Annotated in this window: 59 protein-coding genes; 39 read left to right on the forward strand and 20 right to left on the reverse strand. The window is 63.2% G+C overall.

Going from position 1 to position 53,943, the window contains the following annotated elements; translation table 11 throughout:
* Nucleotides 1-137: 137 nt before the first annotated feature.
* A complete protein-coding gene (locus tag FJ977_RS34880) occupies nucleotides 138-380 on the reverse strand; it encodes a DUF1344 domain-containing protein (RefSeq protein WP_027047290.1) in 243 nt (80 codons plus the stop codon).
* Between the two features lie 439 nt (nucleotides 381-819).
* Between FJ977_RS34880 and FJ977_RS34885 the strand changes: the two genes are divergently transcribed.
* A complete protein-coding gene (locus tag FJ977_RS34885; protein ID WP_140777216.1) occupies nucleotides 820-1,314 on the forward strand; it encodes a DUF2314 domain-containing protein in 495 nt (164 codons plus the stop codon).
* A 13-nt stretch (nucleotides 1,315-1,327) separates the two neighbouring features.
* On the opposite strand, the gene FJ977_RS34890 is transcribed toward FJ977_RS34885, so the two are convergent.
* The gene (locus FJ977_RS34890; protein WP_181180168.1) at nucleotides 1,328-2,278 is read right to left on the reverse strand and encodes a DUF3137 domain-containing protein; all 951 of its coding nucleotides are present in this window, start codon (nucleotides 2,276-2,278) and stop codon (nucleotides 1,328-1,330) included.
* Nucleotides 2,279-2,488: 210 nt separating this feature from the next.
* Nucleotides 2,489-3,544 (reverse strand): CapA family protein, encoded by a 1,056-nt coding sequence (locus tag FJ977_RS34895; protein ID WP_140777324.1) that lies wholly within the window; start codon nucleotides 3,542-3,544, stop codon nucleotides 2,489-2,491.
* Nucleotides 3,545-3,716: 172 nt separating this feature from the next.
* On the opposite strand from FJ977_RS34895, the gene FJ977_RS34900 reads away from it, so the two are divergent.
* Complete coding sequence (locus FJ977_RS34900; RefSeq protein WP_140777220.1) at nucleotides 3,717-4,973, forward strand: hypothetical protein; 1,257 nt, start codon at nucleotides 3,717-3,719, stop codon at nucleotides 4,971-4,973.
* Between the two features lie 177 nt (nucleotides 4,974-5,150).
* Here FJ977_RS34900 and FJ977_RS34905 read toward each other — a convergent pair whose 3' ends face one another.
* Entirely contained in the window at nucleotides 5,151-6,350 is a 1,200-nt protein-coding gene (locus FJ977_RS34905; RefSeq protein WP_140777222.1) for a TauD/TfdA family dioxygenase, read from the reverse strand.
* 100 nt (nucleotides 6,351-6,450) lie between these two features.
* On the opposite strand from FJ977_RS34905, the gene FJ977_RS34910 reads away from it, so the two are divergent.
* The gene (locus tag FJ977_RS34910; protein WP_140777224.1) at nucleotides 6,451-7,380 is read left to right on the forward strand and encodes a LysR family transcriptional regulator; all 930 of its coding nucleotides are present in this window, start codon (nucleotides 6,451-6,453) and stop codon (nucleotides 7,378-7,380) included.
* A 28-nt stretch (nucleotides 7,381-7,408) separates the two neighbouring features.
* Here FJ977_RS34910 and FJ977_RS34915 read toward each other — a convergent pair whose 3' ends face one another.
* The 4 genes from FJ977_RS34915 to FJ977_RS34930 are packed head-to-tail and all read right to left on the reverse strand — an operon-like array spanning nucleotide 7,409 to nucleotide 12,275.
* On the reverse strand, nucleotides 7,409-7,687 hold the full coding sequence (locus tag FJ977_RS34915) for a hypothetical protein (RefSeq protein ID WP_140777226.1): 279 nt from the start codon (nucleotides 7,685-7,687) through the stop codon (nucleotides 7,409-7,411).
* A gap of 23 nt (nucleotides 7,688-7,710) precedes the next feature.
* Nucleotides 7,711-8,646 carry a hypothetical protein gene (locus FJ977_RS34920; RefSeq protein WP_140777228.1) on the reverse strand — a complete coding sequence of 312 codons (936 nt, stop codon included), beginning with the start codon at nucleotides 8,644-8,646 and terminating at the stop codon, nucleotides 7,711-7,713.
* On the reverse strand, nucleotides 8,646-11,351 hold the full coding sequence (locus FJ977_RS34925; protein ID WP_140777230.1) for a hypothetical protein: 2,706 nt from the start codon (nucleotides 11,349-11,351) through the stop codon (nucleotides 8,646-8,648). Before FJ977_RS34925 ends, FJ977_RS34920 begins: the two co-directional genes overlap by 1 nt.
* 54 nt (nucleotides 11,352-11,405) lie before the next feature.
* Entirely contained in the window at nucleotides 11,406-12,275 is an 870-nt protein-coding gene (locus tag FJ977_RS34930) for a protein-L-isoaspartate O-methyltransferase (RefSeq protein WP_140777232.1), read from the reverse strand.
* A 517-nt stretch (nucleotides 12,276-12,792) separates the two neighbouring features.
* Here FJ977_RS34930 and FJ977_RS34935 point away from each other — a divergent pair.
* The 7 genes from FJ977_RS34935 to FJ977_RS34965 all read left to right on the forward strand — a co-directional run bounded on the left by FJ977_RS34935 (nucleotide 12,793) and on the right by FJ977_RS34965 (nucleotide 21,375).
* A complete protein-coding gene (locus FJ977_RS34935) occupies nucleotides 12,793-14,421 on the forward strand; it encodes a DUF2778 domain-containing protein (RefSeq protein WP_140777234.1) in 1,629 nt (542 codons plus the stop codon).
* Between the two features lie 127 nt (nucleotides 14,422-14,548).
* Nucleotides 14,549-17,719: an excinuclease ABC subunit UvrB gene (uvrB, locus tag FJ977_RS34940; protein WP_140777236.1), complete on the forward strand. Its 3,171-nt coding sequence runs from the start codon at nucleotides 14,549-14,551 to the stop codon at nucleotides 17,717-17,719.
* 322 nt (nucleotides 17,720-18,041) lie between these two features.
* Complete coding sequence (locus tag FJ977_RS34945; RefSeq protein WP_140777238.1) at nucleotides 18,042-19,568, forward strand: ABC-F family ATP-binding cassette domain-containing protein; 1,527 nt, start codon at nucleotides 18,042-18,044, stop codon at nucleotides 19,566-19,568.
* Nucleotides 19,569-19,675: 107 nt separating this feature from the next.
* On the forward strand, nucleotides 19,676-20,062 hold the full coding sequence (locus FJ977_RS34950) for a nuclear transport factor 2 family protein (RefSeq protein ID WP_140777240.1): 387 nt from the start codon (nucleotides 19,676-19,678) through the stop codon (nucleotides 20,060-20,062).
* A 94-nt stretch (nucleotides 20,063-20,156) separates the two neighbouring features.
* Entirely contained in the window at nucleotides 20,157-20,339 is a 183-nt protein-coding gene (locus FJ977_RS34955) for a hypothetical protein (protein WP_140777242.1), read from the forward strand.
* 163 nt (nucleotides 20,340-20,502) lie between these two features.
* Nucleotides 20,503-20,919 carry a glyoxalase/bleomycin resistance/extradiol dioxygenase family protein gene (locus tag FJ977_RS34960; protein ID WP_140777244.1) on the forward strand — a complete coding sequence of 139 codons (417 nt, stop codon included), beginning with the start codon at nucleotides 20,503-20,505 and terminating at the stop codon, nucleotides 20,917-20,919.
* A 102-nt stretch (nucleotides 20,920-21,021) separates the two neighbouring features.
* Nucleotides 21,022-21,375 (forward strand): DUF1428 domain-containing protein, encoded by a 354-nt coding sequence (locus tag FJ977_RS34965; RefSeq protein WP_140777245.1) that lies wholly within the window; start codon nucleotides 21,022-21,024, stop codon nucleotides 21,373-21,375.
* 241 nt (nucleotides 21,376-21,616) lie between these two features.
* Here the strand turns inward: FJ977_RS34965 and FJ977_RS34970 are convergent, their stop codons facing one another.
* Both FJ977_RS34970 and FJ977_RS34975 read right to left on the reverse strand, forming a co-directional pair.
* The gene (locus FJ977_RS34970; RefSeq protein ID WP_181180169.1) at nucleotides 21,617-23,395 is read right to left on the reverse strand and encodes a sulfotransferase; all 1,779 of its coding nucleotides are present in this window, start codon (nucleotides 23,393-23,395) and stop codon (nucleotides 21,617-21,619) included.
* A gap of 43 nt (nucleotides 23,396-23,438) precedes the next feature.
* The gene (locus tag FJ977_RS34975) at nucleotides 23,439-23,663 is read right to left on the reverse strand and encodes a hypothetical protein (protein ID WP_140777247.1); all 225 of its coding nucleotides are present in this window, start codon (nucleotides 23,661-23,663) and stop codon (nucleotides 23,439-23,441) included.
* A gap of 327 nt (nucleotides 23,664-23,990) precedes the next feature.
* Here FJ977_RS34975 and FJ977_RS34980 point away from each other — a divergent pair, with 327 nt between their 5' ends.
* The 6 genes from FJ977_RS34980 (at nucleotide 23,991) to FJ977_RS35000 (ending at nucleotide 26,183) form a co-directional block, all read left to right on the forward strand.
* A complete protein-coding gene (locus FJ977_RS34980; protein ID WP_140777249.1) occupies nucleotides 23,991-24,197 on the forward strand; it encodes a cold-shock protein in 207 nt (68 codons plus the stop codon).
* 169 nt (nucleotides 24,198-24,366) lie between these two features.
* Complete coding sequence (locus FJ977_RS34985; RefSeq protein ID WP_140777251.1) at nucleotides 24,367-24,636, forward strand: hypothetical protein; 270 nt, start codon at nucleotides 24,367-24,369, stop codon at nucleotides 24,634-24,636.
* On the forward strand, nucleotides 24,633-24,899 hold the full coding sequence (locus FJ977_RS34990) for a hypothetical protein (protein WP_140777253.1): 267 nt from the start codon (nucleotides 24,633-24,635) through the stop codon (nucleotides 24,897-24,899). Before FJ977_RS34985 ends, FJ977_RS34990 begins: the two co-directional genes overlap by 4 nt.
* Nucleotides 24,900-24,940: 41 nt before the next feature.
* Entirely contained in the window at nucleotides 24,941-25,078 is a 138-nt protein-coding gene (locus FJ977_RS36085) for a hypothetical protein (RefSeq protein ID WP_181180170.1), read from the forward strand.
* 94 nt (nucleotides 25,079-25,172) lie between these two features.
* Complete coding sequence (locus FJ977_RS34995) at nucleotides 25,173-25,391, forward strand: hypothetical protein (RefSeq protein ID WP_140777255.1); 219 nt, start codon at nucleotides 25,173-25,175, stop codon at nucleotides 25,389-25,391.
* 174 nt (nucleotides 25,392-25,565) lie between these two features.
* On the forward strand, nucleotides 25,566-26,183 hold the full coding sequence (locus tag FJ977_RS35000) for an NAD(P)H-dependent oxidoreductase (protein WP_140777257.1): 618 nt from the start codon (nucleotides 25,566-25,568) through the stop codon (nucleotides 26,181-26,183).
* Between the two features lie 16 nt (nucleotides 26,184-26,199).
* Here the strand turns inward: FJ977_RS35000 and FJ977_RS35005 are convergent, their stop codons facing one another.
* Complete coding sequence (locus FJ977_RS35005) at nucleotides 26,200-26,613, reverse strand: Kazal-type serine protease inhibitor (protein ID WP_140777259.1); 414 nt, start codon at nucleotides 26,611-26,613, stop codon at nucleotides 26,200-26,202.
* Between the two features lies 1 nt (nucleotide 26,614).
* Between FJ977_RS35005 and FJ977_RS36090 the strand changes: the two genes are divergently transcribed.
* The 4 genes from FJ977_RS36090 (at nucleotide 26,615) to FJ977_RS35020 (ending at nucleotide 28,482) form a co-directional block, all read left to right on the forward strand.
* On the forward strand, nucleotides 26,615-26,764 hold the full coding sequence (locus FJ977_RS36090) for a hypothetical protein (protein WP_181180171.1): 150 nt from the start codon (nucleotides 26,615-26,617) through the stop codon (nucleotides 26,762-26,764).
* Between the two features lie 352 nt (nucleotides 26,765-27,116).
* Nucleotides 27,117-27,329: a cold-shock protein gene (locus FJ977_RS35010; protein ID WP_006202520.1), complete on the forward strand. Its 213-nt coding sequence runs from the start codon at nucleotides 27,117-27,119 to the stop codon at nucleotides 27,327-27,329.
* A gap of 324 nt (nucleotides 27,330-27,653) precedes the next feature.
* The gene (locus tag FJ977_RS35015; RefSeq protein ID WP_008877668.1) at nucleotides 27,654-27,866 is read left to right on the forward strand and encodes a cold-shock protein; all 213 of its coding nucleotides are present in this window, start codon (nucleotides 27,654-27,656) and stop codon (nucleotides 27,864-27,866) included.
* 187 nt (nucleotides 27,867-28,053) lie between these two features.
* The gene (locus FJ977_RS35020; RefSeq protein WP_140777261.1) at nucleotides 28,054-28,482 is read left to right on the forward strand and encodes a BA14K family protein; all 429 of its coding nucleotides are present in this window, start codon (nucleotides 28,054-28,056) and stop codon (nucleotides 28,480-28,482) included.
* 149 nt (nucleotides 28,483-28,631) lie between these two features.
* Here FJ977_RS35020 and FJ977_RS35025 read toward each other — a convergent pair whose 3' ends face one another.
* From FJ977_RS35025 to FJ977_RS35035, 3 genes are all read right to left on the reverse strand, one after another.
* Nucleotides 28,632-29,270 (reverse strand): MBL fold metallo-hydrolase, encoded by a 639-nt coding sequence (locus FJ977_RS35025; RefSeq protein ID WP_140777263.1) that lies wholly within the window; start codon nucleotides 29,268-29,270, stop codon nucleotides 28,632-28,634.
* 141 nt (nucleotides 29,271-29,411) lie between these two features.
* Nucleotides 29,412-29,726 carry a hypothetical protein gene (locus tag FJ977_RS35030; RefSeq protein ID WP_140777265.1) on the reverse strand — a complete coding sequence of 105 codons (315 nt, stop codon included), beginning with the start codon at nucleotides 29,724-29,726 and terminating at the stop codon, nucleotides 29,412-29,414.
* A 145-nt stretch (nucleotides 29,727-29,871) separates the two neighbouring features.
* Nucleotides 29,872-30,765 (reverse strand): branched-chain amino acid aminotransferase, encoded by an 894-nt coding sequence (locus FJ977_RS35035; RefSeq protein WP_140777267.1) that lies wholly within the window; start codon nucleotides 30,763-30,765, stop codon nucleotides 29,872-29,874.
* A gap of 261 nt (nucleotides 30,766-31,026) precedes the next feature.
* Here FJ977_RS35035 and FJ977_RS35040 point away from each other — a divergent pair, with 261 nt between their 5' ends.
* From FJ977_RS35040 to FJ977_RS35055, 4 genes are all read left to right on the forward strand, one after another.
* Nucleotides 31,027-31,560, forward strand: coding sequence for a MarR family transcriptional regulator (locus FJ977_RS35040; RefSeq protein WP_172348963.1), 534 nt, complete (start codon nucleotides 31,027-31,029; stop codon nucleotides 31,558-31,560).
* A complete protein-coding gene (locus FJ977_RS35045) occupies nucleotides 31,547-32,266 on the forward strand; it encodes a response regulator transcription factor (protein ID WP_115142172.1) in 720 nt (239 codons plus the stop codon). Before FJ977_RS35040 ends, FJ977_RS35045 begins: the two co-directional genes overlap by 14 nt.
* Nucleotides 32,267-32,413: 147 nt before the next feature.
* Nucleotides 32,414-33,829: an ATP-binding protein gene (locus tag FJ977_RS35050; RefSeq protein WP_140777271.1), complete on the forward strand. Its 1,416-nt coding sequence runs from the start codon at nucleotides 32,414-32,416 to the stop codon at nucleotides 33,827-33,829.
* Between the two features lie 221 nt (nucleotides 33,830-34,050).
* Complete coding sequence (locus FJ977_RS35055) at nucleotides 34,051-35,073, forward strand: glycosyltransferase family 1 protein (protein ID WP_140777273.1); 1,023 nt, start codon at nucleotides 34,051-34,053, stop codon at nucleotides 35,071-35,073.
* A gap of 293 nt (nucleotides 35,074-35,366) precedes the next feature.
* Here FJ977_RS35055 and FJ977_RS35060 read toward each other — a convergent pair whose 3' ends face one another.
* From FJ977_RS35060 to FJ977_RS35070, 3 genes are all read right to left on the reverse strand, one after another.
* Nucleotides 35,367-35,726, reverse strand: a complete 360-nt coding sequence (locus tag FJ977_RS35060; protein WP_140777275.1) for a tRNA-binding protein — start codon at nucleotides 35,724-35,726, stop codon at nucleotides 35,367-35,369.
* Between the two features lie 17 nt (nucleotides 35,727-35,743).
* On the reverse strand, nucleotides 35,744-36,244 hold the full coding sequence (locus tag FJ977_RS35065) for a YbjN domain-containing protein (RefSeq protein ID WP_013893499.1): 501 nt from the start codon (nucleotides 36,242-36,244) through the stop codon (nucleotides 35,744-35,746).
* A 344-nt stretch (nucleotides 36,245-36,588) separates the two neighbouring features.
* Nucleotides 36,589-36,891 (reverse strand): accessory factor UbiK family protein, encoded by a 303-nt coding sequence (locus tag FJ977_RS35070; protein WP_140745441.1) that lies wholly within the window; start codon nucleotides 36,889-36,891, stop codon nucleotides 36,589-36,591.
* A gap of 215 nt (nucleotides 36,892-37,106) precedes the next feature.
* Here FJ977_RS35070 and FJ977_RS35075 point away from each other — a divergent pair, with 215 nt between their 5' ends.
* From FJ977_RS35075 to FJ977_RS35105, 7 genes are all read left to right on the forward strand, one after another.
* Entirely contained in the window at nucleotides 37,107-37,340 is a 234-nt protein-coding gene (locus FJ977_RS35075; RefSeq protein ID WP_019860643.1) for a BrnA antitoxin family protein, read from the forward strand.
* Nucleotides 37,341-37,474: 134 nt separating this feature from the next.
* Entirely contained in the window at nucleotides 37,475-38,335 is an 861-nt protein-coding gene (lgt, locus tag FJ977_RS35080; protein WP_140777277.1) for a prolipoprotein diacylglyceryl transferase, read from the forward strand.
* On the forward strand, nucleotides 38,332-39,420 hold the full coding sequence (locus FJ977_RS35085) for a class I SAM-dependent methyltransferase (protein ID WP_140777279.1): 1,089 nt from the start codon (nucleotides 38,332-38,334) through the stop codon (nucleotides 39,418-39,420). Before lgt ends, FJ977_RS35085 begins: the two co-directional genes overlap by 4 nt.
* Before the next feature lie 114 nt (nucleotides 39,421-39,534).
* Nucleotides 39,535-40,329, forward strand: a complete 795-nt coding sequence (gene pgeF / locus FJ977_RS35090) for a peptidoglycan editing factor PgeF (protein WP_140777281.1) — start codon at nucleotides 39,535-39,537, stop codon at nucleotides 40,327-40,329.
* A complete protein-coding gene (locus tag FJ977_RS35095; protein WP_140777284.1) occupies nucleotides 40,329-41,480 on the forward strand; it encodes a Xaa-Pro peptidase family protein in 1,152 nt (383 codons plus the stop codon). The genes pgeF and FJ977_RS35095 overlap by 1 nt, the downstream gene beginning before the upstream one ends.
* A gap of 43 nt (nucleotides 41,481-41,523) precedes the next feature.
* A complete protein-coding gene (locus FJ977_RS35100) occupies nucleotides 41,524-42,156 on the forward strand; it encodes a hypothetical protein (RefSeq protein ID WP_140777286.1) in 633 nt (210 codons plus the stop codon).
* A 168-nt stretch (nucleotides 42,157-42,324) separates the two neighbouring features.
* On the forward strand, nucleotides 42,325-43,260 hold the full coding sequence (locus FJ977_RS35105) for a ribose-phosphate pyrophosphokinase (protein ID WP_097572321.1): 936 nt from the start codon (nucleotides 42,325-42,327) through the stop codon (nucleotides 43,258-43,260).
* A 127-nt stretch (nucleotides 43,261-43,387) separates the two neighbouring features.
* On the opposite strand, the gene FJ977_RS35110 is transcribed toward FJ977_RS35105, so the two are convergent.
* Nucleotides 43,388-44,272: a helix-turn-helix transcriptional regulator gene (locus FJ977_RS35110; protein ID WP_140777288.1), complete on the reverse strand. Its 885-nt coding sequence runs from the start codon at nucleotides 44,270-44,272 to the stop codon at nucleotides 43,388-43,390.
* Between the two features lie 151 nt (nucleotides 44,273-44,423).
* Here FJ977_RS35110 and FJ977_RS35115 point away from each other — a divergent pair, with 151 nt between their 5' ends.
* Entirely contained in the window at nucleotides 44,424-45,653 is a 1,230-nt protein-coding gene (locus FJ977_RS35115) for an MFS transporter (protein ID WP_181180172.1), read from the forward strand.
* Nucleotides 45,654-45,875: 222 nt separating this feature from the next.
* Here FJ977_RS35115 and FJ977_RS35120 read toward each other — a convergent pair whose 3' ends face one another.
* On the reverse strand, nucleotides 45,876-46,253 hold the full coding sequence (locus FJ977_RS35120) for a nuclear transport factor 2 family protein (protein WP_140777290.1): 378 nt from the start codon (nucleotides 46,251-46,253) through the stop codon (nucleotides 45,876-45,878).
* Nucleotides 46,254-46,491: 238 nt separating this feature from the next.
* Nucleotides 46,492-47,349 carry an alpha/beta hydrolase gene (locus FJ977_RS35125; protein ID WP_140777310.1) on the reverse strand — a complete coding sequence of 286 codons (858 nt, stop codon included), beginning with the start codon at nucleotides 47,347-47,349 and terminating at the stop codon, nucleotides 46,492-46,494.
* Nucleotides 47,350-47,499: 150 nt separating this feature from the next.
* On the opposite strand from FJ977_RS35125, the gene FJ977_RS35130 reads away from it, so the two are divergent.
* From FJ977_RS35130 to FJ977_RS35160, 7 genes are all read left to right on the forward strand, one after another.
* Nucleotides 47,500-47,940 carry a MarR family transcriptional regulator gene (locus FJ977_RS35130; protein WP_140777312.1) on the forward strand — a complete coding sequence of 147 codons (441 nt, stop codon included), beginning with the start codon at nucleotides 47,500-47,502 and terminating at the stop codon, nucleotides 47,938-47,940.
* A gap of 292 nt (nucleotides 47,941-48,232) precedes the next feature.
* Complete coding sequence (locus tag FJ977_RS35135; RefSeq protein WP_140777314.1) at nucleotides 48,233-49,264, forward strand: glycosyltransferase; 1,032 nt, start codon at nucleotides 48,233-48,235, stop codon at nucleotides 49,262-49,264.
* The gene (locus tag FJ977_RS35140) at nucleotides 49,261-50,205 is read left to right on the forward strand and encodes a hypothetical protein (RefSeq protein WP_246683429.1); all 945 of its coding nucleotides are present in this window, start codon (nucleotides 49,261-49,263) and stop codon (nucleotides 50,203-50,205) included. The genes FJ977_RS35135 and FJ977_RS35140 overlap by 4 nt, the downstream gene beginning before the upstream one ends.
* A gap of 344 nt (nucleotides 50,206-50,549) precedes the next feature.
* A complete protein-coding gene (locus FJ977_RS35145; RefSeq protein ID WP_140777316.1) occupies nucleotides 50,550-51,188 on the forward strand; it encodes a 50S ribosomal protein L25/general stress protein Ctc in 639 nt (212 codons plus the stop codon).
* Between the two features lie 23 nt (nucleotides 51,189-51,211).
* The gene (gene pth, locus FJ977_RS35150) at nucleotides 51,212-51,934 is read left to right on the forward strand and encodes an aminoacyl-tRNA hydrolase (protein ID WP_140777318.1); all 723 of its coding nucleotides are present in this window, start codon (nucleotides 51,212-51,214) and stop codon (nucleotides 51,932-51,934) included.
* 93 nt (nucleotides 51,935-52,027) lie between these two features.
* Nucleotides 52,028-53,131, forward strand: coding sequence for a redox-regulated ATPase YchF (ychF, locus tag FJ977_RS35155; protein ID WP_140777320.1), 1,104 nt, complete (start codon nucleotides 52,028-52,030; stop codon nucleotides 53,129-53,131).
* A 94-nt stretch (nucleotides 53,132-53,225) separates the two neighbouring features.
* The coding region (locus FJ977_RS35160; RefSeq protein WP_140777322.1) for an EamA family transporter at nucleotides 53,226-53,943 on the forward strand (718 nt) is incomplete at its 3' end.

Genomic DNA, 53,943 nt, shown 5'->3' on the forward strand with positions numbered 1-53,943 from the left:
ACTTCCTGAAATCAGCGCTTACAGAGTCCCCCTCCCCCTTGTGGGGAGGGGTTAGGGGTGGGGGTACGTGCCGGGCAAACCTTCGAGAAGTTTCATATGCGATTGCCCTACCGTGAACGGGGAGAAGGGAGAAGCCTCTACGAAGCCTTCTTGATCGACGTCACCATGCCGGTCTTGTCATCGACGGTTACCGCCACCTTGGCGCCGACCTTCAATTTGCCGATCTTCGCTTCCGGCGACAGCTGGTAGATCTTGCCGTCGTCGAGCGTGATCGACTTGGTCGTCGGATCGACCGCCTGGATGGTGCCCTGAACGGACGCGGCATAGGCCGTGCCGAGGAAGGCGAGCAGAGCGGCGGTGGTTGCGAGGGTCTTCTTCATCGATAGCACTCCGTGCTGTTTCAATTTTCCGGGCCGCCTTGGCAGACGACTGGGCCGGACGACCCGAAACTGAAACGGAAAGCCTGCCGCCCGCAAATCACATTCGGTGAATTTTAGCAAAGGAAATCATAGGCTTAATTCCGACACATTGCATGCGGCCGACGCGATTTCCAGCCGTACCGTTTGCCTCGACACGCGCCGTTCATCCACGAAAAGAATCGTTTAGCAGATTGCGGCGGCCCCCTCGCGGCCATCACGCAGCCGCCACAATCCACCCCGGATTGCATCACGCAACAGCCTGCCGATCTTCCATTGATACAAGTTTTGTTTCACGGATCAGCTCAACCGAGACCACAAAAGGTGGGATAGACTCGCGCTATGGTTGCAAATTCAAAATAAATGCAGGATCATTCCAACGCTGCGATGAGGGGTGCCCACCATGAAACTGGCAGTTCGAACCATCATATCCCTCATGCTGGCGCTTGCGCCGGGATTGGCCGGCGCACAAGGCGCTGATCCGGGCGATGACAAGACGGTCACCTTCGCCCCGGGCGACCCTGAAATGACGGCGGCGACCGCGCGGGCACTCGCCAGCCTGGATGAATTCCTGGCCCTGGCCGAAGCGCCTCCCTCCGGCACCGAGCGATTCAAATTGAAGGTCAAGGTGCGTGACGGCAACGTCACCGAGCACTTCTGGGTCATCCCGTTCCGCCGCACCGAGACCGGCTTTGCCGGCATATTGGCGAACCAGCCGGAAGAAGTTCGCAATGTCGTCCTCGGCCAGAATATCGAATTCACCAGGGACGATGTTTCCGATTGGGGCTACACCCGGGACGGACGGCAGGTCGGCAGCTTCACCGTCTGTGTCATGTTCAAGAGAATGCCCAAGGAAGAAGCAGACTACATGCGCGGCAAATACGGATTTGATTGCTGATCATGCCGGCCGGCTAACTGGCTTCGCCCTTCACCCCGATCTTGCGCACTAGTGCTGCCGTCGCCAGCATGGCGCCCATGTCCGAGATCATCGGCGCCACATGCCTGGTGTAGTCGAGCGGCACCGAAACCTCGGGCAGCTCGAAGAAGTTCTTCGCCTGCGGCAACAGCAGGAAACCGTCGCTGCCATTGAGCGCGACGCGGGCCGGATCGTCCGGCCAGGTCTCGCCCAGCCATTTCAGCGCCTGCGCCAGCCGGCCGGTCACCAGCGGCCGTGCCGCCTCGATGTTGTCGGTGCGGAATTCATAAGCCGCGTCAAGCAAGGGTTCCCCCGATGACAGCTCCTGCAGCTTGGACCCGAACAGGCCGCGGAAGAAGCCGACGACAGCGTTTGTGCGCCGCGTCGCCACCAGGATTCCCGGGAACGGCTCGACAGCCTCGAAGGCGACGATGACGCCCTTGAAGGCGGTCGATGAGCCCTTGCCGGTCCCTTCCCGCAGTTCCGCTTCGTAAAGCTCGAACGGAAACTCTTCGTAGCGGCCGGAAACGACATCATCGAAGGCTTGCCGGTTGAAAGCCCCGACCGCCTCGCGCGGCAGCCGGTCGAACGAGTTCGGCCTGCCGCCATGCTGGTAGCGCACCTCGCGGATGAAGCCGAAGATGATCGGCAGCAGCGTGTCGCGGAACGATTGCTGCAGCCGCGTCGCCGGCTTGATGGCCTGGAAGTAGAGCAGGATCGAAGCGGCGAAGCCGATGACATAGAGGAACACATGCGGCGTCGAGAACCATTGCTCGTTGGGGTCGGCGACCTTGTTGAACAGCCAGGCGATCACCACCACCGCCACCAATGCCAGGCCGACGAACAGCGGCACCCGCCAGCGCACCTGCCGCACCGCCGAGGCCCGCGCCGCCTCATAGGCCTCGATGTTCTTCCGGATGCCGGCGATGACAGTGTCATCAGGCATGAAATCCGCTGTTTCCACCGCCACCCCCGCTGCCAATACTATCGCATGATAGCTGCATTTCCGGGAAAGTCGCCAGCCGTAGGCAACGAGCGCGACCTTCCCTTCTCCCCTTGTGGGAGAAGGTGGCCTCACGAAGTGAGGTCGGATGAGGGGTGTTCCAGGGAACACCAACGTCTCACTCCGCTGGAACACCCCTCAACCGTCTCGGCGCTATCGCGCCGATCCACCTTCTCCCACAAGGGGAGAAGGAAAAACCGCGCTCAACCGCCGCTCGACCTTTGCCCTCATCACACCCGCAAGCCCCTCCACCGGCACCAGCCTTTCATGATCCCCGCCCCGCAGCCGCACGAACGGATGCAGCCGGAAGGAGGCGATCGCACCACGCGTCGCAGCATCGGCACTGACATCGACGACGAAAATCCCGCCAATGCGCCCCGGCCACGGCTGTCGCGCCAAGGCGGTACCGAGGAAATCACCGAGCCCGTAAGCGACGATCGCATCGCCGATCCGTTCCACCGGCTGCACCACATGCGCATGATGGCCGGCGATCAGCCCGACGCCCTGGCCGGCCAGGCGCCTGGCCAATGCCCGCGTCCCGGCGCGCGGAAAATGCCGGAACTCCCAGTCCCAATGCGGCACCGCGCAGAGAAGATCGACGCGCGGCCAGCCGGCCAGATCGCCGCACATCGACACACGCCCGGCAAACAGGCTCTCATCTGCATTGCGCCACAGCGTGAAAGCCGCCAGGCCGACCTCCAGCGACCCCACCTTGACCGTCTGCACCGGGCCATTGGCGGCCAGGCCGATGGTGCGGATGCCGAGCCGCTTCAGTGCCGCCACCGTCTCGTCGAAACCCGCGACGCCCTGGTCGAGCACATGATTGTTGGCCAGCGAAAGCACGAGCTTTTCGCGCGCAAGACCGGTCGCGGCGAGCGCCTCGGCCAGAAACCGCTCGCTCATCGCATGATGCGTGCCGAGCCTCGTGCCCAGCACCGCGCTTGGCCTGTCCACGACAGGGCTTTCGCAATTGCCGATCACAAGGTCGGCGCCGCCAAGCAACGCCTTGATCACCGGGTCGCAGTCCGGCGCACGGCGGTTGGCCACCGCCGAAATGTCGCCGACGAAGGCCAGCCGCACGGTCTGTCTGGGTAGCGGCTCCATGAGCGTTCCCGACGCCGGCGCAAACCCATCAGCGCCACCGCCAAGTGACGGTTTCAGGAAACGCGGCAGCCAGGACAATTTGTAGGAAAGCGGATAGTTCGACACGCGATGCCCAATCGTTTGCCTTGTGTAGACGGTCTGCCGGACAGGTTGAAGCGTGTCCGTCGACAATCGCACATCTTCGACGATGACCCGCTGGGCCACACCGACACCGACGGGCGCAACGCCACAAATGGTGTATATTTGCTCGGCGCGACACATATGTTTTGGGGGAAAGATGAACCGAATTTCGAGCCTGCTGGCATCCGCCTTCATTGTGCTTTTGCCCTTGTCTTCCGCCGGCGCTGCCATGCCCGACGCGGCAACCGCGCTATTCGGGGCGAAGACCGTGGCCGCGCGCGACAGCGCCCTGTCGACGCTGCAGGCCGCCGCGGCGAAAGATCCGGCATCGGCCTATGCCGCCGGCGCCGGCGAATTCTTCACGGCACTTGAGTTGCTCGCCAGCGGCCTGCACCGGCACGGCTTCGAAAGCCCGCAATCCTTCATGCTGCCGCTGATGCAGTTGCCCGTGCCGCCCAATCCCGACCCCGAGCCCCTGACCTACGAAGAGTTCCGCGCCATACTGGTTGCCTTCCGCGACCGGCTGGAAAAATCCGCCACCACGCTGGGCTCGGTGCCGGCCGATGCCGATATCGGCATGGTCATCGACCTTACCCATGTCGGCATCGACCTCAACGAGGACGGCACCATCGCCCCGGATGAGAGCATGGCGGCGATCATGGCCGCGCTGTCGCGTGGCAGTATCTCGCAAGGCGATAGCGCACTCGCGCTCACCTTCCGCTTCGACCGCGCCGATGGCTATTGGCTGCAGGGCTATGCCGAGTTCCTGATGGCACAGGCCGATTTCTGGCTGGCGCATGATTTCAAAAACACTTTCGATGGCTCGTTCCACATGCTGTTCCCGCGCGCCAGGCTGCCGTTGCAGGACATTCTCGTGCCGCCGCCGAGCGAGATGGGCTCGAACATCTTCTCCTCTGAATGGCGCATCGCCGATTTCATCTCGATGGTGCACATGATCAACTGGCCGGTGGTCGAGCCGGAACGCCGCAAGGCGGCGCGCCAGGAATTGCTCGAAATGATCCGGCTGTCGCGCGAGGACTGGAAGGCGATCCGCGCCGAGACGGACAATGACCGCGAATGGCTGCCCGGTCCGCAACAGAAGGGAGAGAACCCGCTGACGGGCCTCGAAGTCGGCGAGGAGCAGGTACAGGCCTGGCTTGCCACCTTGACCATGGCCGAGGACCTGCTCGAAGGCCGGGCGCTGCTGCCGCATTTCCGCATCACCGGCAAAGGCATCAACATGAAGCGCTTCTTCGACGAACCAAAACCCTTCGACCTGGTGCTGTCGATCACCGGCCCCGGAATCGCGCCCTATCTCGAGACCGGCAGGATCCTGACCAGCGAGGATTTCGACCAGATCCAACGAGAGTTCGGCGGCGGCGGGTTTTTGACGTTCGCGCTGTGGTTTAACTAAGAAAAGTCATCTCAAGTCGAGAGGAGCGCGCTGCAAGGCGTGTTGAGACTCAGGTCAGGCCGAGTCGAAAACGGTGGGTTCCGAGAACCGGAGCGGAGCGTACTTTTGGGTACGTGAGCACCGGAAGCGCAGGAAACCATCGTTTGCAGACCGGCATCACCTGAATATCAATGCGCCTCAAAAAATCGCCCCCTGATACAGCACCGCCTCGGCCTCCTCGGGCGCGAACCGTCTTGCCAGCGACCGAAACGCGCTATGCACGCCGTCGCGGTCGATGTTGCAGCTTCTGAGATGCCGCACTGCAAGCGTTGGATCAAAGGCGCTTCGGCCATGCAGGACGCGCTGGTTGTCGAAGACCAGCACTTCGCCGGGCTGCAACTGGTGCTGGAACTGGTTCTGGGGATCGCAGATCAGCCGCGTCAGTTCGGCCAGCGCTTCGATCAACCCATCGATCCGGTCCAGAGGCGCCCATTGCGGCGCCAGGCAGCGGTCATTGTAGCGGATGCCGGTGACCGCGCCCGCCGCATCGAGGCTGATGACATGCGCCTCGGCGCTGAAGAACACCTCGCCTTCATGTTCGCGGTGGAAGGTAACGCCGTGCCGCGTCAAGAGATCGAACAGGTCCGGCGTGCGCGTCCGCATCCGTTCGGCGACATGAAAGCCGTCGACCATCAGCGAGGTGCCGCCGATGCCGGCGCCCGTGCGGATGGCGTGGAAGAAAATGAAGCCCGGCGGCGCGTAGCGGAACGGCTCGTCCGTGTGCGGGATCTGCGCCCGCGCCGTCTCGCCCGCCACCCGCGCATCCGGCCGCGAGATGAGGTCGAACACCTTGCCGTAACTGGTCTCGCGGATCGGCCCATAGCGGCCCGCGACCCGCGCCGTTGCTTCCGTCTCGGCCGGAACTCCGGTCAGCATAGCGATGCCGTGATCCCTTAGCGCCCGGAGCGACTGGAACAGCGCTTCGTCATCCGCCACCACCGCGTCGAAAGCGAAGCGGCCGAGCCGTGCGGTGAGATCGTTGTTCCAAAGTTGCGGCCGGAAACGGACCGGACCCGAGCCGCCGACATGCCCTGCCAGGAAGGTCGGATCGTAATGCGACACATGCCCGTCCTGCCAGATGGCCGTGACCTGCCCCGGCACGGAGACATCGAAACTTTCCGCATGGATTGCCTTGTCGACATCTGCCGGCGTCAGCCACCTCTTGCCCGAGGCGGTGTCGCCGCATTGCTCGCATTCGCAGGCCAGCCGCAGCCAGCGCGTCGAGAGTTTCGCCGATCGGCCGTCCGCCAGCTCGACGGCAATGCGTGCGCCTTCCGCGCGCATGGCGTGGATTGGCGCGACGGCATGTCTTTGCTGTTGCTTTGGCGTGTCGAGCATCTGGTGTCCCCTGCGGTTGAATTTCTTCGACCAACCTAGGCAAGGAAAATCCCGCACTCAAACGAGTTCCCTTCTCCAAGTATTGAGGTAAATTCAAAACATGATGACGCTGAGGGATCTGCCGCTTTCCGGATTACGGGCGCTGGTGGCCGCCGCCAGGGCCGGCAGCCTGACGCGCGCGGCCGAGGAATTGGGCGTCACGCCCGGCGCTATCGGCCATCAGATCCGGCAGTTGGAAGAGCGGCTCGGCGTCAAGCTGGTGCGGCGCGAGGGCAACGGCATCGTGCTCACCCGCGCCGCCGAGGCCGCCTTGCCCGATATCGATCGCGGTTTCGATGCGCTGGCCTCCGGCATGCGCCGGCTGCGCTTCGAACGCCAGGCCGAAACCTTCACCATCTCGGCCGATCCGTCTTTCGCCTCGCTCTGGCTGGCGCCGCGCCTGGCCATGGTGCGGCCGGCCCTGGGGCGGCTCGAGGTTCGCATCGTCGCGTCCGTTGCGCTCGATGCCATGGCCGAGGAAGGCGTCGACCTTGCCATCAGCTATCGCAAGGGATCGGCATCCGACATCGCCGCACTCGACCTCTTCACCGAGCGGGTCATCCCCGCCTGCGCACCGGCGCTGGTCCAGCATCATGCCGGGCCGGACAGGGCCGACGTGCTGGACAGGATGCCGCTGCTGCATATCGACCCGATGATGGGTGACGATGTCTACCCCACCTGGCGGGACTGGTTCGTAGCGGCTGCGCGGCAACGGAAGGACATTGACCAGGGTCCGCGCTTCGGATTGACCATCGTCGCCGCGCAAGCGGCGATCGCCGGCATGGGCGCGCTGCTGGCCAGCGAACTGGTGCTGCGCCGCCATCTCGACGCTGGCCATCTCATCGAGATCGCGCGCGAAGTACCGGCACTGACCATCAGGCGCCGCATCGTCTGGCCCGAACACGGCCCGAAGGCGCGCCGCGCCGCGACGGTGGCGGCGGCGCTTCTGGCGGCGGCCGGCACCGGCATCGATGGCGCCCTGCCGCGATGAAACCCTGATGGATGCGGCCCGACGCGCCTTAGAAAAACAGCCGCTGTAGCCGTAGAAGCCCGGCCAGGGCGCCGGCTATGAGCGCGTTCGAGATCACGCCGATCGCCGCGGTCGTCCAGGCGATGCCGCCGGACTGGCCAAGGACCATGAACGGAAATCCGGCGGCGATGACGACAATCGCCACGAGCAACCCAAGCCAGCCGACGCTTGGCCGCTTGGCCACCCGGCTGAGGAAATAGGCGATCCCGACAAGCAGTATCCTGAGCGGGTCCAATATCTGGGCAATGACGATGGCGGTCAGAAGCATGGCCGGGAACTGAACCTCCAAATCTAGCGCTGGAACCCGGGCAGCCGGGCGAGCAACCACTGTAGCGGATTGCCAACGAACGCCCGTGTGACGAACGTGTCGTGCGCGGCATCGGAGGCAAGCAAGGCAACCGTCCCGGCTTCGAGACGGCGTGGCGGATCGGAACTGGCGTTAATGCCCTGGCCCGCCAGCAACTGCCTGATCTCTGCATTGCCGGAGGCCGAGGATTTGCCATAAGCGCTGACGAGGAAACGCTTCCGGTGCTGCACGACCCAGTTGGCGAAGATGTCGGCCTCGTCGAAGACGGCGTCGAGCAGGAGGACGCCGAGCAGGCGTGCACTGATGTCGCCATTCCTGAGTACGAAAGCCGTCGGGTTGTAGCCGCCGCTATAAGCGACCAGCACCACGGGCATGGCGTCGAACCTTGCCGCCTTGGCGCCGCTCAACTTGGCCAGGCCTTGCGCTGCCTCGGCCATGAATCTGGCAAAATAGCCCGGTGTCCAGAAATTGCCGGCGCTGGAATCCTGTGCATTGCTGGCGAATTGCGGCGCCACCAGCACGGCGTTGAGGCCGGACGCCTCGACCTGCGCCACGACCCGCTGGCGGCCGACGACATCGCGCTGCAAGGTCGCGCCGTTGCCATGGAAGAACACGACGATGACCGCCGGCTTTGCCAGATCGAAACCTTTTGGCACGGCCAGCAGCGTCGAGCGATCGGAATAGGTCTCGTCTTCCCAATAGATGCCGCCGCGCGGCGAGGTGTGGCCGCGCCTTCCGTCCGCCGCCGTCACGTCGAGAAACGGCGCGGAGCCATCGGGCAGCTTGCCTCGGTAGGGAAAGGGTGACGCCTTGAACGGCACGATGGTTGAGATGGCCTTGTGCAAGCGCGCCCCCTGGCTTGCCACCGGAAACGCCGCCGTGGCCAGCAGTCCGGCAACGATGGCGCGCCGGTCCGGCATCAGGCCGCCACCAGCCGCACACCAGGCGCCTTCGACGGCAACAGCACGGCGAAGAAGGCAGGGATGGCGATGAGATAGGCGATCGCCGACCATTGCAGCACGGCGCTCAGCCCGAAGCTGGTGGCGATGATCGGCACGGCAGCGGAGCCGATGACCGAGAAACAGCCATTGATGCCCCAGGCCCAGACGAACAGATGCTCCTTGCCGAGCCGCGCCAGCCAGGTCATGGCGGTGGCCATCGGCATGCCCATCAGGAAGGCCGGTGGCGACACCAGCAGGAAGCACAGCAGCAGTCGCACCGCATAGGGATAGGCGCCGATCCGGTCGAGCACCGGCGACAGATAGAAGCCATAGGCGAACAGCAGCAGGCAGACCGCCAGGAGCACGACGGGCAGCAGCGTCCTGGCGCGGTCGAAGATGCGCTCGGCGAACAGGCTGCCGAGCCCGGAAAACACCAGCATCGAGGAGATCAGCACCGAGGCCGACACGGTCGGATTGGCGAGCGCCACGGTGAAGCGGCTGATCAGCCCGACCTCGACCATGATGTAACCGAGGCCGAGACAGGCGAAATAGAGGATGGTGCCGAGCTTGCCGCGCGAGCGCGAGAACACGATGCGCCAGCCGAAAATGACCGGCAGCAGCACCAGCGATGCGGCCGTGATGCAGGCGATCCCGAGCGTCGCCCAGATCAGCAGGTAGCCCCAATCGTCCTGGAACAGGTCGAGCCGGTCCAGCGTGCGCGGCAGGTCGGCGACCTTCACATAGGCCGCGAAATAGGGCTGGTCGTTGCTCAGCGCGCGTGCGTCGAAGACATAATCGTTGGCAAGCTTCTGCCAGCCACCGGTCAAGAGCGCATGCCAGCTCATGCGCTGCAGTTCCGTCGCCGGCAACACCTGCGGGCCGACCTCACCGCCGGCGCCCGCACAGGCATCGAGCGTCGGATCGGCAGGCGCCGTCGGATCGCAGTCGGGGTTTGCGGGCGCGGTAGCGTCGGCTGGCGCCGTCGCATCGGCGGCGGGCTGCGTCAGCGTCGCGTCCTGTCCGCTGCCGAAGATCGAGGCGCGGTAATCGTCGAGCACCTTTTGCGCGCCCGAACCGTCATAAATCATTCCCGGATAATAGACTTCCTCCCAGGACATCGACCTGGTGTAGTCGCGCAGCGTCTTGATTTCGGCCTCGGTGAAGCCGCCGCGCTTGAACAGCACCGTTGTTGTCGACAGGTAGCTCGACACGGCGAAGATGTCGTTGGCCGCGCCTTGGCTGTCGAACGTCCTGGCCGCCTCGGCGATGGTCGAATAAAGCTTCAGCACCGATTTCGGTGGCTCTTCCTTGTTCCACAAGGTCACCGACAGCACGCCGCCATCGGCCAGCGCGTGCATGTAGCTCAGCATCGCCTCATGCGTGTAGGCGTATTTCTCCGAAATGGCGAAGCCGCCGGGATTGGACAGGCCGACGCTGTCGGCGAGGCTGAGGTCGATGACGTCGTAGCGCTCTGTCGTGTTGGCGAGGAACAGCCGCCCGTCATAGTCGATCACCTTGAGCCGCGGCTCGGCCAGGATGTCGCCGGTCACGTCCTTCAGCACCGGATCGCGGAATGCCCGCAACGTCATCGGGTTGCTCTCGGCGACGGTCACCGAGGTCGATCCGGCATTGAGTGCGGCCTGCGTCGAGATACCGCCGCCGAACTGCACGACGAATGTCTTGGGCTTGTCCTTGATCACATAGGGATAGTGCATCGGCAGGTAGCGGAAATAGACCTGCTCGGCCGGCGCCAGATTGCGCATGATGCCTTCCGGCCCGTCGCCGTCGCGGTACATGCCGACATAGGTGTTGGCCGGAACCTCGGGCATGCCGAAGGCGGCGTTGTCGCTCAGGCCCGGCGCGAAATGCATGTAGGAACTGGCATAGACTTGCAGGTCGCCGAATGGCGAGACGCTGCGGTAGATGCGCTTGCCGTCGGGAAAGTTGCGGGCATAGGCGACGCCCTTGTACTGCGACACGGCGATGTCGGGTATGCCAAGCAGGCCGGGCAGCACGAGATAGCCTGATATCGACAGCGCCGCGACGACCACGCCGGCGACGACACTCTTCCAGGCGCCGAACGCGAAGAACCACAGCAGCGACCCGGCCGCCCACAAAAGCAGCGGCACGACGATGATGGTTTCCGGCGCGAACAGATAAAGCGATACCAGAACCACGAGGCCGGCCAGCCCCGAGCCGGTAAGGTCGGCGAAATAGACCCGGCCGAACGCGGTGCGGCTTTTCAGGAAGACGATGCCGAGGAAGAACGCGCCGGCCAGGAACGGCAGGAGATAGAGCAGGAAATTGGCGAGCAGCCGCCATTTCTGCGCCGGGTCGGAAACCAGGAAGATGGCGTTGAACGGCACTGTCTGGGCAACGAGGTTGGAGCCGACAGCGAGCGGGCCGATCAGCAGCAGGGCCGCCGTGGCGGCCCCTTGCCAATGGCGGTCGAACCAACCCTTGCCGGCGAAGATCACGACGCTGGACAAGGAGAAGCCGAGCATGGCGAGGCTGACCACCAGCGAGCCGAAATGCGACCAGCTGCCGACGGCGAACACCCGCATGACCGCGATCTGCAGCGCGATGATGGCGCCGGCGATCAGCCCGACCGCGAGATAGTGCGCGAGCCGCGGCGCCTCCAGCGAGGCGATGCTTGGCCGAGAGGTCGATACGACAGCCGTCATTCAAGCCCCTTGATGCGGCGGTTCAGCTCAACAGGCTTGGACCGGCGCGGCAACTCATCCGTTGTGCGTGCCGACGATCTGGTCGCCTTCCAGCTTGGTGAACGGCACGAACGGCACCACCTTGCCATTGTAGATGTCCGAGCGGACGATGTTGAACGTGCCGTCGGCAAGCTGCTGCTTGATCACCTTGAGCACATGCTGGGCACCCGGCGGACCGACCGGAATGACCATGACGCCGTTGGGCTTGAGCTGCTGCAGCAGCGACGGCGGGATGTGGTCGATGCCGCAGGTGACGATGATCTTGTCGAACGGGCCGACGCTCTCCCAGCCATAATAGCCGTCGGCATTGCGGCTGGTGACGGAGCCGAACACGCTGTAGCCGCGATCGATCAGCGCGTCATAGGTGCGGCGGGTGCGCTGGGCCAGCGGATTGATGATCTCGATCGTGTGTACCTTGTCGGTGAGATTGGCCAGATAGGCCGACTGGTAGCCGGAGCCTGTGCCGACCTCGAGCACGGCTTCGCCAAACTGCACGTCGATAGCCGTCGTCATGCGCCCGACGAGGTGCGGGCCGGAAATGGTCACGCCGTAGCCGATGTCGAGGAAGGCATGATCATAGGCGCGCGCCAGATTCTGCGGCAGCACGAACTCCTCGCGCGGCGTGGCGAGGAAAGCACGCTTGTTGCGGTCGTCCAGCACGTCCTTGTTGTAGACCATGATCTGGAAGCGATCGAATCGCCCGGCCAGGAACTTCGGATCCTCGCCCCGATTGGCCACCATCCAGTCGATGAACGATTTTTTGTCGTTGAATGGGAGTTCGGCGTTGCGGTCGTAGGGGACCGGCACATTGGCCCTGACCGAGGCCGGAAGAATGGAAAACGCCGCAGCACCCGCCGACAGCGCCAAGAAGTCCCGACGCTTCATGGAAAAAGCCTCCAAAAGTGGCCTTTGCCACCCCAAAACCAAGCACTTTAATCCGATTGCACCGCCTCCCAAAACGAGTCAATGGCCGTCGGAAGGCAGCCGCCCGGCCTGGGATTTTGTGGCAGTAGGGCAACAGTTTGGCCGGTCGACGGGGCCTTTTTCAGCCGAAGCGATCGGCAAGCACCCTCACCCGGCGTGATCCCGGTTGGCTTTTTGCTGATTTGGCGCAGGCCGTTTTGCTTGACTCGGCCGCCAAAAACAGGCAGCAAACTTGCTTCGGAAGGCCTGCAATACCGCGTGCATGATCGTGGACGAGCCTTTTTTGGCACAAAGTCCACGTCTCTTGGTTGGTTTTGAGAGGGATTGGTTAACCAACTTTGTCCATATTTTGAAGCAATCGGCAACCAACGACAGGCGCGGCAAACGCGTCGGGGACCACCTGGGATCACTCACAGAATGGTCGTCGCGGCTGACAAGGCCACGTACGGGGAAAACCGATTGGAGCAAGATTGGTTGCATGGCGTTGTCGAGTAAACGAAAAATAATCTGGGACCAGCGCGAGGGCGGCGAGTTCGTCGATGCGCCGCGCACCCCTTCCTTCAACCCGCAACGGATCGTCCGCTGGGTCGCGGTGCCCGGTGTCAGCGCTGCCGTCGGCCTCTGGCTGATCGGCACCATGGCCGGCCTCAGTTCCGTCGGCGCCTCGTTGTCGGCGACATCGGGCGGCCTGCCGCAGACGCTGTCCATGCCTGGCTCGCTGGCGCTGGCCGATCCGCTGAAGCAACATTTCCTCAGATCCTCGGCGCCCTTCGTGCTCGCCAATGCCCATGGCGGCGCGCAGGCCCTGCATGACCACGCGGTGCAATGCGGCGCCAGTTGCTTCAAGCTGGCCCGCGTGAGCCCGCTGGCGGAGAAATCCGCGCGCCTCGTGGCGCAGGCAAAGCCGGAACAGCCAATTTTGAAGTCGAAGGCGCAGGAGCGTTTCGAACGCGTGGAAGCGTCGCTGTCGCCGACCAAGCTTGCCGCCGTCTTTGCCGGTGCCGGCAAGCCTGTTGCCACGGCCGACGCCCGCCCGGTGATTTCCAAGGCCGCGCCGCATATTACCGAGGCATCGCTGGTGCCCTCCGTTCAGGTCATGGCCAGCCTGTCTGATGACATGCCGGCTCCGGCAGCGGAACGTTTCGCTCGTGTCGACACCGGTTCCGTTGTCGTGCAGACCGCGCCCGCGCCGATGGGCCTTGCCCAGTCGGAGACGCCTGACAACGCGCAACTGGCGCTGGCCCTCGTGCAGTCGATGCCCGTCGAGGATGAGGCATTCGCCTCGCCACTGCCGATGACCGAATCCTCAGCCGATGTCGCGGTTGCGCCTGTCGAGACCCAGCAGGAACAGCCCGGCGACGCCGCCTCCTTGCCGGATGCGCTGACCGACGACGTGCCGCTGCCGACCCGTCGCCCGCAATATGACGCGCCGCAACCCAAGGCCGTGGAGCAGGATGAGCCGGCTCCGCAGCCCAGGATTGCTCAGCCCAAGCTCGCCCAGCAGAAGCCGGCGCCGCAGGCAAAGCCGGTCCAGCAAGCCCAGCCGGCAAGGCCGGCCCGCGCCGGCCGGTCTGGCGAAGGCGGCGACGTGCTGGCCTACGCCAAGCCGGACACGCCCTCTGGCGGCCTTGGCCAGGCATTCAGGAACTTGTTCAACGGGCCGACCGCCGGAAGCGGAGCCGGCCACGGCGTCGCCGTCTATGACATCAGCGCCAAGACCGTCTACATGCCCGACGGCCAGCGGCTCGAGGCACATTCGGGCCTCGGCGCCATGGTCGACCAGCCGCGCTATGTCGACGTCAAGGATCGCGGCCCGACGCCGCCCAACACCTACAATCTGTCGCTGCGCGAATCCCGCTTCCATGGTGTCGAGGCCATACGCCTGACGCCGGTGAATGGCGGCAACAAGTACAACCGCAACGGCCTGCTCGCCCACACCTACATGCTGCGCGGCGGCCGCGCCGAGTCCAATGGCTGTGTCGTCTTCCGGGACTACGCCCGCTTCCTCGCCGCCTTCAAGAAGGGCAAGGTCACGCGGCTCGTCGTGGTGCCGCGCCTGAACGGATCGGCGACCCGCGTAGCGACGGACAACGCACGCGGCGCCTGACCGCGACAGGCAGGCAATCCTTGGCACTGCCTCCTCCTGACAGCCTTCTGTCAGGAGCTGCATCCGGGCATGCGGCTTGCCCCATCGCGCTCTTTCCATTTTCGCTAAGACCTCCCATATTCGGGTCATGGCCAAATCCCCCGATAAAAGAACGCCGCCGACGGCGAATGACGACCGCGCCGCGCCGAAGCGGCGCAGCCCGCTGACCGATTTCTTCGACGCCTCGGAACCGCTGCACAGGGGCGGCTTCGCCGAGATGCCGCAGCCTGAACTCTCGGGCACGCCGCTGACCGGTTCGATCGCCGACTGGGCCGAACAGATCGAGCAGGAGGCAGAACGCGAAGGGCGCCAGGTCGGCAAGGGCGACGGCGGCAAATCGCCAAAGCCGTCGAAGAAGATCCCCGAACGCTCCGCCGCGCCCGGACGCACGGCACGCGGCACCTCGATGGGCGGCGCGGCCACCGCCCGCGAACGCGCGGCGGCGGGCCTCAATCCGGTCGCTGGCCTCGATGTTTCGCTGGAAGAAGCCGAGACGATGACGTCGAGCGGCGTCACCGCGACGGTCGCCGCTCTCTCGGCACTGATCGAATCCGGCAATCCGCTGCACAAGGACGGCGTCCTGTGGACTCCGCACCGCCCCGCCCGGCCGGAAAAGTCCGAAGGCGGCATCGCCATCAAGATGGTGTCGGATTTCGAACCGGCCGGCGACCAGCCGACCGCGATCAAGGATCTTGTCGAAGGCGTCGACAACAGCGACCGCACCCAGGTGCTGCTTGGCGTCACCGGTTCCGGCAAGACCTTCACCATGGCCAAGGTGATCGAGGAGACGCAGCGCCCCGCACTGATCCTGGCGCCCAACAAGACGCTGGCCGCGCAGCTCTATTCCGAGTTCAAGAAATTCTTTCCCGACAACGCGGTGGAGTATTTCGTCTCCTATTACGACTACTACCAGCCGGAAGCCTACGTCCCGCGCACCGACACCTTCATCGAGAAGGAATCCTCGATCAACGAGCAGATTGATCGCATGCGCCATTCGGCGACGCGGTCTCTGCTCGAGCGCGATGACGTCATCATCGTCGCCTCGGTGTCCTGCATCTACGGTATCGGCTCGGTCGAGACCTATACGGCGATGACCTTCCAGATGCAGATCGGCGACCGGCTCGACCAGCGCGCTTTGCTCGCCGATCTCGTCGCCCAGCAATACAAGCGCCAGGACATCAATTTCGTGCGCGGCTCGTTTCGCGTGCGCGGCGACACGATCGAGATCTTTCCGGCCCACTTGGAAGACCGCGCCTGGCGCATCTCGATGTTCGGCGACGAGATCGAGCAGATCACCGAGTTCGATCCGCTGACCGGCCAGAAGACCGGCGAGCTGAAAAGCGTCAAGATCTACGCCAACTCGCACTATGTGACGCCGCGCCCGACGCTGAACCAGGCGATCAAGTCGATCAAGGAAGAACTCAAGCACCGGCTGGTGGAACTGGAGCGGGCCGGCCGCCTGCTCGAAGCGCAGCGGCTGGAGCAGCGCACCCGTTTCGACCTCGAAATGCTGGAAGCCACCGGCTCCTGCGCCGGCATCGAGAACTATTCGCGCTACCTCACCGGCCGCCAGCCGGGCGATCCGCCGCCGACCCTGTTCGAATACATTCCCGACAATGCGCTGGTCTTCATCGACGAAAGCCACGTCACCGTGCCGCAGATCGGCGGCATGTATCGCGGCGACTTCAGGCGCAAGGCGACGCTGGCCGAATATGGCTTCCGCCTGCCCTCCTGCATGGACAACCGGCCGCTGCGTTTCGAGGAATGGGACGCCATGCGCCCGCTCTCCGTCGCCGTCTCGGCGACACCCGGCGGTTGGGAAATGGAACAATCCGGCGGCGTTTTCGCCGAGCAGGTCATTCGCCCGACCGGCCTGATCGATCCGCCGGTCGAGGTGCGCCCGGCGAAAAGCCAGGTCGACGATGTCGTCGGTGAGATCCGCGAGACCACCGCCGCCGGCTACCGCACGCTGGTCACGGTGCTGACCAAGCGCATGGCCGAGGATTTGACGGAGTACCTGCACGAGCAGGGCGTGCGCGTGCGCTACATGCACTCCGACATCGACACGCTCGAGCGCATCGAGATCCTGCGCGATTTGCGCCTCGGCGCCTTCGACGTGCTGGTCGGCATCAACCTTCTGCGCGAGGGCCTCGACATCCCCGAATGCGGCTTCGTCGCCATTCTCGACGCCGACAAGGAAGGATTCCTGCGTTCGGAGACCTCGCTGATCCAGACCATCGGCCGCGCCGCCCGCAACGTCGACGGCAAGGTCATCCTCTATGCGGACCAGGTCACCGGCTCGATGGAGCGCGCGATGGCCGAGACCAACCGCCGCCGCGAAAAGCAGATGGAATGGAACGCCGCCAACGGCATCACCCCGGAATCGGTGAAGTCGCGCATCTCGGACATTCTCGACTCGGTCTACGAAAAGGACCACGTCCGCGCCGACATCTCGCAGTTCACCGACAGCGCTGGCGCCATGATGGGCAACAACCTCAAGGCCCATCTGGACGCCATGGAGAAGCAGATGCGCGACGCCGCCGCCAATCTCGACTTCGAGAAGGCCGCCCGCATCCGCGACGAAATCAAGCGTCTGCGCGAGATGGAACTCTCGATCTCCGAAGACCCGCTTGCCAAATACGCCGACATGGAAAGCCCGGTCTCGGGCCGCGAAAAAGGCAAGCACAACAAGGGCGTGGCCAAGCACCGCACGGCGGAGGAGCAGGAGCGTTTCCGCAAGCTCGACGAAGCACGCGCCGCCGAAGAGGTAGCCAAGGCGGCCCGGCCCAACCTCTTCCGCAAGCCGGCCCTTGACGAGATGGGCGCCGATGGCGCCGTGCCGGTGAAGAAGCCGCTCTTCGCCAAACCATCGATTGACGACATGGGCCCGGGCACCGACATGCCGACGCCGGCGGGTGCCGTGTCGCGCTCGCTGTTCAAGAAACAGTCGGCGCAGGAAGCACACGGCTCCGATTTCGGCATTCCCGGCGAGCCGGTCAAACCGCTGTTCAAGAAAAACTCGCTCGACGAGATGACGGTGCGGCGGACTGAAAAGCCGGTCGAAGGAAAAGTACCGACGAAGCCCCAGCCGATCTCCCCCCTTGTGGGGGAGATGCCCGGCAGGGCAGAGGGGGGCGCGAAGGATCGCGACGCCAAACCAATCGTTCGCCAGCGCGCGGGTATCGGCTCCTACGAGGACCCAGGCGACGCCCGCCGCGAAAAGCGCCGGCCGGGCAAGACAGGCAGGCCGGGGAAGTAGAGCGCCTCTTCCTTCTCCCCCTGTGGGAGAAGGAAGAGCGCTCCACTTGCCTCCACCCCCGCCTTTGGTGTAATCGCTCCGCACACTCGAACGTCTTGAAAGGAGGGCTCACGTGTTTACGTTTTTTCGTCACCATCGTCAGCGTGGCCCGATTTCTGCCCTGCGAGCTAGCTTGCAGGGCTGACCAGGGACGGTCCGGGGTTTTTCCCGCTTCGATTTTTTGGTCTGCCCTTCGTGGTGCGCAACGCCGAGCCTGATGGCCAGCACGTGCACCGTCAAAGTGCATCCGGAGATGTCTCCGGCAAGACCAGAGAAATCCAAAATGGCCCTGATCAGCCTCAAATCCCTCGGCGTCACCATGAGTGCGCCGCTTTTCGCTCACCTCGACCTCACCATCGGCACTGGCGACCGGCTCGGCATCGTCGCCGCCAATGGCCGTGGCAAGTCGACCTTGCTGAAATGCCTGACCGGCGAGATGGAACCGACCTCCGGCGACATCACCCGCACGCGCGGCCTGCGCGTCGGCCATGTCGAGCAGGCCGTTGCCCCTGCCCTGCTCGGCCGCACCTTCCATCAGGTGGTGGCCGACGCCTTGCCGCCGGATCAGGCCGACAGCGAGATGTGGCGCGTCGACGTGGTGCTGGATTCGCTCGACGTGCCCGAACCGATGCGCGAACGGGAAATGCGGGCGCTGAGCGGCGGCTGGCAGAGGCTGTCGCTGATTGCCCGCGTCTGGGTCACCGATCCCGACGTGCTGCTGCTCGACGAGCCGACCAACCATCTCGACCTTGCCCGCATCAGCCAGCTGGAAGGCTGGCTGAACGCCCTGCCGCGCGAAGTGCCTGTTGTCATCGCCAGCCACGACCGCGCTTTCCTCGACGCCACCACCAACCGGACGCTGTTCCTGCGGCCGGAGCAGTCGCCGGTGTTCGCGCTACCCTACTCCCGCGCCAGGCAGGCGCTCGACGAAGTCGACGCCTCGATGGCACGCAAGTTCGAGCGTGACATGAAGGTCGTCCAGCAGTTGCGAAAACAGGCCGCCAAGCTCAACAACATCGGCATCAATTCCGGCAGCGACCTTTTGACGGTGAAAACCAGGCAGCTCAAGGAACGGGCGGAAAAGCTGGAAGAGGCGGCGGTATCAGCGCATCGCGAGAAATCGGCCGGCGCAATTAAACTGGCCAATCGCGGCACCCACGCCAAAGTGCTGATCACGCTCGACGACGCGGCGGTGGAAACGCCGGACGGCACGCTGCTGTTCAGGACCGGCAAGCGCCACATCTGCCAGGGCGACCGCATCGTGCTGCTCGGCCGCAATGGCGTCGGCAAGTCGCGCTTCGTCAGCCTGATCCGCAACGCCATCGCCGAACCCGACACGGTCGCGAATGTGAAGGTGACCCCGTCAACGGTACTCGGCTACAGCGACCAGGCGCTGTCGGGCATCAGCGGCGACGACACGCCGCTGGCGATGGTGTCGCGCCGCTACGATGTCGGCGAACAGCGCGCCCGCTCGCTGCTTGCCGGCGCCGGCGTGGTGATCGAGATGCAGGAGAAAAAGATCGGCGTCCTGTCCGGCGGGCAGAAGGCGCGGCTGATGATGCTGGCGCTAAGGCTCGCCAACCCCAACTTCTACCTGCTCGACGAGCCGACCAACCATCTCGATATCGATGGCCAGGAAGCGCTGGAGGAAGAATTGCTCAAGCACCAGGCCAGCTGCGTCCTCGCCTCGCACGACCGCTCCTTCATCCGCGCCATCGGCAACCGCTTCTGGCTGATCGAGAAGCGGCGCCTGACCGAGGTCGAAGACCCTGAGGACTTTTTTTGCGAAGTGGCTGAAGCGGGTGATTAAGGCGATGCCTCGGCCGAGCCGGCATTCGAGCTTGCCGGCTCGCACTTTCCCGCCAGCCGAAAAAGGCGCATCCTGAAGGTTCCGCAAGCCGAGGGAGGAGACCGGTCATGCGCGCGGTGGACGTCGTCAAAACCCTTTATGATGCCTATGCGAAACGCGACATCGTGGGCGCGCTGGCCCACTGCTCCGACGATGTCGTCTTCCGCTGGGTTGCCGAACCGCAGGCGCCTTATATCGGAACGGGCAACGGCAAGCAGGAATTCCTTGCCCGCCTCATGGCGCTCGACGGTGATTTCGAATACCGGAACTTCGTCCCGGTGGAGATTATCGACGGTGGCGACAAGGTCGCGGCGCAGGTCGAAATCCATTTGACGCGAAAAACCACCGGCAAGGAATTCGTCATGCGCGCCGCCAACTTCTGGACCCTGCGCGACGGCAAGGTCATCGAGATGGTGGAGTATTACGACACGGCGCTGGCCGCCTCGGTCATCTGAAATAATTTCGACGACCTGTCGGATCGCCTGAACCTGCCTCGTCCTTGGGATGCCTACACGATGATGCCGGCATCAACCCAGGGAGAACCTTGTCATGTCCGTCCTTTCATCCATCGGTCGCATCGCAACCCAATATGCGGCGGCACGTGCCCGCCATCGCAGCGAACGCATCCTGCTCTCGCTGCCAGCCGAACTGCGCAAGGACATCGGCTTTCCGGAACTCTTCGACGCGCGGAACAGCCGTCGTGCAACCACCTTCACGACCAAGGTCATATGACCGCGGCCAGCCTGTCCATGCGATTGTCGCTCAAAACCTCCGGTTGCCCGGTGTGTCCGGGCCCGGCCCGCTAAAAAATTTTCGCGGCCGTGTAGAATTGCCGTCTCCTCGTGCGTCCTAGGCTTTGCAAGGCCAAGCCAAACGCAAAGAGGAGCAAGAAGACATGACCGACCAGACCCCACCACGAGCCGAAGTGCTTGGCGGACTGACCCCCTATCTGCAGGTCGACGGCGCCATCAAGGCCGCCGAATTCTACAAGAAGGCATTTGGAGCCGAGGAAGTCTTTGCCTATCCGGCCGACGAAAGAGGCCGCACCATGCACATCCACCTCCACATCAACCGCTCGACGCTGATGCTGGGCGACGCTTATCCCGAACACGGCCACCCGCATAAGGATGCGCAGGGCTACACGCTGCAGCTCCATCTCGACAACGACGATATCGACGCCTGGTGGCAAAGCGCCGTCGATGCCGGCTGCGAAATCGTGACGCCGCTGCAGGTGATGTTCTGGGGCGACCGCTGGGGCCAGGTGAAGGATCCCTTCGGCGTCGCCTGGGCGATGAACGCGCCAGTGAAATAGGTTCCCTGGCGAGCAGGCGTCGCCCGACAGGGCCGACGCGCTCACCGCGCCGGGTCGTACCCCCGCCGACCCGGCGCTCATTTTTCAACAGAGGAGTTTATCATGTCCTATGTCGATGGTTTCGTGCTTGCCGTGCCAAAAGCCAAACTCGACGATTATAAGAAGCTCGCCAACCTCGCGGGCCCCATATGGATGGAACACGGCGCGCTGGCCTATGTCGAATGCATCGGCGACGACGTGCCCTATGGCGAGGTGACTTCGTTTCCACGTGCCGTTCAGGCAACGGACGACGAGATCGTCGTCTTTGCCTGGGCGGTCTATGAATCCAGGCAAAGCCGCGATGCGGTGATGGCCAAGGTGATGGCCGACCCGCGTTTGACACCCGACTGGGGCCCCATGCCCTTCGATATGAAGCGCATGATCTTCGGCGGCTTCCAGCCGTTCATCGAGCTTTGAGCAGCTGAGCCCTCTCAGCTTCGTCATCCACGGGCGGAGCAGCCGCGAAGCGGCGTCGCGAAGATCCGAGGATCCATGCCGCGACCTCGATCGAAGGACGCAGCTGAGCAGAATTCTGTACCGTTTTCAAGGCTTTAACGTCGCGGCATGGACCCTATGGTCTGCGCCGCGTCGCTTTGCTCCTTGCTCCGCCATAGGATGACGAAACGGCGAGGGCTCCGGCCCATCGGCGAACGATGCGCTAATCCAGCCTATCCAACAGCGGCTTCAGCCGATCGCCATAGCGTTTCCACAGATCGACCGAGCCTTGATACATCGGCTGGCGCACCTGCGCGGCGGAAGCCGTGCGCACCGGCCGGTCGGTATCGTGGAAGGACAGCACGGCATCGTCCCATGGCAGGCCGAGATAATCGATGAGGGCCCGGCTCTGCCCTTCCTGATCAGCGACGAAATCCTCGTAGCGCACATCATGCACGACGCCGGGCAGAACGCTGTGCCAATGCGCCATGATGTCGGTGTAGAGATTGTGGAAGTCGGCGAGTTCGCCCAGATCGTAGCCGTAGCGGTGGCTGTCACCCCGGAAATGCACCTTGTAGATCGACAGGCAGGTTGCCGCCGCATCGCGGGCGCAGTGGATGATCCTGGCCTTCGGCATCATCATGTGGATGAAGCCGATAAGCAGGAAGTTGCCCGGCATCTTGTCGGTGACATGGCTGATATGCGGATAGCGGGCATGCAGCATGTCGAGATAGGCTTGGCCTGCCGCGGCAAAATCCGAATCGTCCACGTCCGATACACCCCAGGGGAAGCCACCCGGCATGGTCGACGGGAACTGATTCCCGACCACCTTCTTCAGGATGCTGAGCTCGCCCGCACCATAGACCTTCGGATGGCTGGCGATGATCTGTTCGACCAGCGTCGTGCCCGAACGCGGCATGCCGACGACGAAGATCGGCGCATCATCGGTGATTGGGCTCGGTCTGTGCCTTTGGAAGAAGCCGGCATCGAACACCGTCTTCATTGCCTCGAAATCCGCACGCGTCCTGACGGGATCGTAGTTGATAACCTTGCGGCGAATAGCATTGCCTTCGGCGAAATAATCGAACGCCCTGTCATAGTCCTTCAAATCGTCATTGGCCTTGCCGAGGCCGAAGGACAGCTGCATGCGTGCCAGGCTGTCCTGCGGCGCCTTGGCGTGCTGGGCTTCCATGCCGGCCAATTCGGCATCGCGCTCCTTCTGGCGCTTGACCTGCGTCAGCATCAGCCAGGCCGTGGCCATGCCGGGATTGATCGCCAGCGCCTGCCGGAACAGATCGGCCGCTTCGTCGAGCTTGCCCTTTTCCATCAGCCCGACGCCGAGCCCGTGCAGCAGGTCGGCATCCTTGGGGCGGATGGTCAGCGACTCGCGAAAAGCCGCCAGCGCCTCATCCAGCCGCCCGGCTTCCTGCAGGGTTTCGGCAAGCCCGATGCGGGCGCGCACATGGAATGGATTGCGCGCGACCGTGCCGCGATAGATCTCTTCGGCCTCCTCGAACTGGCCGAGCTGATTCAGCGACGAGCCGAGATTGTCGCGCGCCGCGAGCTGGTCCGGCCGCAGATCGACCGCGCCACGGAAGAAATCGATGGCCGCGGCAACGCGGCCGAGGTCGCGCATCACCGTGCCGAAATTGTTGAGGAAATCTGGATTCGTGGGCTGCAGGCTCACGGACTGTTCGAGGAGATCCAGCCCTTCCTCACTGCGTCCGGTCTGATGCAGCAGCAGCCCCAGGAAATGTGCCGCGGCGGCGTGTCTGGGCTGACGCGCCAACACCTGCCGGTAGATTGACTCAGCCTCTTGCCGGCGCCCTGCCTGGTGCAGTTGCAGCGCCTGCTGTACATACTGGTCGAGGCCCAGCGGCGGTTGTCCGCCCGCGCCAGACCTGGCTCCCGCACCCGCCGCTCGTCTCTGATCTCTGTTAATGGGAAACCTGCCGTGTTTGTCCGCCTCCCGCGATCTAGGCCATTGGCGCGGCAGGTTCAAGTCTCCGTGTGGTTCCGCGGCCTTTCCATCGCCATGAATGCGATCAGATCAGGCGGTTGGTCTCGGCGACCTGTCTGGCCCGCCTTATGGTGCCAACGGTATCTGCGATCGTTCGCCTTGCCGCCTCATCGCTTCTGATGGTCAGCCGTGCCGACTTGACGATCATAGGCTGGCCGGTCGGGCCAACGGCAATGGCGTGTATGGTGCCCGGCTTGGCGATAGGGTTGATCGCGACGGTCTTCCCTCTTGAGCCTCTTGTGGAATTCATGGTTTTTGTCCTCATTTCGGAGTAACTAAAATGACACGCAAGCGAAATACCGTTGCGAATTTTCAATATTTTTTGGAAATGATCTGAACGATAGCAGAATTGTGCGAATATTCATAGCGATCTGTTTTTCGATCCAAGTCGGAAAATTTCAGAAATCTACTTGAATAGACAGCCATATCGCTATATATAACGGACATCGTTTTGGCCAGAATTGGCATCTCGCGGCGTCAGAGGTTCTCGACCCGCCAAATCTCATTCCAAATCGTTGCTACCGGACGCGCCGCACCTTCGCCGCGCGACGATCTCTCAATACGCGAAAGACTGGATATGAACACCGGAACCGTGAAGTTCTACAATGGCCAGAAGGGCTTCGGCTTCATTCAGCCGGCCGATGGCGGCAAGGACGTTTTCGTCCATGTCAGCGCGCTGGAGCGCGCCGGTTTCCCGGGTCTTGCGGAAGGCCAGAAGCTTCAGTTCGAACTGGAGCGTGACGGCAAGGGCCGCGAGTCGGCCGCCAATCTGCAACTGATCTGATCAGGCCGAATTCGATGAATGCTGACCACGGATGTACTGGCAGCTCTCGAAAGAGGCTTATTTCCAGCGCTTGCCGGAAATAGGAAAGCGGGGCTTGTCCCCGCTTTTTTTGCATTCAGGCAGCGGTTTTACCTGACGCCCAACGCGTGGGCACATCAAGGCCAGGACAATGTCGGACCGAACCACCCATTCCATCGCGCATTTCGCTGCCCGCTTCGTGCTTGGCGGACTGGAGGGGCCGTTGCCGGCCGGCGACTACGACATCGATCAGGACGAAGAACTGATCGAGGGCGTGTCGCGCATTGCCTGGCGCCGCGTCGCCACTTTCATTCACCTGCCGGCAAGGGCGGTGAAGAACCCGAACACCAGCCAGCTTGTCGCCATCGACCACCTCGAACTCGAAAACGCGCTGAAGCGCGACCGGGAGAATGCAGCATGATCCGTTTCCAGCAGAATGCGCGCCCGCGCACAGACACACCCTCGCATCTCTTCGCCATCGGCCAGACCGTGCGCATGAAAGGCCGTGGCGGCCTCCTCCTCAAGACGGCCGAACTGTTCGAGATCAAGAGCAGGCTGCCGGTCAAGGACGGCTCGCCGCAATACCGTATCCGCAGTGACCAGGAGACCCACGAACGGGTCACCACGGAAGACAATCTCGAACCGGCCGGCAATCCGGTGGTTGGCAACAATCCGGCGGCCTGAGACCTCAGCAACGTCAGACAACCCGCACGAGGAGAGACAATATGGCCAAGGGCCAACAGCGCAGCAACCGCGAAACACGCAAACCCAAGAAGGACAAGGTGGTGGCCAAGCCTGCCTCTCCGTTCGGCTCGTCGGTCAAGCAGGCCGAGAGCAGCCTGAAGCCAAAATCGAAAGGCTGACAGCTTGGGGTGCCTCGAGCGCCCCAGCCCTGCTCCGAAGCAGGCGACGAACTGACAAAAAGGGACCTTGCCAAGTCCTGCCACGGAGGCTTGCTTGAACTTCGTCATCGAGTTCTATCGGTCGCGCGACGCCGAGGAAGCAACGCTCGACAGGGTGTCACTGGAAGCACCGACGCTACGCGCCGCCCTGCAGGGCGCGGCCGCTCTGTTCCATAGCCTGGCCATGCCGCAAATCCCCGACCGCCTGCGCATTTCGGATGAGCATGGCAGCGAGCTTTATGCCGGTCCGGCCGACGGAGCGTATCCGGTCTAGCGCATTTCACCGAAACGGCGAGCCGCTCCAACTCTTTGTTTCGACGCAACTCCGGACGGAAGACCGTTCACACTTTTCCTGGAATTGCTCCAGGCAGCCACACCTGCATCATTGCCGCGCAACCGCAACCGGCCCGCGACGTTGACCCTGCACATCGACACGCAGGAGCCGCCAATGTCCCTCACCGCCTTTGCCATCAACTGTTCCCTGAAAGCCTCGGGCGACAAGGAAAAATCCTCCACCGACAAGATCGTCGCCGATCTGCTTTCGGCGCTCAAGCCGCATGGGGTGAAGGGCGAGGTCGTGCGCGCCCTCGATCACGACATCAAGGCCGGTGTGCTCTCCGATATGGGCAAGGGCGACGGCTGGCCCGCCCTGCGCGAGAAAATCATCTCCGCCGATATCTTTATCCTCGGCCTGCCGATCTGGATGGGCCAACCCTCCAGCGTCGCCAAGCGCGTCATGGAGCGCATGGACGCTTTCCTCTCCGAAACCGACGACAAGGGCCGTATGCCGGCCGCCGGCAAGGTCGCGCTGGTGGCGATCGTCGGCAACGAGGATGGTGCGCACCATTGCCATGCCGAATGCTTCCAGGCGCTCAACGATGTCGGCTTCACCATACCGGCCAATGGCGGCGTCTACTGGGTGGGCGAAGCCATGGGCGACGTCAACTATGTCGACCTGCCGGCGACCCCCGAAAAGGTCGCCGGAATGATCGAGATGGCGGCATCAAATGCGGCACATCTGGCTGCCCTGCTGAAGGGCAAAGCCTATATCGGCGTGGACAAGTAACGGAGTTCCCGCCTCCTCAGCATGGCCCATCGCCGACAATGCGGTAGTCCGCGGCACGGGCTTCGCAGGCATTGGGGAAGCTGCGCGTCTCGCCGTGGCGGCGGGCGCAGACCGGAGCGTATTCGCGGGTGCAGAACGTCTGCTCTCCCCCGCCGCCGCCGCCACCACCGCCGTCGCGGCAAGGACCGTCGCGCACGATGCGGTAACCGGCGCGGTCGGCAAGGCAGGCATTGGCGAAGGTCTGGCGATCGCCGCCGCGCCGGGCACAGACCGGTTCGTATTGCCTCGTGCAGAATTGCGGTTCGGGACGCGGCGGGCGTGGACGAGGCCCCGGCCCGTCATCGACGACGACGGTACAGGCGGCCAGCAGCGCCGATAGGAACAGGACGGCAAACCCTTGCCGCGAAAAGACTGACGCCAGGAATTTCATGATGATCTCTCCCTCGATCCCATCCCCGATCGCGATCCTCGCCATTCGCTTTTCAAATGCAACCCCGTTCGCGGCTATCCACACGGCAATCGGCATGGTTGGCCATGGCGGGCATTCGATCGCACCGCTGGCCACCCTGGCCCATGCGTGACCCCGTCCGTGGGCCGATGACCGCCCGGCCAAGCAGGCCTATCTGCGGCCGGTCGACGCTCAGATCGGTCGATTCTTGCGTCGGGATGCGCCCAGTGTGGCGGCCCGCGGCGCTATCTTGCAACCTTCACGTTTCCGTGCGATAAATTCCGTGTTCGGGCATTTGCGACCCGGAGAGCGGAACGTTTTGGACGACCTTTCCCCGATACTGTGAATCTCTGACGGCCCCGTTTTCGGCGGGGGGTTTGACCATGCGCCAATGCATGACTGCCGAAGCAACCACCGGGAACTGCCCTCGACGCCAGGTGGCGGGCAGGACCACCAAAGACTGAACGGGTGAAGGAGTTTCCCCAATGGCCCAGACCGGCACCGTTAAATTCTTCAACGCGACCAAAGGCTTCGGTTTCATCACGCCCGACGGCGGCGCCAAGGACGTGTTCGTCCATATTTCCGCGATCGAGGCATCGGGCCTGCGCACGCTCGTCGACGGCCAGAAGGTCACCTTCGACGTCGAGCCGGATCGCATGGGCAAGGGCCCGAAGGCGGTCAACCTCCGCGCTGCCTGAACCATCGGCACGCCGCGCGTCCTTGAGGGCGAGCGAACGAGGTTCCAGAGCTTGCCCAGCCTCTGGGCACGCAGACAGATTCTGAAAGGCGCGGCGGTTTTCGTCGCGCCTTTTTCATGCCTGCGATGCAGCATGAATGCATGTCGCCTCAAAGTGGATCCGGGTTTGGATCGACGACATGCATCATAACAAGGGCTTAAAGCGTGACGCGCTTTAAGTGCCTAAAAAACTTTCTCTTGCCGATGACGCTAAAATAAAGGACAAATTTCCTCTCGGGCATTTGCCGGCCCGAGACTGGAGTTTATGGGATCAAAGGAGCTTCCCATGCCGCAGACCGGCACCGTCAAATTCTTCAACCATGCCAAAGGCTTCGGCTTCATCACGCCTGACGATGGCGCGAAGGATGTCTTCGTCCATATTTCGGCCGTGCAGGCGTCGGGTCTTCCCGGTCTCGAAGATGGGCAGAAAGTAACATTCGACACCGAGCCGGACAAGCGCGGCAAGGGGCCCAAGGCCGTCAACCTGTCGGTGGGCTGAGCCGACTTCACGCTGTCGGCTCCGGCAGGGCGGCCCAGCTCATTTCGAGCGTGGTTCTTGACGCCCTCTCGGACAGGCGGGGCGAAATCCGTTCAGCCTCCGTTCAGCCACGGTCGCATATTAGTCTTGGGTAAAGCCGGACCGCATCCCCTGCAAAACTGCACGGCCCGGTACGAAGGAGACCAAGATGAACAGAATTTTCAAGACAGCCGTGCTGTCCGCCGCCATGGCCGCGACCATGCTCGTGGCCCTGCCCGCGGCCAATGCCGATGAGTGGCGCCATCACCGCCACCACGGAAACGGCGACGCCATTGCCGCCGGCGTGCTTGGCCTCGCAGCCGGCGCCCTGATCGGTGGCGCGCTGGCCAATGACCAGCCACCGCCTTACGCTGACCGCTATTACGATGACGGTTATTACGATCGTGACGTGCGGATCCGCCCGGCTCCGATCCGCCGCTACTATGCGGAGCCGCGGGTGGTCTATGCCGATCGCTATGCCGAACCGTGGACGCGTGACTGGTACGAATACTGCTCGGACCGCTACCGCACCTTCAACTCCCGCACCGGCACCTTCACCGGCAATGACGGCGAGCAGCATTTCTGCACTGCCAACTAAGTGCATGTCGCCCAAAAGTGCGCAGCGGTTTTGGGACAACGACTTGCACCAAACAAAGCGCGAAAGCGCTTAGGGCTTCCCTGCCCCAGAAAAAAAGCGCTGACCGCAAGGCCAGCGCTTTTTTATCGGGCGCCCGGATGTGTTGAAATTCAGGTCAGGAATGGATTGGTCCTGCGCTCCTCGCCAAAGCGGCCACCGGGACCGTGGCCGCAGATGAAGCCGATATCGTCGCCCAGCGGCAACAGCTTGTCCTTGATCGAGGCGATGAGCGTCGCATGGTCGCCGCCCGGCAGGTCGGTGCGGCCGACCGAGCCCCGGAACAGCACGTCGCCGACATGGGCGAACTTGGCCGCGCGGTTGTAGTAGACGACGTGGCCCGGCGCGTGGCCGGGACAATGCAGCACCTCGAAGACGTGGCCGCCGAACGACACGGTCTCGCCCTCGGTGAGGAACCGGTCGGGCACACAGTCGCGTGAGCCGACAATGCCATAGCGCTTGCCCTGGTTCTCCAGATTGTCGAGCAAGGGCTTGTCGGCTTCGTGCGGACCGATGATGTCGATGCCGAGCGCCTCCTTCAATTCCATGGCACCGCCGGCATGGTCGATATGGCCATGCGTGATCCAGATTGCCTCGGCCCTGATCGCATTGTCCTTCAGCACCGCCAACACCTTGTCGATGTCGCCGCCCGGATCGACGACGACACCACGCTTGTCGTCCATGTCGAACAGGATGGTGCAGTTCTGCTGAAACTGAGTGACCGGCACGATACCGGCATTGAGCTGACCCATGATCGTCCTTTCGTATCCCTGTCGTGATGTAGAGGTGCCGGTGAAACGCGTCCACCCCTCGAAAGACGAACAGTCAGTCGTCTGAAGAACAGAAATGGGCGGCCGAAGCCGCCCATTTGAACAAACCTGAGACCGTCAGGCTTACTTCTTCATGGCGCCCATGACCGCGCCGATGATGCCGGTCAGGATCGCGCCGCCGCCGGCGCCACCGACGATGTTCTGCAGGTTAAGCGAGCTGCCCAGCCCGCTCGTCGCCGCCGCGGCCGCAGCGGGATCAATCCCGTGGCCGAGCAGGCTGCCCAGGATCGCCGCACCGCCGACGCCGCCAACGGCTCCACCCAGGATTTTGGGAAGCTGCCCCAGCGCCGCCGTCTTGATTGCCGCGCCGACCGCCTGACCACCGATGATGCCCGTAATGATCTGGATGATGATCGGAAGAAGCGTGTTCATGTCCATATGATTAGTCCCTCCATAGCTGCCAGCCTCCCGGGCCGACACCATCATGAGACGCCGAATTGGATGAAAGTCAAATGCAGAAACGCTGAAATAAAAGGGGCGGCTCGAAAACCGCCCCTGCTTGCGTGAAAAGCTGTGACTATCGTTATTCTGCAGCGATCGCGTGCTTGGGCTGAACCGCGGCAGAATAGTCGTTCATAAGGTTCTTGGCGATTTCGCCGACCTCGAATCGGTAAGGGCCGATCTCCGAAACCGGCGTTACTTCCGCCGCCGTTCCAGTCAGGAAGCATTGCTCGAAGCCTTCGAGTTCTTCCGGCATGATGGCGCGTTCGATCACTTCCAGGCCGCGATCCTTGGCCAGGCCAATGACCGTGCGGCGGGTGATGCCGTCGAGGAAGCAGTCGGGCTTGGGCGTATGGATCTTGCCGTCCTTGACGAAGAAGATGTTTGCGCCCGTTGCCTCCGCCACTTGCCCGCGCCAGTCGAGCATCATGGCGTCGGCATAGCCCTTTGCTTCGGCTGCATGCTTGGACATGGTGCAGATCATGTAAAGGCCGGCGGCCTTCGACCGCGACGGCGCCGTGCGCGGGTCGGGCCGGCGCCACTCCGCCACGTCGAGGCGAATGCCCTTCAGCTTCTGCGCCGGATCGAAATAGCTCGGCCACTGCCAGATGGCGATGGCGACGTTGATGCGGTTGTTCTGCGCCGAAACGCCCATCTGCTCGCTGCCGCGCCAGGCGATCGGCCGGACATAGGCGTCCTGGAAGCCCTGCTTCTTCAACAGCGTGGCCGAGGCGTCGTTGAGCTCGGCGACCGAATAGGGAATCTTGAAGCCGAGCAGGCGCGCCGATTCATGCAGGCGCTCGGTGTGCTCGTTGAGCTTGAAGATCTCGCCGCCATAGGCGCGCTCGCCCTCGAAGACCGCGCTGGCGTAGTGCAGGCCGTGGGTCAGCACGTGGATCTTGGCGTCGCCCCATTGGACGAACTCGCCATTCATCCAGATGAAGCCGTCCAGTTGGTCGAAGGGAACGGATGCCATGGTAACCTCCCGCGGGCCACGGCCCGCATATCTCAGTGTCGTTGCGTGTTCTTTTTGGCCGCGCCATGCGATTTGAGACGCCGGCCGGTGTCTCGAAGCGTAGGCGGATAATCGCGCTCTGGCAAACTCAGGAAATTCCGGAAAAAACCGGCCTGACTTGCCTTTTCGTTCGCAATCCGCCCAAAAGCTTGTCAAAAATTACCATTGCAGGGAAATTACGTCAATAGTACTGACATAATCTCCCGTTCCCATGGAGAAATGATGACGGATCGAAGCCCTTCTGCCGGAAAACCGATCAGGACCGCGATGTCAGTCGAGGACGGCATCGACTTCGCCATCATCGAACTGTTTTTCTTCGCCTATCGCGACTTCACCTCCGATCCCGACCAGATACTGGCCGACTATGGCTTCGGCCGTGCCCACCACCGGGTGCTGCATTTCGTCAACCGCAGGCCGGGCCTGACGGTCGCCGAACTGCTCGACGTGCTGAAGATCACCAAGCAGAGCCTGGCGCGGGTGCTCAAGCAACTGATCGACACCGACCATGTCGTGCAATTGCAAGGCCCGCGCGACCGCCGCCAGCGCGAGCTCTACCCGACAGCCAAGGGCCGGGCGCTGGCGCTGGCGCTGGCGCGGCCACAGTCGCGCCGCATCCGTGCTGCATTGGAAGATTCCGGCGCCGCCGAACGGACCTTGGTGGAACGCTTCCTCGAAGCGATGGTCAATCCGGAACTGAGAGCTCAGATCGACGTTGGGTCCGCAAAAATGTCAGGGAAAAGCCATGGAGAGCACTGAGAGGGTCGATCAGGCGGCCGCACCGGACGACGACGCGCCGCATCTGCTTGTGGTCGACGATGACACACGCATCCGCAATCTTCTCAAGCAGTATCTGACCGAAAACGGCTTTCGCGTCACCGTCGCCGGCAATGCCGGCGAAGCCAGGCGCAAGCTCGCCGGCCTCGATTTCGACCTGCTTGTACTCGATGTCATGATGCCCGGCGAAAGCGGCGTCGATCTCACTAAATCGCTGCGCGCCGAAAAGAACGTGCCGATCCTGATGCTGACCGCACTTTCGGAGACCGACAGCCGCATCTCCGGACTGGAGGCCGGCGCCGACGATTACCTGCCCAAGCCCTTCGACCCGCGCGAGTTGATCCTGCGCATCAACAACATCCTGCGCCGTGGCGGCCCGGCGACGACGCCCAAGGTCGAACAGCTGGTCTTCGGTCCCTACACCTTCCAGATCGCCAGGCGCGAACTGAAGCGAGGCGGCGAGGCGCTGAAGCTGACCGACCGCGAGCAGGAGATCCTGGCGATCTTCGCGGCGCGGGCCGGCGAGACCATCCCGCGCCACGAACTGGTCGGCGACGATTCGGAAGTCGGCGAGCGCACCATCGACGTGCAGATCAACAGGCTGCGCCGCAAGATCGAGCGCGATCCGTCCAACCCCGTCTGGCTGCAGACAGTGCGCGGTATTGGGTATCGGCTCAGCGTGGAATAGAATGGCGGCCGCGGCTCTGGAGCATGATCCCGAAAAGTGGGAACCGGTTTTCGGAAAAGATCATGCTTCAACAAAGAGTTGGATCAGTAAGGCGATTGAACCAGACGTCGTTCTGATCTAGTGCCGTGGACGAAATGAAAAGAGCCAATGGCGACGACGGAACTGGAAGAGCCGGGGCCTGACGGCTTGAGCGCACGCGCCACGCGAGCGCTCAAGGCGGTGCCGCGCATCTGGAACCGGTTCTGGCGCCTCGTCTCGCTTTACATGCCCAAGCGCCTCTATGCGCGCTCGCTGATCATCGTCATCGCGCCGATGATCCTTTTGCAATCAGTGGTCGCCTTCGTTTTCATGGAACGCCACTGGGCAACGGTGACGCAGCGCCTGTCGCAGGCCACCGTGCGTGACATAGCCGCCATCATCGACCTGATCGAGACCTACCCGCACGACGCCGATTACGCCAACATCATCCGCATCGCGCAGGACCGCATGCAGTTGAAGGTCGATTTGCTGCCGCCGGATCCCTTGCCACCGCCCGGCCCGAAACCGTTCTTCTCGATCCTCGACGACGTTCTCTCGGCCGAGATCACCCGCCAGATCAACCGGCCGTTCTGGATCGACACGGTCGGCAATTCCAACATCGTCGAGGTGCGCGTCCAGCTCGAAGGCAAGGTGCTGCGCGTCTTCGTGCGCCGTAGCCAGGCCTATGCCTCCAACACCCATATCTTCCTGATCTGGATGGTCGGCACCTCGCTGGTGCTGCTGATGATCGCCATCCCCTTCCTGCGCAACCAGATCCGGCCGATCCTCACGCTCGCCGAGGCCGCCGAAAGCTTCGGCAAGGGCCGGCCGATGCCGCGCGATTTTCGCCCGCGCGGCGCCGAGGAAGTCCGCCGTGCCGGCTTTGCCTTCATCCAGATGCGCGAGCGCATCGAGCGCCAGATAGAACAGCGCACCGCCATGCTGACCGGCGTCAGCCACGACCTCAGGACCATCCTCACCCGCTTCAAGCTGCAGCTGGCGCTGGCCGGCGGCAAGACCGAGACCAAGGCGGCGCTCAACCAGGACATCGATGACATGCAGTCGATGCTGGAAGGCTATCTCGCCTTTGCCCGCGGCGAAGCCTCCGAGGACCCGGGACGTTTCGATCTCGAGGCTTATTTCCAGAAGCTCGGCGAGGAAGCCGCCCTGCGCAAATGCAAGCTGTCGACGACGCTTTCCGGCGACCCGACGGTGCATGTACGGCCAAACGCCTTCGCGCGGCTGCTGTCCAACGTCATCGGCAACGCATTCCGCTATGCCAAGACGGTGGAGGTCAATGCCAACCACGGCCGTGGCTCGCTTGTGGTCACCGTCGACGACGACGGTCCCGGCATTCCGGTCGACAGGCGCGAGCACGTGTTCAAGCCCTTCGTGCGGCTGGACGAGGCCCGCAACCTCGATGCCAGCGGCACCGGGCTCGGCCTGTCGATCGCCCGCGACATCGCCCGCAGCCATGGCGGCGACATCACCCTCGACGACAGTCCGCTCGGCGGCCTGCGCGCGGTCATCAAGGTCCCGGCCTAGGCGAGCCCAAGTACCAGGCGAAGCATCAGGCTTCATCCGCCCGTCATGAAATCATGGTGAAGAGCGCGCATGAAGCGCGCGACCACACTTGATTCGGCCCAACCGCCTCACTTCGACCCCGTGCCCACCCGGGTGCGCTGGAGCGAAGCGAGGGCGGCAGGCTGGTCGCCGTTCCGGCATCGTCTCAAGGCAATCGTCGACCTTTCCAGCAAAGGGCCGCCATGCGCATATTGATGGTCACCGACGCCTGGCGCCCGCAAGTCAACGGCGTCGTCCACACGCTGGAGCGGCTCACCGAAACGCTCAAATCCTTCGACGTCGCGGTGGATTTCCTGACGCCCAACATCTTTCGCACGCTGCCCCTGCCGACCTATCCCGACATCCGCCTGGCGCTGACCACGCCCGGCCATGTCGCGAAGCTGATCGACGGCTACAAGGCCGACCACGTCCACATCGTCACCGAGGGGCCGCTCGGCATCATGGCACGCCGCTATTGCCGCAATGCCGGCCGGCCATTCACCACCAGCTATCACACCCGCTTCCCCGAATATCTGAGCGCCCGCCTGCCGGTGCCGGAGAGCTGGGCCTATCGCTGGCTGCGCGATTTCCACAATTCCGGCCAGGGCACGCTGGTGGCCACCCAGTCGCTCGCCGACGACCTTTCGGCGCGCGGCTTCAACAAGCTGAGGCCATGGACGCGCGGCGTCGACACCGACCACTTCCGTCCCGACAAGAGGAAGGATCTCGGCTTCCCCGGCCCGGTGTTTCTCTGCGTCGGCCGCGTCGCCATCGAAAAGAACCTGCCTGCCTTCCTCGACCTCGGCCTGCCCGGCAGCAAGGTGGTGGTCGGCGAGGGTCCGGAGCTTGCCAAGCTCAAGGCGCGCTACCCCAACGCGCATTTCCTTGGCCACCGCCCCAATGACGAACTGGCGGAGATCTACGCCTCGGCCGACGTCTTCGTCTTCCCCAGCCGCACCGACACGTTCGGCAACGTCATCATCGAGGCGCTGGCCAGCGGCACGCCGGTCGCCGCCTATCCGGTGACCGGGCCGATCGACATTGTCGGCGACGGCTTTGGCGGCGCGGTCTCGAACGATTTGCGAGAAGCCTCGCTTGCAGCGCTCAACGTCAGCCGCGACCAGGCCCGCGAACGCGCCATGCGCTACAGTTGGAAAGCCTGCGCGGAGATGTTCATGGATACGGTCGAGGAAGCGCTGGGTACAACGCGCAAGCTGGCGGCCTGAAGCCTGGCGCACAGGATGCCCCCCTCCTTCGTCATCCACGGGCGGAGCGTCGGCGAAGCCGGCGCGCAGACCCGAGGATCCATTCTGTGGCCTGCAAGTGTCCGCTCGGTGAAGAATCTGCGGGCCATGAGAAGCCCCGAAAACGTTCATGAAGACGACGTTCTGGGCCGCCTCACTCTTCGGCCACCGTCGCGGCATGGATCCTCGGGTCTGCGCGTACGCTTCGCGCCCGCTACGCCCGTGGATGACGAAAGCGTGTAACGCGCGACGACCGTAGCTGGCGGCGACGAACCCTAGAACAGGCGCCCGCCGTCCGGCACCTTGCGCTCGATGGCGCCCAGCACCACGGCGCCCTCCTCGTCGGGAAAACCGAGCGTCAGCACTTCCGACATGAACGGCCCGATCTGGCGTGGCGGGAAATTGACCACCGCGAACACCTGTCGGCCGACCAGCGTCTCCGGCGCATAATATTTGGTGATCTGCGCCGAGGATTTCTTCACCCCGATGTCGGGTCCGAAATCGATCTTCAGCTTGATAGCCGGTTTGCGCGCTTCCGGAAACGGTTCGGCCTCGACGATCGTGCCGGCGCGGATGTCGACACGATCGAAATCGGCAAAACTGATCTCGGGCTTACGCTCGCGGCTTGAACTCATTTCGATACTACCAAGGTTCAAGCGTTGCCGTAGGTCTCGAACAGCACACCCGCCAGCGCATCCTTGGCCGAGGTTCCCGACCAGACGACGAACTGGAAAGCCTGGAAATAGCATTCGCAGGCTTCCAGCGCCGAGGACAAAAGCACCTCGACCTGCTGGCTCGACGGTTCGACCCCACCGGCCAGCAGCAGCGACTGGCGGAACATGATCGCGCCCTCCTGCTCCCAGAGGTCGAAATGACCGAACAGCATCTGTTCGTTGATCAGCGACAACAGCCGCATCACTTCCAGCGCACGGGTCTCCGGCACCTTGATGTCGAAGGCGCAGGCCAGATGCAGCGCTTCGAAATCCTCCATCCAGGAGAATGAGACGTGATAGTCGGTCCAGCTGCCAGCGACCGAGATCGAAATTTCATCATCGCCGGCCCGTTCGAAGGACCAGTCATTGTTGTGGGCCACCTGCTCGATAACATCCACCGGATGGATTTCGCGGGAGAATTCGAGTTCGAGAAGTTCCATGGAATGCTTCCTGTCGTTCTGAGGAGCGCCGCCACACGCTCCGCGGGAGGGCACACACAACGAACAATCTGATCTAGAACTCGGACGGCCAGGACTTTCTTCGCGCTAAAGACTACTTCTCGACGCAAAGACCCCAGACCGGACCCCACCGCCCGGCCGCATGACCCTGCTCCGAATCATGCAACAAATTCAGTCTATTGATCGGGAGTCGCGTGAACAGCCCAATTTTTCGCACTGCGTCATTCGCATGTGGAAAGGCGCTGTCACAAAGATTCATGCAATGCCGTTAAGCGATTCACGGCAAAGCGCTTTTCAAGCTCGGACTATGTGGAAAAGTTTAACGATTATTTTTTTGCGCGGGGCTTCGCCGCCGCCGCTGGTGCGGCATCGCCGGCCAGTTCGGCGAGCCTGGCCTCGAGCGCCTCGATGCGGGCGGCAAGGCGGGTATTCTCGTCCCGGGCCTTGGCGGCCATCTCGCGCGCGGCCTCGAATTCCTCGCGCTGCACCACGTCCATCGAATTGAGGATACGCTCCGCCTGGCCCTTGAAGGCGGTCTCCACTTCGCGCCTTACGCCCTGCGCGGCCCCGGCTGCGTCGGTCATCAGCTTGGCGAATTCATCGAGAATGCGGTTCGGTCCGGTCGACATGGCAAATCCTCGCTTGCTCGGAATGACGTAGTGGCGCGGGGCGAGGAATGCAAGAACGTTGAGGGCTGGTGCGGCCTCTGCGTTGCTATGGCGCATGGGCGCTGCCATGCCGGCGGGAAGCTCTCGAACCGACCCAAGCTATACTTGAGAACGCCAAATCGCCTATGGTGTTGTCGTCTCCTATTGCATCAGAACGCTCCACTCAGGGTCACCCAATGGCAACGCCCCCGCGCCGACCGACAAATCCGTTCGCAGCCGCCGAAGCGGCCTTCAAGCCGGTCAAGAAGCCGGCAGCGCCAGTTCGCGAACCCTCGACCGCCCCGAATGTCCGCGAGCTTGTCTCGATCCGAATCGACCGGGCGGTGCTCGACCATTTCCAGGAAGACGGGCCCGGCTGGCAGGACAGGATCAACGACGCATTGCGGCAATGGGTGGCCGCCAAGGGGTGAGTTGACCACGCACGGCGCGACGGCTCGCAATGGTGATCCGTCGCGACACTTGACGGCGACCGGCTTGCCTTGACCCTGCCAAAACCCTGCCGCATGGTCCGCGCCCGAATGCGAACGCAACCGAGAGCTCCCCGTTGAACGAATATTTCCTGCTGCCGCTGGCCTCGCTGCCTTTCCCCAACATCAACCCGATCCTCATCCAGATCGGGCCGCTGGCGGTGCACTGGTACGGCGTCGGCTACATTGTCGGCATCCTGTTTGCCTGGTGGTACGCCAAGCGGCTTGCCGCCAACCCGAAACTGTGGCCCGACGGCGTGCTGCCGATGAAGCCCGAGGACCTCGATGATTTCATCGTCTGGGCGGCGATCGGCGTCGTGCTCGGAGGCCGCACCGGCTATGTCCTGTTCTACGACCTGGCGCGCTATATCCAGCATCCGCTCGACATCTTCGCGGTCTGGCAAGGCGGCATGTCGTTCCATGGCGGCCTGCTCGGCGTCATCCTCGCCATGACGCTGTTTTCCATCAAGCGCGGCATCCGCACCTGGTCGCTGTTCGATGTCGTGGCCGCTGGCGTGCCGGTCGGGCTCGGCCTGGTGCGCGTCGCCAACTTCATCAATTCGGAGCTTTGGGGCCGGCCGACCGACGTGCCCTGGGCAATCGAATTCCCCAATGGCGGGCCGTTCACCCGCCATCCGAGCCAGCTCTACGAGGCCCTGCTCGAAGGCCTGGTGCTGTTCCTGGTCCTGCGCATCCTCACCCATTCGCGCCTCAAGCTGAAGACGCCGCGCTTCGTCGGCGGCGCCTTCATCTGCGGCTACGGCCTGTCGCGCGTCTTCGTCGAATTCTTCCGCGAACCCGACCAGCAGCTCGGCTACCTCCTTGGCACCAACTGGCTGACCATGGGCATGATCCTGTCGACCCCGATGGTGCTGATCGGCATCTGGGCGATGGCGACAGCGAAGCCGGTGACGCAAGCGCAGCCGCAGGCGACATGACGCGGCTGAAGACCCGTATCGTCGACCTGATCGAGGCGCTGGGCCCCCTTCCCGTCAACGAATACATGGCGCTGTGCCTGTTCGACCCCGCTGACGGCTACTACACGACGCGCGAACCGTTCGGCGCCGCCGGCGACTTCATCACCGCGCCGGAGATCAGCCAGATGTTCGGCGAACTCGTCGCCGTGTGGCTTTACCAGGCTTGGACAGCGATCGGCCGGCCGATGCCGGTCACCATCGCCGAGATCGGCCCCGGTCGCGGCACGCTGATGAAGGACATGCTGCGCACGCTATCGCGGCTTGATCCGACCCTGGCCAATGGCGCCGCCTTCGCCATGATCGAGACCAGTCCACGCCTGACCGAAGTCCAGAAACAGACGCTTGGCGCGACGCCTTTTGCGGTTCGCTGGCACGAGACCATCGACACCTTGCCGCATCAGCCGCTGCTCCTAGTCGGCAACGAACTGTTCGACGCCATACCGATCCGCCAGTTCGTCCGCGCCGGCGCCGGCTGGCGCGAGCGCATGGTGAGCCTGGACGACGAGAACACCCTTTGTTTCTTCGCCGGCGCCGGCTCGGTCGACCCGACGCTGCTGCCCGTCGACGCTGCTGAAGCGCCGCAAGGGGCGATCGTCGAGGTGGCGCCCGCCCGCACCGCCCTGATGGCGGCCATTGCCGACTGCATGGCCCGAAACGGCGGCGCCGGGCTGTTCCTCGACTATGGCCACTTGCAACCGGGTGTCGGCGACACGCTGCAGGCCTTGCGCCGGCACAATCACGAAGATGTGCTGGCCAATCCAGGCGAAGCCGACCTCACCTCGCATGTCGATTTCTCCGCCCTTGCCGCGATCGTGCGCGCGCATGGTCTCGACGCCCATCTGTCGACACAGGGCAGTTTCCTGCTCGGCATGGGCATACTCGAGCGTGCCGGCCGGCTTGGCGCCGATGCCGGCCAGGCCGCTCGCGACAAGATCACCGAAGATGTCGAGCGCCTCGCCGGGCCGCAGGCGATGGGCGAACTGTTCAAGGTGCTTGCGGTCGTGCCGCGCGGCGCCGCCGTCCGGCCCTTCGCGACAGCGGATTGACTTTTCGCCGCTGCCCCTTCCAATCTCCCGTTCGGCAAGAGAGCGGCCGAACCGCCGGCCGCCTCGCTTCTGCTTTTTCTTGACGAAACCGCCCATACGGACAACAACGCCCGCATGCTGAATCAGACCAAACCGGATCCCGTTCGGTCCCCGCTGCTGGACAAGGCGCAGGCACAAGGCATCCGCCACGGCTATTTCACCCGCGCGGGCGGCGTCTCGACCGGCATCTACCAGGGCCTCAACATCGGCACCGGATCGGATGACGATCAGACGCTGGTGGCCGAGAACCGCGCCCGTGTCGCCGCCTGGATGGGCGTGCCGACGAACCATCTGTTGACCGCCTGGCAGATCCATTCCCCCGACGTCGTCATCGCCAGGAAACCCTTTGCCGGAGAACGGCCCAAGGCCGATGCCATCGTCACCGACCGTCCTGGCATCGCCATCGGCGCCTCGACCGCCGACTGCGGCCCGGTGCTGTTCGCGGATGCCGGGGCGCGCATCATCGGCGCGGCGCATGCCGGCTGGAAAGGCGCCTTCACCGGCGTGCTGGAAAACACCATCGCAGCCATGGAAGGCCTCGGTGCCCGGCGCGAAAACATCGTCGCCGTGCTCGGCCCCTCGATCGGCCCCGACAATTACGAGGTCGGGCCGGAATTCATTGCCCGCTTCGTCGAGGCCGACGCCGAAAACATCGGCTACTTCGCGCCCTCCACCACATCAGGCCATGCCATGTTCGATCTCGCCAGCTATACGGTCGACCGGCTGGCAAGGGCCGGCGTGACCGCCGAGGGCCTTGGCCGCTGCACCTATGCCGAGGAAGATCTGTTCTACTCCTACCGGCGCACCACGCACCGCAAGGAGCCCGATTACGGCCGGCAGGTTTCGGCCATCGTTTTGGAGAATGAATAATGGCGCTGCATTTTGAACGGTCGGAATTTGACGCGCGGCGCGACCGGCTGATGATCGAGATGGCCGAGAAGAAACTCGATGCCATCCTGCTGTTCGCGCAGGAAAGCATGTACTGGTTGACCGGCTACGACACGTTCGGCTTCTGTTTCTTCCAGTGCCTCGTGGTGAAGGCCGACGGCTCGATGGTGCTCTTGACCCGCTCGGCCGACCTGCGCCAGGCGCGCCACACCTCCATCATAGACAACATCGTACTGTGGACCGACCGCAACGGCGCCAACCCGGCGGTCGACCTGCGCAATTTGCTCAACGACCTCAATTTGCTCGGCGCCCGCATCGGCGTCGAATACGACACCCACGGCTTGACGGCCTATAATGGCCGCCGGCTGGACGAGCAGTTGCAGACCTTCGGCCAGATCGCCGATGCGTCCGGCATCGTCGGCCGGCTGCGCCTGTTCAAGAGCCCGGCCGAAATCGCCAAGGCCGAGAAGGCCGCCAACCTTTCCGACGATGCGCTGGACGCGGCGCTGCCCCTGATCAAGCAGGGCGGCGACGAGGCCCTGATCCTGGCTGCCATGCAGGGCGCGGTCTTTGCTGGCGGCGGCGACTATCCGGCCAATGAATTCATCATCGGCTCCGGTGTCGACGCGCTGCTCTGCCGCTACAAGGCGGGCCGGCGCAAGCTGACCAAGAACGACCAGTTGACGCTCGAATGGGCCGGCGTGTTCCATCATTACCATGCGCCGATGATGCGCACGGTGCTGACCGGCAAGGTTTCGAAGCGCCACCAGGAGCTGTTCGACGCAGCGCGCGCGGCCCTTCTCGCCGTCGAAAAGGCGATGACGCCGGGCAACAGCTTCGGCGACGTCTTCGACGCGCATGCCCGCACCATGGAGGCACACGGCCTGACCAAGCACCGGCTGAACGCCTGCGGCTACTCCGTCGGCGCCCGCTTCACGCCGTCCTGGATGGACATGCCGATGTTCTACCAGGGCAACCCCGAGCCGATCGCGCCGCACATGACGCTGTTCGCCCACATGATCATCATGGATTCCGAGACCGAGACGGCAATGACGCTTGGCCGCACCTACCTGACCACCGAATCCCAGCCGAAGCCGCTGTCCCGCCATGATCTCGACTTGATCGTACAGTGAATCCATAATGGGAGGCGTTCTTCGCCAAGGAGTTAGAAGGCAAATGAGACGATCGCATGTGACGACCGTGTCATTGCTTGTGGCATTGGCTCTTGCCGCCTGCACCAACGCAAAGGACGTTCTCGAACCTTCCGCCATCACCCCGCCTGCGACCTCGACGCCGGCGGCGCCGGGCAGCACGGCGGTCACCATTCCCGCCCCATCGGCAGCTGCGCCTGCGACCACCACGGCGGGGGCGTCCGCGACCACCACCACGCCGCTTACCTCAGCCCAAAGTGCCGCCATCCTGTCGAAGACCCGGCTGCAGATCGCGCCGATCGTCGGCGCTTCGGTGGAGGCCGCGACCCCGCTGACGGCGGAACTGCAGACGCGCGCCAGGCAGCGCGGCATCACGCTTGCCGGCAGCGCCGACCAGACCGCGACTCATGTGCTGAAAGGTTACTTCTCGGCGATTTCGGAGGGCAAGGACACCACCGTCATCTATGTCTGGGACGTCTACGACCCGGCCGGCAACCGCCTGCACCGCATCAACGGCCAGATGAAGGCGCCTTCGGTCAATTCCGGCGCCGGCGCTGGCGCCGACAGCTGGAAGGGCGTCTCGCCGGCCACCATGCAGGCGATCGCCGACCAGACCATCGACCAGTTCGCGGCATTTCTGGGCGGCAAGGCTGGCTGACAAGGCATGCTCGAGTGTTGCCTCTCGGCGATGGCACGAACCTTTCTTCAGCTTAGCCGGCGGATTCCCGATCTCGGCGCTTGCAATACCAGCGCGGGCCGCTAAAAGCCCGATTAAAAGGTGCGGGAGAGTCTGTCAGGCCTTCCCATCCCCCACCAGGAACGGTGCATGAAACTCTTCGCGGGCAATTCCAACAGGGTGCTGGCCGAAGCGGTCGCCCGCTATCTCAACATCCCGCTGGGTAAGGCCAGCGTCAGGCGCTTCGCCGACCAGGAAATCTTCGTCGAAATCCAGGAAAACGTGCGCGGCGAGGATGTCTTCATCCTGCAGTCGACCTCGTTCCCGACCAACGATCATCTGATGGAACTGCTCATCATGATCGATGCCTTCATGCGCTCCTCGGCCCGGCGCATCACGGCGGTGATTCCTTATTTCGGCTATGCCAGGCAGGATCGCCGTGCCTCCGGTCGCACGCCGATCTCCGCCAAGCTGGTCGCCAACATGATCACCCGCGCCGGCGTCGACCGCGTTTTGACGCTCGACCTGCATGCCGGCCAGATCCAGGGCTTCTTCGACATCCCGACCGACAATCTGTTCTCGGTGCCGGTGATGGCCCGCGACGTGAAGGCGAAATACAAGCAGCTCGGCAACGTCGTGGTGGTGTCGCCCGACATTGGCGGCGTGGTCAGGGCGCGTGCGCTGGCCAAGCGCTTCGACGCGCAACTGGCCATCGTCGACAAGCGCCGTGAGCGGCCGGGCGAATCGGAAGTCATGAACATCATCGGCGCGGTGGCCGGCAAGGATTGCCTGCTGATCGACGATATCGTCGATTCCGGCGGTACGCTGTGCAACGCCGCCGATGCGCTCCTGGCCAACGGCGCCACCAGCGTCACCGCCTATATCACCCATGGCGTGTTGTCGGGCGGCGCTGTCGCCCGCATCAGCGGCTCGAAGCTGCAGGAACTGGTGATCACCGATTCCATCCAGCCGACGCAAGGCGTGCTCGACGCTCCCAACATCCGCGTCATCTCGATCGCCGACCTGATGGGCGAGGCGATCTCGCGCACGGCGACCGAGGAATCGGTGTCGAGCCTGTTCGACTAGTCTGGAGCGTTTCACCATTTCATGGAAACGGCGAACCGCTCCAACTCTTCGTTCTGACGCAATTCCCAAGGGCAAGCGCTACGCGCTTGTCCCGGGAAAACCGTTTCACACTTTTCCTGGAATTGCTCTAGGCTACAGGACCTTCCAGCCGCGCCGGCACGTTTGGCCGACGGACACTTTCGCCATTGTCGCGCGCGCCGCGCATATATCCGCGCGGCGAGGAGCCCAGCATGCGCTTGAACATGGTGATGAAGGCCGGCACGCTGTCATAGCCCAGGTCGAGCGCCACCCTGGTGATGGGCTCGCCATCGGCGAGCCTCGGCAGCGCCGCGAACAGGCACGCCTGCTGGCGCCATGTCGACAAGGACAGGCCGGTCTGGCGCTGGAAGGCGCGCGTGAAGGAGCGCCGGCTCATGCCGACGGCATCGGCCCATTCGTCGATCGTTGCATGCGGCGAAGGCGCCGCGACGAAGCGACGGCACAGCGCCGCCAGCCTCGGATCGGACGGGAATGGAAGCCCGAGCGGCCGTTCCGGCAAGGTCGGGATTTCATGCAGCAGCAGGTTCATGATCAACCCGCCGCGTCCTTCCAACTCGCCGCCTTGCGGCAGTTTCTCCGACTCCACGATCAGGCTGTGCATCAGTTCGGTGACACCGACGACGCGCAGGCCTTCCGGTAGCCCGGGAATCGCACCCGGCATGACATAGACCGAGCGCATCGAGACGTCGCCCAGCATCTCGACGGAGTGTTCGATGCCGGCCGGAATCCACATTGCATGGTCGGGCGGCACCATCCAGCGCCCGTGCCGAGTCTTTACCAGCACGACGCCGACCAACGCGTGCAGCAGCTGGCTGCGGCTGTGTCGATGTTGCGGCACATGGTAGCCGTCAGGATATTCGGTCGGCAAGGCCACCGCCGGCCCGGCCACTTGTTCCAGCCACTGCCAGCGGCTCTCGTGCAATTTGCCGAGGTCGGCGTTGCCGGCGTGGAAGATTTCCCTGCCATGTGGCATCGGCTATGGCCCACTCGCGAAACTATTGGACCAAACCACGAAAGAAGTCGCCCTGCAAGCAGCTTATAAGGCAACCGTCCCTAAGGCTGCCGCAGGAGCGGCCGCCAGATTACCCGCGGGCGTGCCCGCCAAAAAGACCACGGAGCCACCCTTGACCGATACGACAGCCACCAGCGTCGCGCCATCAACGAGCGCCAGTCACGCTTCAGCCCAGGCGACGGCCTTCACCGTCATCCTGGCGGTGAGCCTGTGCCACTGCATCAACGACATCATGCAGTCGCTGCTATCGGCCATCTACCCGCTTCTGAAAGACAATTACGGCCTCGACTTCTGGCAGATCGGCCTTTTGACCTTCACCTTCCAGGTCACGGCATCCTTGCTGCAGCCGATCATCGGCATGATCACCGACAAGCGGCCGATGCCCTATTCCCTGCCTTACGGCATGGCGGCGTCGCTGATCGGGCTGGTCGTGCTGGCCTATGCCGGGCACTACTACCTGCTCCTCATCGGCGCCTCGCTGATCGGCATCGGCTCGGCGATCTTCCATCCGGAATCCTCGCGCATCGCCCGCTTCGCGTCCGGCGGCCGGTTTGGCCTGGCACAGTCGCTGTTCCAGGTCGGCGGCAATTTCGGCCAGTCCATGGGCCCCTTGCTGGCCGCCTTCATCGTCGTGCCGTTCGGCCAGACCAGCATCGCCTGGTTCGCCGTCGGCTCGCTGATCGGCATCGTCATCCTGTGGCAGGTCGGCGGCTGGTACAGCCGTCTGCGCGCCGCGCAAGGCAACCGCAAGGCGGCAAGCTTCGTCTCGCCCTTCCCGCGCCGCAAGGTGATGTCGGCATTGATCGTGCTGACCTTGCTGGTGCTCAGCAAGAACGCCTATATCGCCAGCCTCGCCAGCTACTATACCTTCTACTCCATCCATAAGTTCGGGGTGTCGGTGCAGATGAGCCAGGTGATGCTGTTCCTGTTCCTCGGCGCCTCGGCGCTCGGCATCCTGCTCGGCGGCCCATTCGGCGACCGCTACGGACAGAAGGCGATGATCTGGTTCTCGATCGTCGGTGTCCTGCCCTTCACGCTGGCGCTCCCCTACGCCAATCTGGAATGGACGATGGTGCTGACCGTGCTGATCGGACTGATCCTGTCGTCGGCCTTCTCCAACATCGTCGTCTTCGCGCAGGAACTGGTGCCGGGCCGTGTCGGCATGATCGCCGGCATCTTCTTCGGCTTCGCCTTCGGCATGGGCGGCATCGCGGCCGCCGTGCTCGGCGTCGTCGCCGACATGAAAGGCATCGATTTCGTCTTCCAGATCTGCTCGTATTTGCCGTTCCTGGGCCTGCTGACGGTGTTCCTGCCGAACATGAAGGAAGCGAGAAAAGCCTAGAGCAATTCCAGGAAAAGTGTGAAACGGTTTTCCCGAGACAAGCGCGTAGCGCTTGCCCTTGAGAATTGCGTCAAAACAACGAGCTCCAGACAGTCGTTGCTAGAGACGGAGGCAGCGTAGGCGTCGATAAGATGAGACGCCGCGTTGCCCGCCCTTTCACACGGCGAAGCAAGGCTTCCAGCCAGGTTTTGGGCATGGCAACTCTTTCAGTAAACGGGCGCGTCAGCCGCCGGCGGGGTCGAGAAAAACAAAAAGCGACTGGATGAGGTTGCCGTGGAAATGCGCGACATCGATTCCGGTGACGGCGACGGGGCCGTTGAGCGGCCCGGATTGCCAGCGCAACCGCCCGACGCCATGATGGCCGACGGCAGGGCCCGTCGCCGTGAAGGCGAAGGTCGGCGGCAGGCTCGACAGCAGCTTACTCACCGCATGATCAATGGCGGCATGGCCCGTTGCCGAAGCATCCGGCTCGTAAAGCACGGCATCGCCGGCGTAGAGTTCGCGGATCGCCACAAGGCGCCGGCCGGCGTCGCGTTCGCCGAATACCCGCGTAAGGTTAGCCTGCATCAGGCCGTTGTAGTCGATCGATTCCGCGTTCATCTTCCATCCTCCGGATCACGAATGCCGGAGGAGGCGGACGGCACAAGGCTCGATCCAATGTCTCTCGCCTGTCCGGTCAAGAAACCATCGTTCACGGCCGCGCGCAATGCAACGCCCGGCTGGCGTGCGACTGCGACAGGCCGCCAGCGCTGCCGGGCGCGCATTCGGCATGAGCACCGTCTGAAGCCGACCGAAGCACCCGCCGCAATGGCGGGTGCCGCTTTATACCGGGTGCGGCCTATGCCTTGAAGAAGGCCAACAGGTCGGCGTTGATGACATCGGCGTGGGTGGTCGCCATGCCGTGCGGGAAACCCTTGTAGACCTTGAGCTCGCCCTTCTTGAGCAGCTTGATCGACAGCAGCGCCGAGTCGGCGATGGGGACGATCTGGTCGTCATCGCCATGCATGACCAGCACCGGCACGTCGATTGCCTTCAGATCCTCGGTGAAGTCGGTTTCCGAAAACGCCTTGATGCAATCATAATGCGCCTTGGTGCCGCCCATCATGCCCTGACGCCACCAATTGTCGACGACGCCCTGCGAAACCTCGGCACCCGGACGGTTGAAGCCATAGAACGGACCGGCCGGAACGTCGCGGAAGAACTGGGCGCGATTGGTCGCCTGGGCAGTGCGGAACCCGTCGAAGACTTCTATTGGCAGGCCGCCGGGGTTGGCCGCGGTCTTGAGCATGATCGGCGGCACCGCGCCGATCAGCACCGCCTTGGCGACACGGCCGCCCGAGCCGTATCGCGCCACATAACGCGCCACTTCGCCGCCGCCGGTCGAATGGCCGACATGGATGGCATTCTTGAGGTCGAGATGCGCCGCGAGTTCAGCGACATCGGCGGCGTAGGTGTCCATCTCGTTGCCGACATCGGTCTGCGTCGAGCGGCCATGGCCGCGCCGGTCATGGGCGATGACGCGGTAGCCCTGTGCCAGGAAGAACAGCATCTGGGCGTCCCAGTCATCGCTGCTCAGCGGCCAGCCATGATGGAAGACGATGGGCTGGCCGGTTCCCCAATCCTTGTAGAAAATCTGCGTGCCGTCCTTGGTGGTGATCGTGCCGCTGCCGGAACCGGATTTTGTCTGCGAAGCCATCTCAATCTCCTTTGATTGTTTTTCGCGATAAACAATATCGCGATAACTATATGGCTAGCGCAGCCTTGAACCGCTGTCTACAAAAATATGTATCGCGATATCATTTTTCGTGGTAGCGAATTTCCTACGTCGGCAAACAAGGAACGCGTCGTGCCTCTCCCGTTGGACAACCAGCTCTGCTTCACACTCTATGCCACCAGCATGGCGATCAACCGCACCTACAAGCCGATGCTGGACGAGATGGGGATCACCTATCCGCAATATCTCGTGCTGAACGCACTGGGCGAGGCCGATGGCATGTCGGTCGGCGGGATCGCCCACCGGCTGGCCTTGGAATCAAGCACCGTCACGCCGCTGGTCAAGCGCATGGAACAGGCTGGCCTTGTCACCCGCCAGCGCAGCCAGACCGACGAGCGCCAGGTCCAGGTCGACCTGACACCGGCCGGGCGCGCGCTGCTCGTCCAGTGCAACTGCCTGAACGAGACGCTGATCGAGCGTTCGGGCATGACGCTGGCCGAGCTCGATACCCTGAACCGCCAGGTCCAGGCGCTGCGCGACGCGTTGAGCGGCAATCTGGCCGCCACCAGCTGAAGCTTGAGTGCCTCGGCGCAGCTTGAACTGCGCTCGCGGCGGATGCGGCGCGAAAGCGGATTGCGTTTGCGTCTGGCAACGTCGATTGGCTTGATGAGTGCGGGCCAGCCAATCGCAGCGCTCGTTGCACGGACTTGCAATCAAACGGAACCGAAATACTTACTTCGTTCGCCCTCTTGTGTTCAGACCCGCGCGAACGAAACTGGAGCTATGATTCGCGCGGAATTGACCTATGGGCCTTCTATTCCGCTGTAGGGTATAGCCCGAGCAATTCTGCGGCAAAGGTGCGGTAATGGGTGTCAACAGCCCCAAGATAAGTGGCTTCGTCATAACCTATAACAGTGGAGAAATTCTCAAGACTTGCTTGCGCTCCTTGCGCTTTGTCGATGAGCTCATTGTTGTCGACAAATCATCCACTGACGGCACGGCTGCTGTCGCGGCCGGCTTTGCCGACAAAGTCATCTCCGTGCCCTGGTCGCCATTGCCCACCGAGACGCGGTTTGTCGCCTACGATGCATGTTCACACGACTTCATACTCTATCTGGATCACGACGAATGCCTCAGCGTCGAGGCTATTCGCTGGGTAAGGGAAAATGCCGGCTCCCATCCGGCCGGCGTGTTTCGCATACCCAAGCGCGAATACATTATGGGACGCCACGACGATGATGCGTATTACTGGCCGTCCTACAATGTGCGCGCCTTTCGCCGCGGCGCGGCGGAATTCGTCTCGACGCTGCACGAAGAGGTAGGGCGAATAACGGGCGAAGTCTACGATGTCCCGCATGATGGAGGCGTGTGCATCCACAATTTGTCGCATCGGGATGCGCATCAATGGATTGAAAAAACCAATCGTTATACGAGCGAGCGAGACAGGGTCTCGTTCTTCGACGCCAGCACCCCCTTGGAGACTTTCGGACAAGAACGCATAGAGTACTGGCTGGCTCAATCCAGGTCGCGGTCGAACTACGTTGTCGCCACCGCGCTGCTGCGGGCGGTCTACGACATAGTGGACCGGGTAAAATTATGGGAAGCGCAGGATGGCCTTGATGGCGACGCTGCATTCGCCGCCGTCTGCGCGGAATTGGAGGCAACCTACGATATTGCCGACCGAGCGAAGCTTTGGGAGACCCGCGGCGGGCCTGAGGGAGAGGCAATATTCGCCGCCGTCCGCAAGGAGATGGAAGCATTTCATAACCCGTTGAGGTCCGACCGCCGTCAAACGTCCGCCCAGGCCGCCGGACGGGCAGTTCGACCGAAGCGGCCATCCCGTCTCAAGAAGACCCTGAGAAAAATCCGCTCGCGCTTGACGGGAAGAACGCGTTGACGCCGGAAACCGGCGCGTCCGGATTCGCCATGCACACCCAGCCGCTTCGTGTTTTGACCCTTCTGGTGCGTCACGGAACCGAGAAGTATCCGACCGCATGGCGGGACTTGCGAGCCATTTTCGCCCACCAGATGCCGGACGTGGCGCATCGCATGCTCGTGATCGACAATTCGCTGCCAGTCGGTCATGGCTCTGATCTCGATTGCGGGGTCGAACTGATCGGCGCGTCGAACGAAGATTGGGAGTTCTCCGCGTGGGACTTCGGCATCAACCGTATCGGCGCCGAACTTCATCACTACGATCTCATTCACTTGGCCACTTCGGCTTTCGCAGCATCGACATCCGACCATCTCAAGTTGATTGATGGTGGCTCGTTGCGGGCGTTACTTAGCTTGCAAGGGGCGCTGGGCTGCATTGATTTTCACGGCGAGGCCATCTCGATTTTCGGAATCGCTTCGCAGACCTGGCTCCGCAGCTCGTTCATCCTGATGCATCCGCGGCAACTCAGCAGCCTGGGATCCTTGGTAAGCGTCGGGAGGAACGCACCGATTTTCAGCGGCAACCCTCGGCAACCCTTTCGTGATGACGCACCGATCTCGCAAGAATATCAGCAGTTTTTGCTGCGTTGGCTCACCGGCGACAGAGCCGGCAAAGAGGTAGTCTGGCATTCAAGGTTCGATCTTACGGCGGAAACGCTACCGTTTTTCGAAAGCAAGGCCCGGGCTATTCTCAATGAGCAGATGCTCACCAACCGGCTGCGGGCCAATGGATGCGCGCTTGTCGACGTGCCATGGCTGGCGCGGAAGGCTCGGACGGCAAGCACGGAATCCGCGAATGATATTCCTGATTGGCGCGTGCAAATTACCTTCCGGGCACGATCCAAACGCACTTTGACCCAAAAGCTTCGCCGCTGGTTGTCAAAACCTATGTCGCGGCAATGATGCCTGCCATCGGTCGTTGCCTCTCCCAAAGCAGGCTTGGCGACTCCTTGGCGGACTATCGGATGATGAGACTATCCGGGTATATCGTCGATCCTGGAACTGCCTTTCAAGCCTTACAGCCCAACCGCTTGCACCCCAGGCTGCCTTCCGCTATAGAGCCGCCACCCGCGTAGACACCCTTGGAGGCAACGCGGCGGAAGGCTGCCTTCCCTTGTGATCCCGAACAAAGGTCCGTCTCAAAGCGGTAGCCTTCATTCGGAAATCCAGGACCGGCGGCTTTCGACGTTTACGGCTCGGGCACATTGCCCACCGCGAACGCTCCATAACACGCGAAAGGAAAAGCCATGAGCCACGATACTTACGAGCTCAAGGCCGAAGCGCGCGAACAGGTCGGTAAGGGGTCCGCCCGTGCAGTTCGCCGCAACGGTAAAGTGCCTGCAGTAATCTATGGTGACAAGCAGCCTCCCCTGGCGATCGCTCTCACCTACAAGGACATCTATTACAAGATCCATGGCGGCGGGTTCCTGACCACGGTCGCCACGATCGATGTCGACGGCAAGAAGATCCAGGTCCTGCCGAAGGACTTCCAACTCGACCCGGTCAAGGATTTCCCTGTCCATGTCGACTTCCTGCGCATCGGCAAGGACACCGAGGTCAATGTTGACGTGCCTGTCCACTTCATCAATGAGGACAAGTCGCCCGGCATCAAGCGCGGCGGCGTGCTCAACATCGTGCGTCACGAAGTCGAGTTCCACTGCCCGGCCAATGCGATCCCGGAATTCATCACCGTCGATCTCACCGGCACCAATATCGGCGACTCGATCCACATCTCGGCGGTCAAGCTGCCGGCCGGCGTCAAGCCGGTGATCTCCGATCGCGATTTCACCATCGCGACCATTGCCGGTTCGTCGGCGATGAAGCCGGAGACGGAAGAGACGGCCGAGGCCGCACCTGAGGCGGCTCCCGCCGCCGAAGAGAAGTAACTCTTTCCCGCCCGGAGCAGACGATGCTTGTCTTTGCAGGCCTCGGCAATCCGGGTGCGAAATACGCTGATAACCGGCACAATGTCGGCTTCATGGCGGCGGACGCTATCGCCCGCCGCCATTCCTTTTCGCCCTGGTCGAAGAAATTCCAGGGGCTGATCGCCGAGGGCACGCTCGGTGGCGAAAAGATCATCCTGATCAAGCCGCAGACCTTCATGAACCTGTCCGGCCAGTCGGTCGGCGAAGCACTGCGCTTCTACAAGCTCGACGTTTCCGCGCTCACCGTCTTCTATGACGAGATCGACCTTGCCGAAGGCAAGCTTCGCATCAAGACCGGCGGCGGCGCCGGCGGCCATAATGGTATCCGCTCGATCGATGGCCATGTCGGCAATGCCTATCGCCGCGTGCGCATCGGCGTCGGCCACCCCGGCGTCAAGGAAATGGTCCAGCACCATGTGCTCGGCGACTTCGCCAAGGCCGACCGCGAATGGCTCGATCCCTTGCTCGACGCGATCGCAGACAACGCCGCCATGATCGTCAAGGGCGACGAATCCGGCTTCATGAACAAGGCCGCCCTCGCCGTCCAGGGCAAGGCCGCGCCCGAACCGGAAAAGCCGGCGCGGAAGCAGGAACCCAAGCAGCAAAGTCACGTCCGCCAAGCGCGTCCGCAGCAGCCGGCGGTCAAATTGCCGGAATCCGGCCCGATGGCCGCCATGCTGAAGAAACTCTTCGGCAACAAGGACTGAGCGCCACGCATGCGGCCCACAGGGCTTGACGTTGATCACCCCTATCGCCCATAGCCCTCATCAAATTTCGTTTTCCCGATAGGACCGGACACAATGGGTTTCAAATGCGGCATCGTTGGTTTGCCCAACGTCGGCAAGTCGACGCTCTTCAATGCGTTGACCAGGACGGCGGCGGCGCAGGCCGCCAACTATCCGTTCTGCACCATCGAACCGAACACCGGCGAAGTGGCGGTGCCCGATCCGCGCCTGCAGAAGATCGCGGCCATCGGCAAGTCGAAGGAGATCATCCCGACCCGCATCTCCTTCGTCGACATTGCCGGCCTGGTGCGTGGCGCCTCCAAGGGCGAAGGGCTGGGCAACCAGTTCCTCGCCAACATCCGCGAGGTCGACGCCATCGTGCACGTCCTTCGCTGCTTCGAGGATGACGACATCACCCATGTCGAGGGCCGTATCGACCCCGTCGCCGACGCCGAGACGGTCGAGACCGAGCTGATGCTCGCCGACCTCGACAGCCTGGAGCGCCGCATCGTCCAGATCCGCAAGCGTGCCGGCAGCAAGGACAAGGAAGCGGTGACCGTGCTGCCGATGATGGAGGCCGCGCTCGAACTGCTGCAGGCCGGCAAGCCGACCCGCGTGCTGCTCAAAGGCATCTCGACGGAAGACTTGCGCATCCTGCAGGGCTTGAACCTCCTGACGTCGCACCCCGTGCTCTATGTCTGCAACGTGGCCGAGGCCGATGCCGCCACCGGCAACGAGCACACCCGGGCCGTGGAGAAGATGGCCGCCGCGCAGGGCGCCGGCACGGTGGTGATCTCGGCCGCGATCGAGGCCGAGGTCGCGCAGCTCTCCGACGAGGAAGAGATGGAATTCCTGTCCTCTCTCGGCCTCGACGAGCCGGGCCTGAACAAGGTGATACGCGCCGGCTATGAGCTTTTGCATCTCATCACCTATTTCACAGTCGGGCCGAAGGAGACGCGCGCCTGGACCATCCACAAGGGCGACAAGGCCCCGCAGGCCGCCGGCGTCATCCACACCGATTTCGAGCGCGGCTTCATCCGCGCCCAGACCATCGCCTACAACGACTTCGTCACGCTGGGCGGCGAAGTGGCGGCCAAGGAAGCCGGCAAGGCGCGCGACGAAGGCAAGGAATATGTCGTCCAGGACGGCGACATCATGCTGTTCAAGTTCAACACCTGAACAGCCGCGTCGCATTCCCGACAGGGTGAGTCCGTACGCGGCTGCCATCAGCCGGTCCTTTCCGCTATCCCGTTGATGAAGCGGAAGGGCGAACATGAACAGGACGATCCCAACCCTGGTCGGTTTCTCGGCCATTCTGACCTGGTCGTTCCTCGCGCTGCTTTCGACCGCGGCCGGACCGATTCCGCCCTTTCAACTCGCCGCCATGACATTTCTGCTCGGCGGCTCCGTCGGAGCGGCCAGCTGGATCGTTCGCCCCTCGGCGATCAAGTCGCTGCGGCAGCCATGGCAGGTCTGGGCAATCGGCACGGCAGGGCTGTGCATCTACCATTGCGCCTACTTTTTCGCGATCCAGTCGGCCCCGCCCGTCGAAGTGAGCCTGATCGCCTATCTCTGGCCGTTGCTGATCGTTGTCTTCGCCGCCTTCCTGCCGGGAGAACGGCTTAAACCTCACCACATTGCCGGTGTGGTCCTCGGCCTGGCAGGCGCCATCGTCGTCATCACGAAGGGCGGCAGCGTCGGGCTTGCCGATGGTGTGAAGCCGGGCCACGTCATCGCGCTGTTCTGTGCTTTCGTCTGGTCCGGTTATTCCGTCCTGTCGCGCCGCTTTGGCCAGGTCCCGACCGATGTGGTCGCGGTTTACTGCCTCATCACCGCGGCGGTCGCCCTTACGCTGCATCTCACGCTTGAGACCACGGTCTGGCCGCAAACACCGACGCAATGGAGCGCCATCGCCATTCTCGGCGTGATCCCTCTCGGCGCCGGCTTTTACGCATGGGACTATGGCTGCAAGCACGGAGACATCATGATCC

The sequence above is a fragment of the Mesorhizobium sp. B2-1-3A genome, assembly GCF_006442655.1.
Classification (GTDB): Bacteria; Pseudomonadota; Alphaproteobacteria; order Rhizobiales; family Rhizobiaceae; genus Mesorhizobium.

What these genes read in the sequence shown, in the direction of transcription:
- FJ977_RS34915 (WP_140777226.1), bottom strand. Translation starts at nt 7,687, where the DNA reads ATGCTTCTGACCGCCATCGTCATTGCCCAGATATTGGACCCGCTCAGG.
- FJ977_RS34920 (WP_140777228.1), bottom strand. Translation starts at nt 8,646, where the DNA reads ATGCCGGACCGGCGCGCCATCGTTGCCGGACTGCTGGCCACGGCGGCG.
- FJ977_RS35010 (WP_006202520.1), top strand. Translation starts at nt 27,117, where the DNA reads ATGGCCCAGACCGGCACCGTTAAATTCTTCAACGCGACCAAAGGCTTC.
- pth (WP_140777318.1), top strand. Translation starts at nt 51,212, where the DNA reads ATGCTTGTCTTTGCAGGCCTCGGCAATCCGGGTGCGAAATACGCTGAT.
- FJ977_RS35145 (WP_140777316.1), top strand. Translation starts at nt 50,550, where the DNA reads ATGAGCCACGATACTTACGAGCTCAAGGCCGAAGCGCGCGAACAGGTC.
- FJ977_RS35070 (WP_140745441.1), bottom strand. Translation starts at nt 36,891, where the DNA reads ATGTCGACCGGACCGAACCGCATTCTCGATGAATTCGCCAAGCTGATG.
- FJ977_RS34965 (WP_140777245.1), top strand. Translation starts at nt 21,022, where the DNA reads ATGTCCTATGTCGATGGTTTCGTGCTTGCCGTGCCAAAAGCCAAACTC.
- FJ977_RS35085 (WP_140777279.1), top strand. Translation starts at nt 38,332, where the DNA reads ATGACGCGGCTGAAGACCCGTATCGTCGACCTGATCGAGGCGCTGGGC.
- FJ977_RS34900 (WP_140777220.1), top strand. Translation starts at nt 3,717, where the DNA reads ATGAACCGAATTTCGAGCCTGCTGGCATCCGCCTTCATTGTGCTTTTG.
- FJ977_RS34945 (WP_140777238.1), top strand. Translation starts at nt 18,042, where the DNA reads ATGGCCCTGATCAGCCTCAAATCCCTCGGCGTCACCATGAGTGCGCCG.
- FJ977_RS35050 (WP_140777271.1), top strand. Translation starts at nt 32,414, where the DNA reads ATGGCGACGACGGAACTGGAAGAGCCGGGGCCTGACGGCTTGAGCGCA.
- FJ977_RS35120 (WP_140777290.1), bottom strand. Translation starts at nt 46,253, where the DNA reads ATGAACGCGGAATCGATCGACTACAACGGCCTGATGCAGGCTAACCTT.
- FJ977_RS34935 (WP_140777234.1), top strand. Translation starts at nt 12,793, where the DNA reads ATGGCGTTGTCGAGTAAACGAAAAATAATCTGGGACCAGCGCGAGGGC.
- FJ977_RS35025 (WP_140777263.1), bottom strand. Translation starts at nt 29,270, where the DNA reads ATGGGTCAGCTCAATGCCGGTATCGTGCCGGTCACTCAGTTTCAGCAG.
- FJ977_RS35135 (WP_140777314.1), top strand. Translation starts at nt 48,233, where the DNA reads ATGGGTGTCAACAGCCCCAAGATAAGTGGCTTCGTCATAACCTATAAC.
- FJ977_RS34885 (WP_140777216.1), top strand. Translation starts at nt 820, where the DNA reads ATGAAACTGGCAGTTCGAACCATCATATCCCTCATGCTGGCGCTTGCG.
- FJ977_RS35100 (WP_140777286.1), top strand. Translation starts at nt 41,524, where the DNA reads ATGAGACGATCGCATGTGACGACCGTGTCATTGCTTGTGGCATTGGCT.
- FJ977_RS34975 (WP_140777247.1), bottom strand. Translation starts at nt 23,663, where the DNA reads ATGAATTCCACAAGAGGCTCAAGAGGGAAGACCGTCGCGATCAACCCT.
- FJ977_RS34890 (WP_181180168.1), bottom strand. Translation starts at nt 2,278, where the DNA reads ATGCCTGATGACACTGTCATCGCCGGCATCCGGAAGAACATCGAGGCC.
- FJ977_RS34980 (WP_140777249.1), top strand. Translation starts at nt 23,991, where the DNA reads ATGAACACCGGAACCGTGAAGTTCTACAATGGCCAGAAGGGCTTCGGC.
- FJ977_RS36085 (WP_181180170.1), top strand. Translation starts at nt 24,941, where the DNA reads ATGGCCAAGGGCCAACAGCGCAGCAACCGCGAAACACGCAAACCCAAG.
- FJ977_RS34960 (WP_140777244.1), top strand. Translation starts at nt 20,503, where the DNA reads ATGACCGACCAGACCCCACCACGAGCCGAAGTGCTTGGCGGACTGACC.
- uvrB (WP_140777236.1), top strand. Translation starts at nt 14,549, where the DNA reads ATGGCCAAATCCCCCGATAAAAGAACGCCGCCGACGGCGAATGACGAC.
- pgeF (WP_140777281.1), top strand. Translation starts at nt 39,535, where the DNA reads ATGCTGAATCAGACCAAACCGGATCCCGTTCGGTCCCCGCTGCTGGAC.
- FJ977_RS34880 (WP_027047290.1), bottom strand. Translation starts at nt 380, where the DNA reads ATGAAGAAGACCCTCGCAACCACCGCCGCTCTGCTCGCCTTCCTCGGC.
- FJ977_RS35030 (WP_140777265.1), bottom strand. Translation starts at nt 29,726, where the DNA reads ATGGACATGAACACGCTTCTTCCGATCATCATCCAGATCATTACGGGC.
- FJ977_RS34910 (WP_140777224.1), top strand. Translation starts at nt 6,451, where the DNA reads ATGATGACGCTGAGGGATCTGCCGCTTTCCGGATTACGGGCGCTGGTG.
- ychF (WP_140777320.1), top strand. Translation starts at nt 52,028, where the DNA reads ATGGGTTTCAAATGCGGCATCGTTGGTTTGCCCAACGTCGGCAAGTCG.
- FJ977_RS35110 (WP_140777288.1), bottom strand. Translation starts at nt 44,272, where the DNA reads ATGCCACATGGCAGGGAAATCTTCCACGCCGGCAACGCCGACCTCGGC.
- FJ977_RS34950 (WP_140777240.1), top strand. Translation starts at nt 19,676, where the DNA reads ATGCGCGCGGTGGACGTCGTCAAAACCCTTTATGATGCCTATGCGAAA.
- FJ977_RS35005 (WP_140777259.1), bottom strand. Translation starts at nt 26,613, where the DNA reads ATGAAATTCCTGGCGTCAGTCTTTTCGCGGCAAGGGTTTGCCGTCCTG.
- FJ977_RS35045 (WP_115142172.1), top strand. Translation starts at nt 31,547, where the DNA reads ATGGAGAGCACTGAGAGGGTCGATCAGGCGGCCGCACCGGACGACGAC.
- FJ977_RS34930 (WP_140777232.1), bottom strand. Translation starts at nt 12,275, where the DNA reads ATGAAGCGTCGGGACTTCTTGGCGCTGTCGGCGGGTGCTGCGGCGTTT.
- FJ977_RS35000 (WP_140777257.1), top strand. Translation starts at nt 25,566, where the DNA reads ATGTCCCTCACCGCCTTTGCCATCAACTGTTCCCTGAAAGCCTCGGGC.
- FJ977_RS35035 (WP_140777267.1), bottom strand. Translation starts at nt 30,765, where the DNA reads ATGGCATCCGTTCCCTTCGACCAACTGGACGGCTTCATCTGGATGAAT.
- FJ977_RS35060 (WP_140777275.1), bottom strand. Translation starts at nt 35,726, where the DNA reads ATGAGTTCAAGCCGCGAGCGTAAGCCCGAGATCAGTTTTGCCGATTTC.
- FJ977_RS34925 (WP_140777230.1), bottom strand. Translation starts at nt 11,351, where the DNA reads ATGACGGCTGTCGTATCGACCTCTCGGCCAAGCATCGCCTCGCTGGAG.
- FJ977_RS35065 (WP_013893499.1), bottom strand. Translation starts at nt 36,244, where the DNA reads ATGGAACTTCTCGAACTCGAATTCTCCCGCGAAATCCATCCGGTGGAT.
- FJ977_RS35105 (WP_097572321.1), top strand. Translation starts at nt 42,325, where the DNA reads ATGAAACTCTTCGCGGGCAATTCCAACAGGGTGCTGGCCGAAGCGGTC.
- FJ977_RS35015 (WP_008877668.1), top strand. Translation starts at nt 27,654, where the DNA reads ATGCCGCAGACCGGCACCGTCAAATTCTTCAACCATGCCAAAGGCTTC.
- FJ977_RS34905 (WP_140777222.1), bottom strand. Translation starts at nt 6,350, where the DNA reads ATGCTCGACACGCCAAAGCAACAGCAAAGACATGCCGTCGCGCCAATC.
- FJ977_RS34985 (WP_140777251.1), top strand. Translation starts at nt 24,367, where the DNA reads ATGTCGGACCGAACCACCCATTCCATCGCGCATTTCGCTGCCCGCTTC.
- FJ977_RS35055 (WP_140777273.1), top strand. Translation starts at nt 34,051, where the DNA reads ATGCGCATATTGATGGTCACCGACGCCTGGCGCCCGCAAGTCAACGGC.
- FJ977_RS36090 (WP_181180171.1), top strand. Translation starts at nt 26,615, where the DNA reads ATGATCTCTCCCTCGATCCCATCCCCGATCGCGATCCTCGCCATTCGC.
- FJ977_RS34955 (WP_140777242.1), top strand. Translation starts at nt 20,157, where the DNA reads ATGTCCGTCCTTTCATCCATCGGTCGCATCGCAACCCAATATGCGGCG.
- FJ977_RS35020 (WP_140777261.1), top strand. Translation starts at nt 28,054, where the DNA reads ATGAACAGAATTTTCAAGACAGCCGTGCTGTCCGCCGCCATGGCCGCG.
- FJ977_RS35095 (WP_140777284.1), top strand. Translation starts at nt 40,329, where the DNA reads ATGGCGCTGCATTTTGAACGGTCGGAATTTGACGCGCGGCGCGACCGG.
- FJ977_RS35075 (WP_019860643.1), top strand. Translation starts at nt 37,107, where the DNA reads ATGGCAACGCCCCCGCGCCGACCGACAAATCCGTTCGCAGCCGCCGAA.
- FJ977_RS34990 (WP_140777253.1), top strand. Translation starts at nt 24,633, where the DNA reads ATGATCCGTTTCCAGCAGAATGCGCGCCCGCGCACAGACACACCCTCG.
- FJ977_RS35125 (WP_140777310.1), bottom strand. Translation starts at nt 47,349, where the DNA reads ATGGCTTCGCAGACAAAATCCGGTTCCGGCAGCGGCACGATCACCACC.
- FJ977_RS35040 (WP_172348963.1), top strand. Translation starts at nt 31,027, where the DNA reads ATGACGGATCGAAGCCCTTCTGCCGGAAAACCGATCAGGACCGCGATG.